The following is a 56,196-nucleotide window of genomic DNA, read 5'->3' on the forward strand; positions in this document are numbered from 1 at the left end:
GGTGGCGCTAACGCGCACATAGCCAACCACCTGCCCTTTGTGTCCAATCATCTCTAAGATCCTCCGTCGCTTCTGTCCAATAGTATCGGACACCCACTCTGATTGACGCGACTTTCGAGCGATCTAGACCCGCTCACTGGGGTGCACCCTGATGGACGCCTCGGCTGCTGACGTGTACAGCCTCGGGGCAATCGCATCCTGGCTGCTGTGTGACTTTCGGCGCTATGTGGCGGCGTTCTGTGATCGCTATTTGGCGCATCGACCTGGTTGCCGGTGGGGAGTCAGCGTCTCGTATCTCATGGGCGGTTTCAAGCGGTGGAAGCAACAGGGGCTAATTCCTTCCTCGAGGTTAGCTCGCTGAGCAGGTCGGCTGGGGTGCTTCGTTTGAGGGTTTTGCGGGGTCGCTCGTTGAGTTCAGTGGCGACTTCGAGGAGGCGTTGAGCGCTGTGGGCGTTCAGATCGGTGCCTTTCGGGAAGTACTGGCGCAGCAGGCCGTTGGTGTTCTCGTTCGAGCCGCGCTGCCGCGGTGAGCCCGGATCACAGAAGAAAATCGGAACGCCGGTGGCTTTGGTGATGTCAACGTGCCGGGCCAGCTCGGTTCCCTGATCCCACGTCAAAGAGCGCCTCAGCAGTACCGGCAGACCGTCCAATGCACTGATGAGTCCATCGTGGAGTGCGCCGGAGCTGTGGCCATTGGGCAGATGCACCAAGACGACGAACCGGCTCGTGCGTTCAACGAGAGTCGCGATTGCCGATCCCGACGCGGATCCGACGATCAGGTCGCCCTCCCAGTGACCGGCGACCTTCCGGTCGTTGGCCTCTTTGGGCCGTTCGCTCAGCATCACCTTGTCGCGGATCTTGCCCGGCGCGTTCAGCTGTGTGCCCCGTGGTTTCCGGGCGGATCGGCCCCGTCGAAGGTGACGGTGCAGGCGCACTCCGGCGCAACCGCGGCTCTGAACGTAGAGGCTTTGATAGATCGACTCGTGCGAAACCTGCAGCTCGGCCTGGCCGGCGAACACGACCGCGAGGTCGTCGCTGATCTGCACCTGCATCTCCGGATCGTCGGGGAACTCTCGACGTAGCCGACCGGCGATCTGCTCCGGCGATCGCCGCTTGGCCAGGTCCGCTTCCACCCTCGCACGCAGACGTTCATTCACCCTCAGCTTCGCCGACTTCGGGCGTGAGGCGCGATGGTGCGCCGCCACCTGAGCGCTCGAGGCCCGATAGCCGCCCTTGATGCTGTTCCGGGCGAGTTCCCGCGAGACCGTCGAAGGCGCCCTACCAATACGTCTCGTGACGGCACAGATCGACTGGCCGGCGGCGATCCCGAGCGCGATCTCCTCGCGCTCCACGAACGACAGATACCGGCACTAAAGGTCCCGGCCCCGGCGCGGCCTGACCCCGCCGGCCGCCAGGAGCATCCTCTTCGCGGTCGTGCGATCCACCCCGATCCGCTCGCCCGCCTCACTCGCGAACTGCCCCGCCTGAAAGCACTCCCATGCCAGCTGGACCAGATCCAGCCGGAACCTCAACGCCAAGCCCGCCACAACACTCTCCATTCAGTAAGCGTTGCGACCACCGCGAGAACCCAAGGATTGGCTTTCGGGCGGGCCTTGAGCGGCTCGCACGAAGGGGCTGCCGCTGAGCGGGCCGGGTGACCACGGGGTGGTAGGAGTCCGTCGGAGCGCCCATTCAATATTTCTGCCAGCCGTTGTCTCGTTCGAAACGACGGCCGCAGACGTTCGATCGACGAAGAAGTAGACACCTCAGGCTATGCATGCTAGCTTTGCGCTACCGCACTTAGCCACTGGAGGGCATTATGACGGAGACACTGAACATCGATGAAGGAACCATCGCATACGACTTGCAGGGCGAAGGCCCGCTTGTCGTGTTGGCCCACGGGATGGGTGACAGCCGACACTCATACCGGTTCATCGTCCCCGCTCTCGTAGCGGCCGGCTACCGGGTCGCTAACGCGGATATTCGCGGTAGCGGCGAATCGAGCACCGGATGGTCGCAGTACGAGCGCACCGACATCGCGGGCGACCTCGTGGCCCTCGCGCGTCATCTTGGCGGGCCCGCCGTCATCGTGGGCCAGTCGATCAGCGGCGGGGCGGCGACCATCGCTGCTGCCACGGCACCCGATCTGATCTCCGGTGTCGTCGAGTTGGCGCCTTTCACCCGTAAGCAGTCGGCTGATCTCGGCGGGTTGCTCCGCGTCAAGAACCACCGGCGCGGAACGGTCCAGCTGGCGAAAGTCATGCTGGGCGGCAGCCTCAAGGGTTGGATGAACTACCTGAACCTCGCGATCCCCACGAAGCCCGCGGACTGGAGTACTGAACGCGCCCGCATCGAGACAATGCTGAGCGACCCGGATCGCATGGGAGTCCTGAAGGCCATGACCAAGACGAGCCCGGCTGACGCCGGCGCCCAGCTGGCCAACGTTCGCTGCCCGGTCCTCATCGTCGAAGGCGGCGCGGACCCGGACTGGGCCAACCCCCGGGCTGAGGGCGAACGCATCATCGCAGACCTCCCGGCCGGTCTTGGGGAGCTTGCCGTCATCGACGGCGCAGGCCACTACCTGCATGCCGAGACGCCCGAGAAGCTTCTCGGTTTGCTTCTTCCGTTCCTATCCAAAACTCTCCCGGCCACCCCCCCGGCACACCGTGCCTAGGGCCGGCCTCGATGCCGACATCGTGACCCGGGCCGGCGCCGCCTTGGCCGACGAGATCGGTTTGGCGAACCTGAGCATGAACGTCATTGCTAAACGCCTCGGCGTGAAAGCACCCTCGCTCTACAAACACGTCGACAGCCTGTCCTCGCTCATCCACCGCATCGCGATCCTTGCTACCACGGAGCTCGGCGATGCCATTCGAGACGCTACGCAGGGCCGAGCCGGCGGCGACGCACTTGCCGCCGCAGCCCACGCCCTCCGGTCCTTCGTCGAGGGACATCCCGGCCGGTATGCCGCGACCCTCGGTGCCCGGCCGGGCGGCCCCGATGATCCGTTGCACGCGGCGCTGAGTCGGAGTCTCGATTCCTTCTCGGCAGTCCTACGCGGCTACCGACTCGATCCGACGGAAGAGATCCACGCGCTTCGGATGCTCCGCAGCAGCTTGCACGGTTTCGCGTCCCTGGAGATGTCCGATGGCTTCCAGATGGACACCGTTGTTGGCGACAGCTTCGCTTGGATGATCACCTTCATCGACCAAGGCCTGCGTGTCGGCGGCGAGTCTTCCGATACGGGAAAGGGTGATCGGGACGCGGCCCGACCAGTGACGGGTTCATCCCGTGGCTGAGCGCGAACGCTCGTCCTCGCGCACCCCGCACCCGCACCCGCCCGGTCCCGGTCCCGGTCCCGGTCACGATCCGGTCCGCGGCGGCCTCCGCTTTTTGACCGAGCTCGTCGCCTGGGTCGCGACCCCGTGGGCGTTGTGGCCGCACTCGATCCTGCTGGCGATCGGTGTCGTGGTTTTGCTCATCGGACTCCCGGCCGTGTTCAGCACGCCCGGCGACCGTCCCGGCGGCGGCGGACCCGTAGCGGCACCTGGCATCGTGACCATCCTGCTGCTGGTCGCTCAGCTGGTCGCGGCGAGCTGGGCGTCATGGGTGCTCTGGCCGTCGTGGATCGCTGTCTTCGTCACCGCGCTCTGTCTCGTCGTCGTCGTCACCGAGCAACCACGATGGCGCGCACTGACCAAACGACAGTGAAACTGCCGCGGTCTGAGAGGCATTGTTCGATGAGTGGAGCGTGCCGTGATCGGGCTCCGGAGAAATGCTCGAGGAACAAACGTGCTGGCCGCGCTCGTTCCTGATCTGTGTCGCCGTGTATCACGAACGTTACATGATGCGCCGAGCTGCCACCCTGTAGTGCCGGGCAGTTCACCAGGTCATGGCGACGATGACGGCCCAACCTGATACTTCAAAAGCGCCTCATGTCCCATGGAATACAAGACGGTGAAATCGATCTAGAGGCTTGCATAGTCCGCACAGTGCGCCATCAGCTGGTGCCGTGCAGACGAGCGTAAAGATCCGTGCAGTCGAGTACGAAAAATGACACACACCGTTTCCGCTAAATGGCGGCATCGTGTGATCGCTCCATGACGCAACCCTCGCCGCGCCCACAAACGATCGTTTGCGAGCACATCAGCGGCCTGCCGCTGTGCGACAGCTATGACTCGCGTATCCCATGGGTTACGCGACAACTGGGTTATGAGACACCGGCAAGAACGCCCGACTGCGTCGGTATTCGCGAGGGCCGGAACAAGTCGAGTTGCACTCGTGAGGGAGAGATAACTTACCTTCGTATTCGGATTCAGCCGTCCGAGCCCTTAGCCAAGACCGGCTCTAACATGACCTCGATGTGTTGGGTCGGGGATCGCGGCGTGCTGCTGACGCTGGCTCGAAGCTGGTCCTCGGCGCAAAACCAATGGATCATGTCAGCAACCCGGTATATGTCGAATCTTAGGAAAGGCCGGTCGATCTCGTGAGGGACGGTGAACGAACCGTCTGGTTTCATATCGACGTAAAAGGCCTTCTTCTTAGCGTCGTTGTCCTCCTGAGCGAGAGACGCAAGATAGGCACGCAGCGCATCGGGGGCATGTTCCCTCGCGATTTCGATGTCCACGGAATCCGAGAAGCCGGGGACGTCGACCATCGCGGTCAAGAAGTCATTCGCCTGTACATGCTTCGCGACGTGATCTAACCCCAGCTTGCGTAGCTCGTGCACCTCGTGTTGCGTCTCTTCGCTGTCGTTCCACGCGTCCCAGAACGCCTTATAGACCCAGACCGCTTTACCCACTTCTTCCTGGGCAAGAACAACCAATGCTTGGGCGCGCGGTGACGGAAAGAGTGCGTCCGCGTCGACGGTGAGCCGCGCTGCATTCTCTAGGAGCGCAAGCCAGAATACTCGGGCAGCTGCGGGCGTTAGCATCATCACCTTGCCAGGCTAGATGGGTGGTCCTCGCCGGGCGCGCGCCCTGGGTCTCATACCGGATTAAGAAGCGCCTGACCGTCGATAGCGCCAAATAGCGATCAAAGAGCGCCGCCACGAAGCGCTAACAGTCACATGGCTGCTGACCGGGCAGCAGCCATCGTACGGACATGTGGTGATGCCTCCTGATGCTCTTCTTGGCGCTATTACCTCAGGGCGACGAGGCCACTCGGACAGGATCGGTTTGCGAACCTCGACGATTTTGTGAAGGCCTTCATCGCGGCGACCCGACCGTACGTGGGGGCGTTTCTGACGTTGACGCAGCAAGGAGATTGGGCCGAGGCGAGCGCTTAAATTCTCGGGCAGCCGGAGGAAAACGTGCGCGTGATCCGTGCTCTCCCGAAGGTTTCGCAGTCCGACGTGAATGCATGGGCCGCAGCCGATAGCGGTGGCATGAGCGATGCGGTATCGGATCTCCTGGAGGAAGTGCCCAGAATGAGCTACAACGAGATGGATTCGTTTCTCTCCTGGTGTGTGCGGGTACTCCGTGCCCTGGTCGACGCGAACCAGTTCGAGTCGGCCGAGCGTGTCGCAACAGTCCTCTTCGGCACCACCGCAGGAGTCGGTCAATTCGCCCCGGCGCGCACGATCCTTGGATGGCTCGCTGGGCTGTCTGGCCGTGCGAGCGAGGCGATGGAGCGTGCCCTGCACTCGTCGGAGTCGTGGGAGTTCTTCCAGCAGAATGCGCGCAGAAACTTTAGGAGTTCCACCGACACCGAGCTGATTGCGAGACTGCGTCAAAGCTGAAGCAATCCAGACTGTGTGGCCGCCGATTAGTGGTGATAGCCGATCGAGGTGGTGCTCGACCACGCCGACCGTGGTGCTCAGCCACAACAATCGCGCCACCGCGCATTGGCGCTCAAGCGCACCACACGTGGTGCGCGCGGAAGCGACTGTTCAATGGAGTGCCTATTCGTGCGCTTTCTTGTGCTTTTCGGGCGCTCTATTTGGCCGAAAAATCAGCCTGCTTATCGCTCCGTGAGGATAAGTTGCGCTTTTTCTCGCGCTTTGTTCGTCGGTCGAATCGCATTTGGGCAAAGAAAAACCCCGTTTGACCGGGGTTTTCTGGTGTGGGCGATACCGGACTCGAACCGATGACCTCTTCCGTGTGAAGGAAGCGCGCTACCAACTGCGCCAATCGCCCCTGTGGCCTCGTACTGTAACCACGAGTTTCGATACTAACCCAGACCGGGTGGAAGGCGCACATCGTGGGGGCCTCAACACGCCGGAACGACTCGGTTTGAATATGAACGGGACTATCGGCTAGAGTCTTCCAAGCGCGCAGAAATGCGGGCAGTTGCGGATGTGGCGCAGTGGTAGCGCATCACCTTGCCAAGGTGAGGGTCGCGAGTTCGAATCTCGTCATCCGCTCGAATGGAATCGGCCGCGAGGCCGGTTTTTTTCGGTAGGAATCCCAAGTGGTGGGTTGGCCGAGAGGCGAGGCAACGGCCTGCAAAGCCGTGTACACGGGTTCGAATCCCGTATCCACCTCCAATCCCGGAAGTCGCAATGCAGGAATGATTTTCAGGAAATGGGCGATTGGCGCAGCGGTAGCGCGCTTCCCTGACACGGAAGAGGTCACTGGTTCGATCCCAGTATCGCCCACAGAGTTGGGAAACAGATAAACCCCCCGGTAAAGCGGGGGTTTTTTTTGCCCGCACGGCGCCGGAAATCCAGGTGGAATCGGGCCTTCCTCGGGCTCGCCGCGATGAATCGCCGGGGAGGGTGCGGCGGGTTCGGCCGGAATCGGCTAGAGTCTTTCAAGTCAGCGGAAACGTTGACTAGTGCGGATGTGGCGCAGTGGTAGCGCATCACCTTGCCAAGGTGAGGGTCGCGAGTTCGAATCTCGTCATCCGCTCGAATGGAATCGGCCGCAAGGTCGGTTCTTTTTGGTACGAATCCCATGTGGTGGGTTGGCCGAGAGGCGAGGCAGCGGCCTGCAAAGCCGTCTACACGGGTTCGAATCCCGTATCCACCTCCACTCCTGGAAAGTCTTTTCAGAGAATGGGCGATTGGCGCAGCGGTAGCGCGCTTCCCTGACACGGAAGAGGTCACTGGTTCGATCCCAGTATCGCCCACAGGCAAACCCCCGGTAGTTCGGGGGTTTTTCTTTGCCCAAAATGGCCGTGCCCGTCGCGGTCGAGGCGCGCCGCTAAAGTTATTGGGGTTCGAACAATACTGAGGAGTAATACACGTGGCTGACGGCTTTGAGCTATTCACCGACCGGTCCGTTGTCGCAATGCGCGTCAACGGCGAGCTCAAGGATCTCGCCACGACGGTGATTCCGACGGATGTCGTCGAACCGGTGACCATCGGCTCGCCGGACGGCCTCAGCATCCTGCGCCACTCGGCCGCTCACGTGCTCGCACAGGCCGTGCAGACCGTGAACCCGGCGGCGCGCCTGGGCATCGGCCCGCCCGTCACCGACGGTTTCTACTACGACTTCGACGTTGAAGAGGCATTCACCCCCGAGGACATCAAGTCGCTCGAGAAGGCCATGGACCGCATCATCCGCCAGGGCCAGCGGTTCGTGCGCCGCGTGGTCACCGACGACCAGGCCAGAGACGAACTCGCCGCCGAGCCGTACAAGCTCGAACTAATCGGGCTCAAGGGCGGGGCCGCCGAGACTGTCGACAACGAGTCCGTCGAGGTCGGCGGCGCCGAACTCACCATTTACGACAACGTGGACCCGAAGACGGGGGAGACGCTCTGGAAAGACCTCTGCCGCGGTCCCCACCTGCCGAACACGCGCATGATCGGCAACGGCTATTCCCTGACCCGTCTGGCCGCCGCCTACTGGCGCGGGTCCGAGAAGAACCCGCAGCTGCAGCGCATCTACGGCACCGCCTGGCCCACCAAGGACGAACTGCGCGCCTACCAAGCCCGCCAGGAGGAGGCCGCCAAACGCGACCATCGCAAGCTCGGCGCCGAACTCGACCTCTTCAGCTTCCCCGAGGAGATCGGCTCCGGCCTGCCCGTCTTCCACCCGAGGGGCGGCATCATCCGCCAGGAGATGGAGAACTACTCCCGCAAGCGCCACACCGAGGCCGGCTACGATTTCGTCTACACACCGCACATCACCAAGTCGAACCTCTTCGAGACGTCCGGTCACCTCGACTGGTACGCCGATGGCATGTTCCCGCCGATGAAACTCGACGCGGAGTACGACGCCGACGGCCACATGACCCGTCAGGGCGTCGACTACTACCTCAAGCCGATGAACTGCCCGTTCCACAACCTGATCTTCCGCTCCAGCGGCCGCAGTTACCGCGACCTGCCCATGCGCCTGTTCGAATTCGGATCGGTCTACCGCTACGAGAAGTCCGGCGTCGTGCACGGCCTCACCCGCGTGCGCGGCATGACCCAGGACGACGCGCACATCTACACGACCCGCGAAGGAATGAAGGAGGAGCTCACCAGCACCCTCAACTTCGTGCTCAAGCTGCTCGCCGACTACGGCCTCGAGGACTACTACCTCGAACTCTCCACGAAGGACCCGAAGAAATTCGTCGGCAGCGACGAGGCCTGGGCGGAAGCGACCGACACCCTGCGTGAAGTCGCCGAAGCATCCGGCCTCGAACTCGTGGCCGACCCGGGCGGCGCCGCCTTCTACGGCCCGAAGATCTCCGTGCAGGCCCGCGACGCGATCGGCCGCACCTGGCAGATGTCCACCATCCAGCTGGACTTCAACCTGCCGGAACGGTTCGACCTCGAGTACACCGCCCCCGACGGCTCCCGCCAGCGCCCGGTGATGATCCACCGGGCCCTGTTCGGTTCGATCGAGCGCTTCTTCGCCGTGCTCACCGAGCACTACGCCGGGGCGTTCCCGGTGTGGCTGTCCCCGGTGCAGGTCGTCGGCATCCCCGTGTCCGAACAGTACGGTCCCTACCTCGACGAAATCATCGGCCGGCTCGAGACGGCAGGCGTGCGCGCCCAGGTCGACCACTCCGACGACCGCATGCAGAAGAAGATCCGCAACCACACCAAGGCGAAGGTACCCTTCCAGCTGATCGTCGGCGAGGATGACCGCTCCAATCGCTCGGTGAGCTTCCGGTTCCGCGACGGCACCCAGGAGAACGGCGTACCGGCCGACGAGGCCATCCGTCGCATCATCGCCGCGATCCATACGCGCGCGCAGGTCACGACCCAGGGCCAGGTCTGAGATGGACACGCACAGCGACGAGTTCGAGGGGCTCGAGCAGTCGTCGGAGTTCGCCGCGGTTCCGGATGCCTTCCAACGGCTATGGACCCCGCACCGCCTGGTCTACATCCAGGACGGCCAGCAACCGCACCCGGATGACTGCCCCTTCTGCCTGGCCCCGAGCATGACCGACGAGAAGGCTCTGATTGTGGCCCGCGGCACGCACGCCTACGTGTTACTGAACCTGTTCCCGTATAACAGCGGACATCTGCTGGTCTGTCCCTACCGGCACGTCGCGACTTACGACGAGGCCAGTCCGGAGGAGGTCGCCGAGATCGGCAGTCTCACCCAGGTGGCCATGCGTGTGCTCAAAGCGGTGTCGCACTGCGACGGCTTCAACATCGGCATGAACCAAGGCCGTATTGCCGGCGCGGGCATTGCCGAGCACCTACACCAGCACATCGTTCCCCGCTGGGCGCTCGACTCGAACTTCTTCCCGATCATCGCCGGAACGAAGGCGATTCCCCGCCTCCTGGGCGATGTGCGGCGCGAAGTCGCCGAGGGCTGGCCCCAGGATGGCAACTAGCCGCATATACCCTCCACCGGCACCCGCCGGGCGGAATCAACACCACCCAAGGAATAGAATCAAAGCTATGACTGAAACCACTTCCGCCTTTGGTTCGAGCCGCGTCAAGCGTGGTCTCGCCGACATGATGAAGGGCGGCGTCATCATGGACGTCGTCAACGCCGAGCAGGCTCGCATCGCCGAGGACGCCGGTGCTGTCGCCGTCATGGCCCTGGAGCGGGTTCCCGCCGACATCCGTTCCCAGGGTGGCGTCGCCCGCATGAGTGACCCCGACCTGATCGACAGCATCATCGCCGAGGTATCCATCCCGGTGATGGCCAAGGCGCGCATCGGCCACTTCGTCGAGGCTCAAATCCTTCAGGCCCTGAACGTCGATTACATCGACGAGTCCGAGGTGCTGAGCCCGGCCGACTACGTCAACCACATCGACAAGTGGAACTTCACGGTCCCGTTCGTCTGTGGCGCGACCAACCTGGGTGAGGCGCTCCGCCGCATCAACGAGGGCGCGGCCATGATCAGGTCCAAGGGCGAAGCCGGCACCGGCGACGTCTCGGAGGCCATGAAGCACATCCGCACCATCAAGGGTGAGGTCGCCCGCCTGTCGGCTCTGAGCAAGGACGAACTGTACGTCGCCGCGAAGGAACTTCAGGCGCCGTACGAACTCGTCGCCGAGATCGCCGCCACCGGCAAGCTCCCCGTGGTGCTCTTCGTCGCGGGTGGCGTGGCCACCCCCGCCGACGCGGCCCTGATGATGCAGATGGGTGCGGACGGTGTATTCGTCGGCTCCGGCATCTTCAAGTCGGGCAACCCGCAGGCCCGCGCCAACGCCATCGTCAAGGCCGTCACCTTCTACGACGACCCCAGCGTCATCGCATCCGTCTCGCGCGGACTCGGCGAGGCCATGGTCGGCATCAACGTGTCCGATCTGGCTGCGCCGCACCGCCTCTCCGAGCGCGGCTGGTAACCACCCCTTCGTGAGCGTTGGAGTTCTCGCCCTGCAGGGTGACTTTCGTGAGCATGCCGAGGTACTGCGGTCCCTCGGCGCCGACGTCGAACTCATCCGCCGTCCGGAGGAACTGGCCCGCATCAGCGGGCTCGTGATCCCCGGCGGCGAATCCAGCGTCATGGACAAACTGGCCCGCGCGTTCGGCGTGGCGGAACCTCTGGCCGAGGCCGTGCGGGCCGGCCTGCCCGTCTACGGCACCTGCGCGGGCCTGATCATGCTCGCCGACACCGTCATCGACGGGATCGAAGGGCAGCAGAGCATCGGCGGCTTCGACATCGCCGTGCGTCGCAACGCCTTCGGTTCGCAGACGCTCTCCTTCGAGACCGACCTCGACGTGCCGGTGCTCGGTGAGCCGCCGGTGCACGCCATTTTCATCCGTGCCCCCGTGGTGGAGTCCGTCGGGACCCGGGCCCGCGCGATAGCCACGCTCTCGGACGGGCGCTGCGTCGCGGTCGAGCAGGACAACCTGCTCGGAACGTCATTCCACCCCGAGATCACCGGGGAGCACCGGTTCCACGACTATTTCCTGCAGAAGGTGGCCGCCGCCGACTTCCGCTACTAGGCTCCGGTCATGGCCGGCTGGGTGGCGCTCCTGCGCGGAATCAACGTCAATGGGATCACGATCACGATGACGGACCTGCGGTCCGTGTTCCGCGGGCTCGGTTACACGGATGTCCGCACGGTCCTGGCCAGCGGCAACGTGCTCTTCACGGCGAGCGAGCCGGATGCCGCGGCCCTCAAGGCCACAATCGAACGCGCTCTCTCCGACAACTTCGGTTATCAGGCGTGGATCGTCCTGCTTGGCGTTGACACCCTCGACAGGGTGGCGCGGGCGTTCCCATACGATGCGGAGCGGGACGGTTGGCATCCGTATGTCGTGTTCGGATCGGCGCAGACCGCGCTCGACGAACTACTCGAGGCGGCCGCGGAACCGGACCCGGAAACGGAGCAGGTTCGGACCGGAACCGGCGTGCTCTACTGGCAGGTGCGCCGAAGCATCGGCATCAACAGCCCGTTCAGCAAGCTGAGCGGCAAGGCCCGGTACCGGTCGACCACGACCACCCGCAACCTCCGCACCCTGAACAAACTGATCGCCGCGGCCCCGGGCGCGTGAAGCCCGGCCCATCAGGCATCGCGGGTTAGAATGAGGCGCACCCCACGGTGCAGCGACCAATGGCACAAGTAGTGCAGCGACCAGCACGGCGGCGGCACCCCCGCGCCAATCGACAGGCACGTCACGACAGCCAAAGATAACGGGAGAATCATGTCCGGACATTCCAAGTGGGCGACAACAAAGCACCAGAAGGCGGTCACCGACTCGCGTCGGGCCAAGGCCTTCGCCAAGTTGATCAAGAACATCGAAGTCGCGGCCCGCATGGGTGGCGCCGACCTGTCGGGCAACCCGACCCTGGTCGACGCGATCCAGAAGGCCAAGAAGACCTCCGTTCCCAACGACAACATTGACCGTGCCGTCAAGCGCGGCGCCGGCCTGTCCGGCGAAGTAGTCGACTACACCACCATCATGTATGAGGGCTACGCCGCGCACGGCGTCGCCGTCATGATCGAGTGTTTGACCGACAACAAGAACCGCGCGGCCGCCGAGGTGCGCACCACCATGTCCAGAAACGGCGGCAACATGGCCGACCCCGGCAGCGTCGCGTACAACTTCCACCGCAAGGGCATCGTCGTCGTGCCGAAGAGCAACGGCCTCAGCGAAGATGACGTGCTCCTCGCCGTGCTCGACGCGGGCGCCGAAGAGGTCGTCGACGACGGTGAGAAGTTCGAGGTTTTCAGCGAAGCGCACGATCTCGTCGCGACCCGGACCGCCCTGCAGACAGCCGGGATCGACTACGACTCCGCCGACATCGCGTTCGTGCCCCAGCTCAAGGTCGAGGTCGACGCCGAGACCGCCCGCAAGGTGTTCCGGCTGATCGACGCCCTTGAAGAACTCGACGACGTGCAGAACATCTACAGTAACTACGACGTGTCGCCTGAGGTCATCGCGGAGCTTCAGGCCGAAGCCGAGTAGCGCGCTATGTCGGTCCGGGTTCTGGGCATCGATCCCGGGCTGACCCGCTGCGGCGTCGGAATCGTAGACGTCGCCGCCAACCGATCCGCGTCCCTGGTTGACGTGACCGTGCTGCGCAGCTCGCCGGACTTGCCGCTCGAGCAGAGGCTCCTATTGATCAGCCGAGGCCTGGAAGATTTGCTCGACCGGCACAAGCCGGTGGTCGTCGCCATCGAGAGGGTGTTCGCTCAGGACAATGTCAGCACCGTGATGGGCACCGCTCAGATGAGCGGCGTCGCGCTGCTCCTGGCGGCTCAGCGTGGGCTGACGGTCACCCTGCACACCCCGAGCGAGGTCAAGGCAGCCATCACCGGCTACGGGTCCGCCGACAAAGCCCAGGTCGGCGCCATGGTCGCACGGGTGCTGGGCCTGGCCGAGGTGCCCAAGCCCGCGGATGCCGCGGACGCGCTGGCCATCGCGATCTGCCATGCCTGGCGCACCGGGGCGGCCGGCGGCACCCTGCCCACGAGCGCCGACGTGGTCCCCGGCACCCTGACCCCGGCCCAGAAGGCGTGGCGCGCCGCCGAGCGCAGCGCAGTGTCGCCGGTGCCCCGTAGTCTGAAGCGGTGATTGCTTCCGTTCGTGGCCTTGTCCTGTCTGCCGTGGGTTCCACGGCCGTGATCGAGGTCGGGGGAGTCGGTCTGGCCGTACAGGTCACCCCGGCCACTGCGCTTTCCCTGCGCGTCGGCACGGAGGCCCGGCTTGCGACCACCCTTATCGTGCGCGAGGACTCGCTCACCCTCTTCGGATTCCCGTCCGCCGACGAACTCGAGGTCTTCGAGCTTTTGGTCGGCGTCACCGGGGTCGGCCCGAAATCGGCCCTTGGCGTACTCGCGGTGCTCAGCCCCGTCCAGATCGCTCAGGCCGTCTCGGCGGAAGACGACGGCGCTTTCCGCAAGGTCAGCGGCATTGGTCCGAAAACGGCCAAACTGATCGTGCTCTCCCTGGCCGGCAAGGTGTTCGTGACCGTCACGGCCGCGGCATCCGCCCGCCCGGAGCCCACCAGCGCGTCGGCGAACGTGCAGGCCGCCCTGATCGGGCTCGGCTGGTCGGAGAAGGTGGCGGCCGAGGCCGTCGACGAGACCCTCGCGGAGACCGTCGAACCCGGGCAGGTCGGCGTCGCAGCGCTCCTCCGCCTCGTACTCGTCAGGCTCGGCCCGGCCCAGCAGGCATCGGAGCGTCGCCCGTGACCGGCGCACAGGGTCTGGCCGGAGACCCCGGCGTGGAGCTCACCAGGCCGGAACTCGAGGGCGACGCCGAACTGGCCTTCGAGGGTGCCCTCCGTCCGCGCAGCCTCGGCGAGTTCGTCGGCCAGCAGAAGGTTCGCGGGCAGCTGCAGCTGCTCCTGACCGCAGCCACCATGCAGAGCCGTACCCCCGACCACATCCTGCTGGCCGGCCCGCCCGGACTCGGCAAGACCACTTTGGCCATGATCATCGCCTACGAGGGCAACCGCCCGCTGCGGATGTCCAGCGGCCCGGCCATCCAGCACGCCGGTGACCTGGCGGCGGTACTCTCCTCGCTGGTGCCCGGCGAGGTGCTGTTCATCGACGAGATCCACCGCATGGCCCGCTCCGCCGAGGAGATGCTCTATCTGGCGATGGAGGACTTCCGCATCGACATCATGGTCGGCAAGGGCGCTGGCGCCACCTCGGTTCCCCTCGACCTGGCACCGTTCACCCTGGTCGGCGCCACGACCCGGTCCGGACTGCTGCCCAACCCACTGCGCGACCGGTTCGGCTTCACCGCCCACCTCGAGTTCTACGCCGACCACGAGCTCGAGCAGGTGCTCGGCCGGGCAGCCAAACTGCTCGACCTGGCGATCGACACGGCCGCCATCGCCGAGATCGCCGGTCGGTGCCGCGGCACGCCCAGAATCGCCAACCGCCTGCTCCGGCGGGTGCGAGACTACGCGCTGGTGCACGGTGGAGACGCCGATGTGGCCGCGGTGCACGCGGCTCTCGAACTCTACGACGTCGACGCCATCGGGCTCGACCGGCTCGACCGGGAGGTGATGCGCATCATCCTGACCCGTTTTGGGGGAGGGCCGGTGGGTCTAAACACGCTCGCGGTGTCCGTGGGGGAGGAGTCCGAGACCATCGAGGCCGTCGTGGAGCCGTTCCTGGTGCGGATCGGCTTCCTGATGCGCACCCCGCGCGGCCGGGTGGCGACCGCGGAAGCGTGGCGGCATTTCGGCCTGACGGCCCCTCTGGTGGGTGGGCCGCCAATCCCTCTTATGCTGGATGACCTATAATTCGAGTTGGTTCGCCTCGAACCACTCGTGCTGGTTCTCCGAGCCAGACGCACAGACTTCGGCCCTCGCGCCGCAACCGGAAGGTCCCACAGTTTTATGGATCCGTTGACTCTCGTCATGCTCGCCGTTCTCGCGGCGCTCGTGTTCTTCATGTTCCGCAACAGCCGCAAACGCCAGAAGGACCTCGCTGCCCTGCAGGCCCAGATGGTCGTCGGCGCCGAGGTCATGACCAACTTCGGCATGTACGGAACCATCCTCGCGATTGACGAGGAGGCGAACAAGGTGGCCCTAGAGATCGCCCCGGGAACCGTCGTGCAGTTGCACCGTCAGACCATCGCCCGCGTGGTGGAGCCGATCGTGGCCGAGCCCGAAGACGAGGGCGTCGCCGAGCTGAACCAGGGCAGCGCCACCGTCATGGGCGAACCCGACTTCGGTCAGCGCGTTGCCGACACCGACGAAGAGCCCAAAAAGGGCGACGCCTAACCAATCCCTCTCCATGCCCGCGCCTCGGCGCGGGCATGAGCATGAGCATAGAAAGCTGAGTTCTCTGGTGGCAAAGTCGTCTCCGGCCAAGAAGGCCTGGCGTTCCCTCACGTGGCTGGGTGTGATCATCGTCGGCCTGATTGCGCTCAACACGGCCGGCGTGCTCACCGGCGGCGGATCCTGGACGCCCAAGCTGGCCCTGGACCTTGAGGGCGGCACGCAGATCATCCTCGCGCCGAAGCTCGAGTCCGGGCAGTCCGTCTCCTCGGAGCAGCTCAACGAGGCCGTGAAGATCATTCGGCAGCGCATCGACTCTGCAGGCGTCTCCGAGGCGGAGATCAACACCCAGGGTGGCCAGAACATCGTCGTGTCCATCCCCGGTGTGCCGGACGACGCGACGATCAACCGAATCGAGTCCTCCGCCAAGCTCGAGTTCCGACCGGTGCTCGTGGCCGGTGCCCCGTCCGCGGCCAGCGTCGGTGAGGACGTTGTCGGAGAGGACGGGGTCGCGACCCCGGTACCGACCCCCACGGTCGACCCGAGCCTGGAAAGCACCCCGACCGCGGTGCCCACCGACGGGAGCGACCTGAACTGGGTCACCCCCGCGCTCCAGGCCCAGTACGAGGCCTTCGATTGCAGCAAGATCGACACCACCAATGTGGCACCGGCGGCGGAGCCGCTTGTCACCTGTGAGGCCGACGGCTCCATCAAGTACATCCTCGGCCCGGTTGAAGTCAGCGGCGAGAACGTCTCCGACGCGACCAACGGCCAGCAGACCACGCAGAGCGGCGCCACGACCGGTGAATGGGTCGTCAACATCACCTTCGACGGAACCGGAACCAAGGCCTTCGCCGACGTCAGCACCCGGCTGAACGCGCTCACCGGAGCGCAGAACCAGTTCGCGATCGTGCTCGACGGCAACGTCATCTCGGCCCCGCGCACCCTGGCGGCCATCACCGACGGCAACGCGCAGATCAGCGGTGACTTCGACCAGGACTCGTCAAAGGCCCTGGCTGACCAGCTCAAGTTCGGCGCCTTGCCGATCAGCTTCACCGTGCAGAGCCAGGACACCATCTCGGCGACCCTGGGCTCCAGCCAGCTCACCGGCGGCCTGATCGCAGGCCTGATCGGACTCGTGCTGGTCGTGCTCTACTCGCTGATCCAGTACCGCCTGCTCGGCCTCGTCACCGTGGCGTCGCTTACGGTCGCGGCGATCATCACCTACCTGCTGATCACGATCCTCTCCTGGCGCGAAGGCTACCGGCTGTCTTTGGCCGGCGTCGCGGGTCTGATCGTCGCGATCGGCATCACCGCCGACTCCTTCATCGTCTACTTCGAGCGGGTGCGTGATGAGCTCCGGGACGGACGAGGGCTCGAATCCTCCGTCGAGGCCGGCTGGAAGCGCGCCCTGCGCACCATTCTCGCCTCCGACGCGGTCAACATCTTGGCCGCCGGCGTCCTGTTCATCGTCGCCGTCGGCAACGTCAAGGGCTTCGCCCTCACCCTGGGGCTGACCACACTCGTCGACGTGCTCGTGGTCATGCTCTTCACCCACCCGATGCTCCAGCTGCTGGCGCGCACGAAGTTCTTCAGCGACGGACACAAGTTCAGCGGCCTCGACCCGCGGGCCCTGGGCGCGACCTACCGCGGGCGGGCGAAATTCCGTCCTTCAAGCGATCTCCCTTCCGCCAAACTGTCCTCGGCCAGCCGTGAGGCAGCAAAGCGCCAGACCATCGCCGAGCGCAAGGCGTCAGAACTCGTCGGTTCCAGTGCGGATCGAACGACCGACGGGAAGGATTCCTAATGGCCAGCTTTTCCCAGTTCGGCAACGACCTGCACACGGGCAAGCGCTCGTTCGACATCGTCGGGCGGCGCAAGACCTGGTACCTGGTCGCGGTCGTGGCACTCTTCGTGGCCATCGTCGTTCCCCAGCTGCGTGGCGGCTTCGTCTTCGGCATCGAGTTCACGGGAGGCTCCGAGTTCAAGATCTCCCAGGTCGCCGACCAGGACCAGGGAGCTGCCGCCGACGCCGTGACCGAGGTCGTCCCGTTGGCGACGCCCAGGGTGTCGAGCGTCAGCAGCACCGGCATCCGCGTGCAGACCGACCAGCTCACCAGCGACGAGACCCGGGAGATTCGCGCCGCGCTGGCGGATGCGTACGCCGTGCCGATCGAGCAGGTCACCGCGTCCTTCATCGGTCCGGTCTGGGGCCAGGACATTACCGGCCAGGCCGTGCGCGGACTCCTCATCTTCCTCGTTCTCGCCGCCATCGGCATGGCACTGTACTTCCGCACCTGGAAGATGTCGCTCGCGGCCATGACCGCGCTGATGCACGACCTCGTCATCACGGCCGGGATCTACGGAATCACCGGTTTCGAGATCACCCCGGCCGCCGTGATCGGATTTCTCACGATCCTCGGCTACTCGCTCTACGACACGGTCGTGGTCTTCGACAAGATCCGCGAGAACACCTCGGAGGCGGGCGCCGATACGCGCACGTTCGCAGAATCCGTAAACCTGGCCGTCAACCAGACCCTGGTGCGCTCGATCAACACCTCCGTCGTCGCGGTGCTGCCGGTCGCCTCGATCCTGTTCATCGGAACGCTCGTGCTCGGGGCAGGAACCCTTCGGGACATCTCGCTGGCACTCCTGATCGGCATCATCGCCGGCGCCTACTCGACGATCTTCATCGCGTCGCCGCTGTACGCTCAAATCCGCTCCGCGGAGCCGGCCGTGCGCCGGGCCGACCAGAAGGTTCTCGCCCAGCGGGCGAAGGCCGGCCCCGCGCTGAAGGTGGCCGCCGAAGTCAGCGCCGAATAGTCGGCCCTGATCACCGCCGGAGGAGGCCCGCACCCGAGCCGGAAGTGGTACCCGATCCGGTTCGGGAGCAGTAATAATTGATCAAGCGGATGGAGGTGGCTAGATGACCGAACTGACGACTCCTCCTGCCTCCCCAGCACCGCTCCCGCCGGCATCCTTGCGGCGCCTCGTGCCTCGGATCTTTTCCCGGGCCCAGCCGGTCGGCGCGGTCGACACGCTGCTGAAAACCGTGCGGATGCACCATCCCAAGGTGGACCTCTCGATCATCGAGCGGGCCTACGTCACCGCGGAGCAGGCGCATGAGGGCCAGTTTCGCCGCAGCGGAGAACCGTACATCACCCATCCGGTCGCGGTCGCGCAGATCCTGGCGGATCTGGGCATCGGTCCCAAGACCGTCTCGGCGGCACTGCTGCACGACACCGTGGAGGACACCGAGTACACCCTCGACCAGCTGAGGCACGATTTCGGCGACGAGATCACCATGCTGGTCGACGGCGTCACCAAGCTGGACAAGGTCAAGTACGGCGACAGCACCCAGGCCGAGACCGTGCGCAAGATGATCGTGGCGATGTCCAAGGACATCCGTGTGCTGATCATCAAGCTCGCCGACCGACTGCACAACGCGCGCACCTGGGGATTCGTGCCTGCCGAGTCCGCGGTTCGGAAGGCGACCGAGACGCTGGAGATTTACGCGCCGCTCGCGCACCGTCTGGGGATCCAGGCCATCAAGTGGGAGCTTGAAGACCTCTCGTTCGCGGTGCTGTACCCCAAGCTCTACGCCGAGATCGACAGTCTTGTCAAGCAGCGCACTCCGCAGCGAGAAGAGTTCGTACAGCACGTCATCGACTCGATCGTCGACGACCTGAAGGCCGCCCGCATTCGGGGCAAGGTCGCCGGCCGGCCCAAGCAGTACTACTCGATCTACCAGAAGATGGTCGTGCGCGGGCGCGAGTTCGACGACATCTACGATCTGGTCGGCATTCGAGTGCTCGTCAACTCGGTGCGGGACTGCTACGCGGTTCTCGGTGCAATCCACGCCCGGTGGACGCCGCTTCCCGGCCGGTTCAAGGACTACATCGCCACCCCCAAATTCAACCTGTACCAGTCGCTGCACACCACGGTTCTCGGCCCGAGCGGGCGCGCCGTGGAAATCCAGATCCGCACCCAGGAAATGCACCAGCGCGCCGAATTCGGCGTGGCCTCGCACTGGAAGTACAAGGAGCAGACCACAGGAAAGAGTTCCGGTCCGGGCCCGCAGAGCGACACCGACATGGCTTGGCTCGCCCACATCTCCGACTGGCAAGCCGAAACGGCCGACCCGGGGGAGTTCCTCGACTCGCTGCGCTACGAGATCGGTGCCAAAGAGGTCTACGTCTTCACCCCCAAGGGCCGGGTGATCGGTCTGCCGGCCGACGCCACCCCGGTCGACTTCGCCTACGCCGTGCACACCGAGGTCGGCCATCGCACCATGGGCGCCAAGGTCAACGGGCGCCTCGTCCCGCTGGAGAGCCCTCTCGTCACCGGTGACGTCGTCGAGGTCTTCACGTCGAAGAATCCCGACTCCGGCCCGAGCAAGGACTGGCTGAACTTCGTCAAGAGCCCCCGGGCCCGCAACAAGATCCGCCAGTGGTTCACCAAGGAGCGCCGCGACGAGGCGATCGAGCAAGGCCGCGACGCCATCGCGCGCGCTATGCGCAAGCAGAACCTGCCGCTGCAGAAACTGATGAACCAGGACTCCTTCGCCGAAGTTGCCGCGGTGATGAAGTATGAAGACGTCTCTGCGCTGTACGCCGCTGTCGGCGAGGGGCATGTGTCGACGCAGTCGGTGCTGGAGAAGGTGGTCGCCACCCTGCAGAGCGTCGAGGAGAGCGATGCCACGGACCTGCCGTTCGCGCTCCACGGCCGCACCCAGACGCTCCGCAACAGCGACTCGGGCATCCTCGTGCGCGGCGCCCCCGACATCCTGGTGAAGCTTGCCCGCTGCTGCACTCCCGTGCCGGGTGACAGGGTCGTGGGGTATATCACGCGCGGCGCCGGGGTATCGGTGCACCAGGCATCCTGTCGCAACGTGCAGTCCCTCCTCAAGGAACCCGAGCGCATGATCGACGTCGATTGGGCGCCCACTTCCAAGAGCCTGTTCCTGGTGCAGATCCAGATCGAGGCTCTCGACCGCTCCGGGTTGCTCTCCGACGTCACCCGAGTGCTGTCGGAGCATCACGTCAACATCCTGTCGGCGACGGTGCACACCTCCTCCGACCGACTCGCGATCAGCCGGTTCGTCTTCGAGATGGGCGACACCACTCACCTCGATCGCGTGCTCAATGCGGTGCGCCGTATCGACGCCGTTTATGACGTCTACCGCGTCAACGAGGGCTGAGCGGCCATTCAGCTCGCATTGGCCTCCCGGTAGAGACATCAGGTGGGGCGCGGATGCTCGTCGAGGTACCGTTGCACCTCCCGCAGTCGGGTCCGGGCAGGAGCCTTGAACGGCAGGTTGGGTGCCGCGCATAGGCGGCTGGCCGGGTCGGTGCTGGTGCAGCCGGCCAGGCGCAGCAGGGCGGCGATCAGGGCGACGCGGTCACCGTCGGTGGGCGCGTCGTGCCAGCGGACGAGGTCGACGGCGGTGCGCAGGGGCAGCGTAACCCGGAGGCCGGAGATCGCCTGAAGCTGGTCGGACGGGCAGTTGACCTCGCGGATCTGCATTCGGGGCGATGGGACCAGTTTCATTCGGGCGGAACTCTGCACGCAGAAGTGGTGGCGGCGAGGTTCCGGCGCCAGACCGTAGATCCAGGCCGCGGTCATCCGCTCGGCGATGGCCCGTGGGGACGCAAGCAGCAACCCGACGGCCCGGGCGCGTCGCACCCGGTCATCGACCTCGTCGACCGGGCACCAGAAGTCGCCCAGGGTGAAGAGTTCCCCGTCGAGACGGGCGCCGCACAGCTCCGCGAGCGGCAGGTCGTGGGCGGAGAGCACCACGGGAAGGCGTGAGTTCATCGACTGTGGGTTCATCGACTCAGCGTGCGGCCGGGTGCGTTCTCCCGCCCACAAAAAGCGGGGATCTGTGGACAGATCCCCGCTCGTCGTGCTGTGGACGGCCGGGCTACTGGCCGATGGCCTTCAGCCACGCCTTGCGGGCCTCGAGAGCCTCGGTGGCTTCCGTGATCGCCGCGGCATCCCCGCCGGCCTGCGCCGCGGCCAGTTCGGCCTCGAGCTTGACGATGGCATCGTGCAGCTGGCCGGCCAGACCCTCGGCGCGAGCCTTGGTCTCCGGGTTGTTGCGCTTCCAGTGGTCGTCGTCGAGCTTGCGCACGGCCGCCTCGACCTTGCGCATGCGGTCCTCGATGGACTTGACCGAGTCGCGCGGAACCTTGCCGATGGCGTCCCACCGGCGCTGGATGGAGCTCAGCGCGCTGCGCGCCTTGGCGCGGTCCGTCTCGGCCAGCAGAAGTTCGGCTTCGGTGAGCAACTCGACCTTGAGAGTCAGGTTGCCCGCGAACTCCTCGTCATCGTGCGCGTCGATTTCGGACTTGACCGAGTAGAGCACGTCGCCGGCTGCCTTGAACTTGGCCCACATGGCGTCGTCCTGCTTCTTGCCGCTGCGACCCGCGAGCTTCCACTCGTCGAGCAGAGTGCGGTACCCCGGGATGCCATCGGCGCCCTTGAGGGCGAGGGCCTCGGCCTGCTCGATCAGGTGCTGCTTGCGGTTGCGAACGTCCTTGTGGGCGCTGTCCAGCTCGGCGAAGAACGCCTTACGGTTCTGCTCGATCGTGGTGCGGGCCGCGCGGAACCGCTTCCACAGGTCATTGGCCTCGCCCTTGGGAATGCGCGGAGCATCGTGCTGGTGGGCCTGCCACTTCGCGAACAGGACCTCCAGGGCAGCGCTGGTCTGCTTCCACTGTGTCTTGGCCGGGTCTTCGGCGGCGAGAGCCTCGGCTTCGGCGACGATCGCGGCACGCTCGGCGACGGCGGCGGTCGCTGCGGCCTTCGCCTCGGCGCCCTGCTGCTCGGTGAGCTCGGTCACCGCGCCGCCGAGGGCACCCAGGCGGGTGGCCAAGGCTGCCAGGTTGCCGACCGCGTTGGCGTTCGCCACGGCCTCCGTCAGATGTTTGACGGACTTCGCGATATCTGCGGCAGGTGCCCCACCCTTGGCGCGCTGTTCGAGAAGCGTGACCTGGCCGTTGAGCTCAACGTATTTCCGTTCGAAGTAGGCAAGCGCCTCTTCCGGCGTCGCGTCGGGATACTGTCCCACGGCGCGCTCGCCTGTCGCTTCGCGCACGTAAACCGTGCCGGTATCGTCTACGCGACCCCATGGTTGCTGATCTGTCGCAGTCAAGAGCCTCACCTTATTGATGTCGTTGTGTGCTCACAAGTGAGCCAATACCCGGTCAAGCCTATTGCAAGCCCGCGCGCTGTTCGTCTGTTCTACTGAACTGATACCTGAGTGATGCTGGTCGGCACCTGAGGGGTGCCGTCCGAAGAGCCGTCGGCGACGCCGGCAGCCGTGATCTGCGCTTTGATTTCGTCCAGTCCATCGGTCACCCGGCCGAGCACCGTGTAGCCGCCGACCGCGTCGGCGGGGATGGTCGTGTCGTCGTAGACGATGAAGAACTGGCTGCCCATACTGTAGGCGTTGCCGCCCTGGCGGGCCATGGCCAGTGTGCCGGCTGGGTACACATCGTCGGCCGGGGCGTTTTCAATCGGTCCATAGCTGTAGCCGGGGCCACCCGATCCCGTTCCGGTCGGGTCCCCGCACTGCAGCACGAAGAAACCGCCGTCGGTGAGCCGGTGGCAGGTCACGTCCTGGTAGAAGCCGGTGGTGATCAGGTTGATGGTCGAGGACACCGCCTGAGGGGCGAGGGCTCCGTCGAGCTCGATCTCAAGCGGAATGCCGTTGAGGGCCAGCGTGCCGGTCCAGGTGCGGTCTTCCGCCAGGGTGCTGGGCGGCACCTCGCCGCTGTTCGCGCTGTCGGACGGTGCGGCCGACGCGGAGGGGGAAGCGGTGTCGGCGGCGGAGGGTGCCGGGCTGCCGGAGCCTCCGGTGACGAACAGGACCTGCGCGCCGACGGCCAGCGCCACGACCACGGCCACGCTGACACCGGCGATGCGGTTGTCCCGCCGACGCCGCTTCACCTGGTGCGCATTCACCGAACGCCGAGCCTGAAAGGCGCGCACTCGCACGCGCGCCTCGCGGGCTTCACGGTCCTGCTTCTTGTTCGTTACCACGTCGTAGCCTCCAGGCGGCCTCCATCGGAAGGCCCGATCGAACGGGGACGGCTCCAGCGTCTGGCGCCCGAACCATGTTGAACTCTACGCAACCCGGAGAGGGCAGACAAACATCCGCTCCGGGCAGCACCGGTTCAGGATCGGCCCGGTCACCGGCACAAACTACGCTGGACCCATGGTGGATTCACAACCGGGACTGCGCAGCGGGGCCACACCCCTCGCCGTACGGATGCGCCCGACGAGCCTCGAGGAGGTCGCCGGTCAGAAGCATCTGCTCACACCGGGCTCCCCGCTGGTCAGCCTGGCCAGTGACAAGACCGGGGAGCAGGGCGCGGTCTCCGTCATCCTGTGGGGCCCGCCCGGCACCGGCAAGACCACCCTGGCCCAGGCCATCGCGCGCAGCTCGGGCCGTCGGTTCGTCGAGCTGTCCGCGGTGTCGGCCGGAGTGCGGGACGTGCGCCAGGTAATGGACGAGGCGCGCACCAGCCGGGACCTCTACGGACTCTCTACCGTGCTCTTCCTGGACGAGATCCACCGGTTCAGCAAGGCGCAGCAGGACGCTCTCCTGCCCGGGGTGGAGAACGGTGTCATCATCCTCGTGGCCGCGACCACCGAGAACCCGTCCTTCTCCGTGATCTCGCCGCTGCTGTCCCGCTCCCTGCTGCTCACCCTCGAAACGCTCAGCGACGACGATCTCGGTGTCGTTGTCGACCGGGCCGTGGTCGACCCGCGCGGCCTGGCCGACCGGTTCGTGCTCGACCCCGAAGCCAGGGCCGCGATCATCCGGCTCGCGTCGGGTGACGCCCGACGGGCGCTGACCGCCCTGGAGGCCGGTTCGGTGGCGGCGGCGTCCTCCGTCGACGCCGAGTCCGACGCGAAGCCGGTCATCACCACCGAGGTCGTCGCCCTCGCTGTCGACCGTGCGCTTCTGCGCTACGACCGCAACGGCGATGAGCACTACGACGTCATCAGCGCCTTCATCAAATCGGTGCGCGGCTCGGATGTCGACGCGTCCCTCCACTATCTCGCGCGCATGATCGAGGCCGGCGAAGATCCCCGGTTCATCTGCCGCCGCATCATCGTGCTGGCCTCCGAAGACATCGGCATGGCCGACCCTCAGGCGCTGGTGATCGCCATCGCCGCCGCCGACGCCGTGCAATACATCGGCATGCCCGAGGGCCGCATCCCGCTCGCCCAGGCCGTCGTACACCTGGCCACCGCACCCAAGTCCAACGCGGCCTACATGGCCCTGGATGCGGCGATCGCCGACGTGCGGAACGGCAAGACCGGCCGGGTGCCCAAACCGTTGCGGGATGCGCACTACCCAGGCGCCAAACGCCTCGGCCACGGCAAGGGCTACAAGTATCCCCACGACGTTGCCCTCGGCGTGCTGGCCCAGCAGTACCCGCCGGACGAGCTCGCCGAGGTGCGCTATTACGAGCCCACCGAGCACGGCCATGAGCGCGAGATCTCGGCCCGCCTCGCCAAGTTGCGCAAGATCATCCGTGCCCGCTGAACGGAACGGCCGAAGGACCCGATGTGCTAACCTGAACGCTGCCTACAAATGGAATCGGCATGCGGCTGCGTCCGATTCCGGATTGGATGGTTTCGCCCTGTAGCCGGGCGTGCCATGGCACCACCCCTCTGAACTCCCATGACGTTGAGGCTGTGCTGTCTGACTGCGCGGCCCCCGCCCTGGTTTCCCCTTGTTTGCAGTTCCATCGAAAGGACACCGTGTCTACCAAGTCACGTACCCGCAGTAAGACCCGCCTCTCGCGGGCCCTGGGCATCGCCCTGACCCCGAAGGCCGCTCGCTACCTGGAGAAGCGTCCGTACGCACCGGGCGAGCACGGTCGCACCAAGCGCAAGACCGACTCCGACTACGCCGTTCGCCTCCGCGAAAAGCAGCGCTTACGTGCCCAGTACGGCATCCGCGAAGCCCAGCTCAAGATCGCGTTCGAGGAAGCTCGCCGCGCCCAGGGACTGACCGGTGAGAACCTCGTCGAGATCCTCGAGACCCGTCTCGACGCTCTTCTCGTTCGCTCCGCGATCGCCCGCACCACCGCCCAGGCCCGTCAGATGATCGTGCACCGTCACATCCTGATCGACGGCCAGCTGGTCGACCGTCCCTCCTTCCGCGTGAAGCCGGGACAGCTCATCCACGTCAAGCCCAAGAGCGAGGCCATGGAGCCGTTCCAGGTCGCAGCCGCCGGCGGTCACGTCGACGTCCTGCCCAAGCTCCCCGCCTACCTTGAGGTCGAGATCGACAAGCTGCAGGCCCGCCTCGTGCGCCGCCCGAAGCGCATCGAAATCCCCGTGACCTGCGAAGTCCAGCTCGTCGTCGAGTACTACGCGGCCCGCTAGGCTCCTTTTCACCCGCAGCGCCGTCAGGCGCTGCAACTGAACTACGCTGGAGAGCGGATCACCCTGGGGTGGTCCGCTCTTTGCGTACGCGCACCTGGCTCGTGAATGTCGAATCTGGAATGGATGGTTGGTCAATGTCTGGTGGAGATATTGTCGGGCTCGTATTCGCCGCTGCCTTCGTGATGCTGGTCGGGTTCCTGGCCCTGCCCCTGGTCAAGCTCGGTCGCGTCTTCGACGAGACGACCGCGGCCATCCGCGACCTGACCCACACCGTCACCCCACTGCTCGAGGAATCCACCAAGACGATTCAGGAGACCAACGCGCAGTTGGCCCGGGTGGACACCATCACCTCGAACGTGGCGGATGTCACGGGCAACGTCTCCGCTCTGGTCGCCCTCGTCTCGGCGACCGTCGGCGGCCCGCTGGTCAAACTGGCCGGCTTCTCCGCGGGGGTTCGCGCGGCTCTCGGGGCTGCCCGCCCGGGCGGCACCCGCCGCCGCCGCCACAGGTAGTCGGGTACTCTGGAACGGAGCCGGCCCGTCTGGGATTCGCCGGTCAGACGGTCGTTCCAGACGTTCAACCGCCGTGAACCGACCTTTTCACCACTTTTCAGGGTCTGCACACATATTCAGGGAGCATCGCTATGAAGAATTTCATCTGGTTTGTCGTCGGCGTCACCACCGGGCTGCTCATCGCCCGCGAAGCCGGCAAGACGCGTCAGGGGAAGCAATTCTTCGCCGATCTGGACACCAAGGCGCGCGAATTCGGTGAGGCCATCTCGGACGGCTACCGCAAGCGTGAGGCCGAGCTGCGGGACGCCATCGGCGACATCGCGTCGGAGACCGAAGTCACGATCGAAAAACTCGCCCAGTAAGTACTCGGCCAGTACGTGCTCGCCAGGTAGGAATCATCCATATCTTTTTCACTACAACGAACTACGGAACTAATGCAGACTGCTGAAATTCGCGGGCGCTGGCTCGACTTCTTTGCCGATCGCGGTCACACCGTCGTCCCCTCCGCTTCGCTTGTCAGCGACGACCCCACACTCCTGTTCACGGTGGCCGGGATGGTCCCGTTCGTACCGTATTTGACCGGTCTCGTGCCGCCCCCCTACCCGCGAGCGACGAGTGTTCAGAAATGCATCCGCACCAACGACATCGAAGAGGTCGGCAAGACCCCGCGTCACGGCACCTTCTTCCAGATGAACGGTAACTTCTCGTTCGGCGACTACTTCAAGGAACAGGCGATCGGTTACGCCTGGGAACTGCTCACCAGCTCGGATGCCGATGGCGGCTACGGCTTCGCCGAGAAGGACCTCTGGGTCACCGTCTACGAGGACGACGACGAGGCCTTCCGGTACTGGCGCGCCCTCGGCCTGCCCGAGCACCGCATCCAGCGTCTCGGCATGGACACAAACTACTGGTCGACCGGTCAGCCCGGGCCTGCCGGGCCCTGCTCCGAGATCTTCTTCGACCGCGGCCCGGCCTACGGCATCGACGGCGGCCCGGCCACCGACGACGACCGGTACGTCGAAATCTGGAACCTCGTCTTCATGCAGTACCTCCGCGGCGAGGGCACCAGCAAGAACGACTTTGTCATCCTCGGCGACCTGCCGAAGAAGAACATCGACACCGGCATGGGGCTCGAACGTGTCGCCTTCCTCAAACAGGGCGTTCAGAACATGTACGAGATCGACCAGGTGCGCCCGGTCCTCGACCGGGCCGCGGAACTGTCCGGTCGCCGCTACGGGGCCGGTCACGACGACGACGTGCGGATGCGCATCGTCGCTGACCATGTGCGGTCGTCCCTGATGCTGATGAGCGACGGAGTGATGCCGTCCAACGAGGGCCGCGGGTACATCCTGCGCCGCCTGATGCGCCGCAGCGTGCGTGCCATGCGCCTCCTCGGCGTCGACGCCGCGACCTTTCCCGAATTGTTTCCGGCCTCGCGCGACGCCATGGCCGGCGCGTACCCCGAGGTCAAGGCCGACTACGCCCGCATCAGCCAGGCCGCTTATGCCGAAGAGGAGACCTTCCTGCGCACCCTCGCCAGTGGCAGCGCCGTGCTCGACCTCGCCGTCGCGAAGACCAAAAAAGCGGACCAGGTCGTTCTGCCGGGCGACACCGCGTTCCTCCTGCATGACACCTACGGCTTCCCGATCGAGATCACCCTCGAGATGGCCGAGGAGGCCGGGCTCAGCGTCAACCGCGAGGCCTTCGACACACTGATGGCCAAGCAGCGCGCGATGGCCAAGGCCGACGCCAAGGCCAAGAAGACGCACCTCGCCGACCTGTCGGTCTACAGCGCATTCCGCGCGGCGGGGGAGACCGTCTTCACGGGCTACGACGCCCTGCAGACCGAATCCAGCGTGCTCGGGATCATCGTCAACGGTCTCTCCGTCGACCGCGCCGTCTCCGGTGACATCGCCGAGGTGATCCTCGCCGAGACGGCCCTGTACGCGGAGTCCGGCGGGCAAGAGGCCGATGCCGGTTTGATCGTGGGCACCGGCTACGAGCTCGAGGTGCTCGACGTGCAGAAGCCCGTCAAGGGCCTGATCAGCCACAAGGTGCAGGTGCGGTCCGGCGAGGTCGGCGTCGGGGACTCCGCCACCAGCGTCGTCGACCCCGACTGGCGCCGCGGTGCCCGGCAGGCGCACTCCGGCACGCACGTGCTGCATGCCGCCCTCCGCCAGGTGCTCGGCCCGAACGCCCACCAGTCCGGCTCGTACAACAAGGCCGGTTTCTTCCGCCTCGACTTCTCCTGGAACCAGGCACTTTCCCCGGCAACCCGAAGCGAGATCGAAGAGATCTCCAACAACGCCATCCGGGACAACCTGCCCGTGCTCACCCGGGAGCTGCCCCTGGCCGAGGCGAAGGCTCTCGGAGCGATGGCCCTGTTCAGCGAGAAGTACGGCGATCGAGTCCGCGTCGTCGATATCGGCGGCCCCTGGTCTCGCGAACTCTGCGCGGGAACCCACGTAGCCTCCAGCGCCGAGATCGGCATGATCAACCTGGTCAGCGAGGGTTCTGTCGGTTCCACGAACCGCCGGGTGGAGTCGTTGGTCGGCCTCGAGGCCTTCCGCGACCTGGCCGCCGAGCGCGCCCTTGTCTCCCAGCTGACCTCACACCTGAAGACGCCGCGGGAGCAGTTGCCAGAGCGCATCAACGAGCTCGTGCAGAGCCTCAAGGCCGCCGAGAAGAAGATCGCCGCGTTCGAGGCGCGGGCCCTCTCCGACAGGGTGCCTGCCCTCGTCGCCTCGGCAAAGCTGGTCGGTTCCGTCACTGTCGTGGCCGAGCAGGTCGGCACGCTGGGCTCCGCTGACGACCTGCGGATGCTGGTCACGGCCACCCGCACGCAGCTCGGCAGCACCCCGGCGGTCGTGGCCCTCGCGGCCGTGGTCGCCGACAAGCCCGTCGTCATCGTGGCCACCAACCCCGCGGCCCGGGAGGCCGGGCAGCGTGCGGGAGCCCTGGCGAAGCAGGTCGCCGGCATCCTCGGCGGCGGCGGCGGCGGCAAGGACGACCTCGCCCAGGGCGGCGGCACCGACGCAGCAGCCATCCCGAACGCCCTCGCGGCCGTTCGATCCGCCGTAGCAGGCTGAACCATGCGTCACGGTGTGCGGGTCGGAGTCGACGTCGGGAAAGCCCGGATCGGCCTGGCCCGCAGCGACGCGCACGGCCTGCTGGCGACCCCGGTCGAGACCGTCCACCGCGACCACTCCGGCAGCCTGGACGTGGCCCGGATCGTGGCCGTGGTGGCCGAGCTCGACGCCGTTGAGGTGGTGGTCGGGTTGCCGCTCGCGCTCTCCGGCAACCGCACGGCGTCGACCAACGATGCGGTTGGATTCGCCGAACTGCTGGCCCGGTCCCTGACCGTTCCGGTTCGCCTGGTCGATGAGCGTCTCTCCACCGTCGCGGCGCAGTCGGTCCTGCGCTCTGCGGGGCGGAAGGCCAAAACCCAGAAACCCGTGATCGACCAAGTCGCCGCGGTCATCATCCTCCAGCACGCCCTCGACACCGAACGCACCCTCGGCACGCCCGCCGGCACCGCCGTCGAACTCGTGCGCGACCAGCTTCCAGCCGGGCCCCCACCAGCTGCCGCACCGAATGAAGGGCAGCCTCAACGATGACACCCCCTCCCGCCGACAGCACCGGAGCCCCGGCCGAGCCGGGCGACCCGACAAGCCCCATCGACCCGGCGGACCCTCTCAGTTCGCGTCGGGCCATCCGTGAGTCACGGGGCGAAGGCACCCGGTCCAGTCGTCGCGCCCTGCTGGACTCCGCTCCGGTGCCGCAGAAGAAGGGCCGCCGGGGCGCCTGGGGCTGCCTGATCGTCTTCCTGATCCTGGCCGGACTCGCCGGTGCCGCCGCCGTCCTGCTCCAGGAGCCGATCGGTGCCGTGATCGGCATGGTGCAGGGCCCGGCGGACTACGACGGCGCCGGAGACGACGAGGTCATCGTGATGATCCACGACGGTGAAACCGGTCAGGACGTCGCGAACTCCCTCGTCGCCCAGGACGTGGTGAAGAGCTACGACGCGTTCTACGAGGTGCTCCGCGCGGAGAGCCCGGCACCCGTCTTCCAGCCCGGCGCCTACCGTTTGGCCGGCAAGATGAGCGGCCGAGCCGCCCTCGACGCCCTGCTCGACCCGGACAACAAGCTAGAACAGACCGTGGTGATACCCGAGGGGACCACGACCGCCTCGGTGCTCCAGCTGATCAGCGAGGGCACCAGCATTCCCTTGGCCGATCTCGAGGCTGCGGCCGCCGACGTCGAGCCCTACGGCCTGCCGGGCGAGGCAACCACCCTCGAGGGGTTCCTGTTCCCGGCCACCTACACGTTCCCCCCGGAGACCACGGCGCCCGAGGCCATCCGCACGCTCGTCGACCGACAGTTCGAGGCTCTCGACGCTGCCGGGGTCGCGCCCGAGAACCGCTGGAAGACCATCGTTCTCGCGGCCCTGATCCAACGCGAAGCGGGGCTGACGGAGGATTTCTACAAGGTCTCGCGCGTGTTCCTGAACCGGCTCGACCCGGCGCAGTGGCAGAGCGGGCTCCTGCAGTCCGACGCTACCGTGGCCTACGGGACCGGGGCGACCGACCGGGTGAAGACAACGGATGCCGAACGCGTCGACGCCGTCAACGCCTTCAACACTTATGTGCACCCCGGGCTTCCCGTGGGGCCGATCTCGAACCCCGGCGACATCGCGATCGACGCCGCCGTGAACCCCGCCGACGGTACCTGGCTGTACTTCGTGTCCTGGAACCTCGACACGGGGGAGACAATCTTCTCCACCACGATCGCGGAACACGACGCCGCCGTGAACAAATGGCTGGCCTGGATGGAAGAGAACCCCGAATATGGTTGAGCCCGAAGCATCCGTGCCGGCCCCCACCCTTGACCCTGTCCGCGTGCGTCGCCTTGCGGTGCTGGGCTCGCCCATCGATCATTCCCTCTCCCCGGCACTGCACCGGGCCGCGTACCAGGCGCTCGGCCTGGACTGGCGCTACGACGCCGTGCGGGTGCCGGCGGGCGGACTGCCGGACTTCCTCGCGTCCCTGGGCGCAGACTGGCGCGGCCTCTCCCTCACGATGCCCCTCAAGCACGAGGTCCAGGCGCAGCTCGACGGCATCGACCGGGTCGCCGCTCAGACCGGCTCCGTCAACACGGTGCTATTCGGTGAAGTCGACGGCCGGCGCACGTTGCAGGGTTTCAACACGGACGTCACCGGCCTGGTGCGTGCCCTCGCCGAAGCCGGAGTGCACCGCGCGGTGCACGTGTGCCTGCTCGGCGCCGGAGCCACCGCGGCATCCGCCCTGGTCGCAGCGGCTGAGCTGGGGGCGGAGCTGGTCGACGTGCTCGTGCGCACCCCGGCGAAGGCGGCCGATCTGGTCGAACTGGGGCAGAGCCTCGGGGTCGTGGTACGGGCCTACCCGCTCACCGACCTGCCCGACCCTGCCCGCGTCAGCGAGCTGGTGATCAGCACCCTGCCCGGGGGCAGCGACCCGGGCGCCGAGTTTCCCGCCGGGCTGCGCCGGCAGGCGCTCCTGTTCGACGTGAGTTATTCCCCCTGGCCCAGCGCCCTCGCCCGGTCCTGGTCGTCGGCGGGCGGCACCGCGGTGTCCGGAGAGGGGATGCTGCTGCACCAGGCCCTGATCCAGGTGCGCATCTTCGTCTCCGGCGACCCGTTCGAACCGCTGCCGAACGAGGACGTGGTGCTGCACGCCATGCGCGGCGCCCTGACCGGGAAGGCTGTGACAGGATAGTGGTCATGCTTCGTTGGCTCACCGCCGGAGAGTCCCACGGCCCCGAACTCATCGCCATTGTCGAAGGTTTGCCCGCTGGAATCCCGGTCACCCTAGATGCGATCCGCCGTGATCTTGCGCGCCGCAAACTCGGCTACGGCCGAGGCGCGCGCCAGAAGTTCGAGCAGGACGAACTGAATATTTCCGGCGGCGTGCGCCACGGCCTCACCATGGGCGGACCGGTTGCCCTGCGGATCGGCAACACCGAATGGCCCAAGTGGGCCGAGGTGATGAGCCCCGCACCGGTGGAGACCGCGTCCGCGCGCGGCCGCGGCGCCCCCCTGACCCGTCCCCGGCCCGGCCACGCCGATCTGGTCGGCATGCAGAAGTACGGCTTCGGCGAGGCCCGCCCGGTACTGGAGCGCGCCAGCGCCCGGGAGACCGCGGCACGTGTCGCGCTCGGTGCCGTCGCCCGGTCGTTCCTGGCCGAGCTCGGCATCACCCTCGTCAGCCACACCCTGTCGATCGGGGCGGTTCGCGTGCCCGTCGACGCCCCGCTGCCGCTGCCCGGCGACGTCGACGCTCTCGACGCCGACCCGCTGCGCTGCTTCGACGCCGTCACCTCCGCCCGGATGGTGGCCGAGGTCGACCTGGCCCACAAGGAGGGCGACACCCTCGGAGGGGTCGTCGAGGTGCTGGCCTACAACCTTCCTCCCGGACTCGGGTCGTTCGTGCACTGGGACCGCCGCCTCGATTCGCAGCTGGCGGCCGCGCTGATGGGCATCCAGGCCATCAAGGGGGTCGAGGTCGGGGACGGTTTCCTGTCCACCACCCGGCGCGGCTCGGAGGCGCACGACGAGCTTGTGCAGGCCGACGGTCGCATCCAGCGGGTCAGCGACCGGGCCGGCGGCACCGAAGGCGGCATGAGCACCGGAACAGTGTTGCGCGTGCGCGCCGGCATGAAGCCCATCTCCACCATCCCGCGCGCCCTCCGCACGGTTGACGTGGCCACGAGCGAGGCTGCCCCCGCGCACCACCAACGGTCGGATGTCTGTGCAGTGCCGGCCGCCGGCGTGGTCGCGGAGGCCATGGTCGCTCTGGTGCTCGCGAACTCGGTCCTGGAGAAGTTCGGTGGTGACTCCATCGTGGAAACGCGCCGCAACCTGGATTCCTACCTGGCCGACATTCCGGCGAATCTCCAGACGGGCGCGTCCAGCGACGCTTCCCTGTAGAGGCGCCGGAGAACCACAATGGCCGCGCCGTCGCATCCTATCCTGCCCCTCGTCTTCATCGGTCCCATGGCCGCCGGCAAGACCAAGATCGGCCGGAGAGTGGCGAAGTCCCTCGAGGTGCCGTTCATCGACACCGACCACCGCATCATCGCCCTGCACGGGCCGATCACGGACATTTTCGCGCAGCACGGTGAAGAGCACTTCCGGGTGCTTGAACGCCAGGCCGTGGTGCAGGCCCTCACCGAGCAGGCCGTGGTCTCGCTCGGCGGGGGAGCCGTGCTCGACGCGGAGACCCAGGCCGACCTTGCCGGGTGCTCCGTGGTGTACCTGAGCGTGTCCGCTCGAGCCGTCGGCGCCCGGATCGGCGGGGCGAAACGGCCGCTGCTCACGGGCGGCATCGCCGATTGGAAGCGCATCTACGGCCTCCGGCGCCCGATCTATGAGGCGCTGGCCGGCATCCGTTTCGACACCTCGCACCGTCCCCTGGACGCCATCGCTGATGACGTCGTGAAATGGACCAAGAAAAGATCATGACCGGAGCACCTGTGCCTGATTCCACCGAGCCCGCAACCGAGACCACCACCGAGCCCAACCGCGAGCCCGCCACCGAGCCCGCCACCACCATCATCACGGTTGCCGGCGCCGACAGCTACCCCGTTCTGATCGGTCGCGGCCTCGTCGACGACGTCGTCGAACAGCTCGGCCCGAAGGTGGCGAAGGTGCTCATCGTGCACACCTCACACCTGGGCGCCCGCGCCGTCGCCCTGCGCGAGAGCCTGCTCGGCAGGTTCGAGGTGCTGATCGCCGAGGTGCCCGACGCCGAGGCTGCCAAGCGGGTCGAGGTGGCCGCGTTCTGCTGGCAGGTCATGGGCCAGGCGGACTTCAGTCGAACGGATGCCGTGATCGGCTTCGGCGGCGGCGCCGTCACCGACCTGGCCGGCTTCGTCGCCGCGACCTGGCTCCGCGGTGTGCGCCTGGTGCAGATCCCGACCAGCGTGCTCGGCATGGTCGACGCCGCCGTCGGCGGCAAGAACGGCATCAACACCGCCGAGGGCAAGAACCTTGTCGGCACCTTCTACGCGCCCGCCGCCGTCATCTGCGACCTGGACGTGCTCGACGACCTGCCGCGCAACGAGATCCTGGCCGGCTTCGCCGAGATCGTGAAGGCCGGGTTCATCCAGCTGCCCGAGATCCTGGACATCGTCGAAGCGGATGTCACGGCCGTCACCGACCCGCACTCCCCGCAGTTCCGGCGCGTGCTCGAACTCGCGATCGGGATGAAGGCCCGGGTCGTGGGGGAAGACTTCAGGGAGTCCGGCCTGCGTGAGATTCTGAACTACGGGCACACCCTCGGCCACGCCGTCGAGCACGCCGAACGCTACGGCTGGCGGCACGGGGCGGCCGTCGCCGTCGGCATGATGTTCGCGGCGGAGGTCGCCAGGCTGAGCGGTCGGCTCTCGGACGAGGCCGTCGACCGGCACCGTCGCATCCTCGAATCGCTCACCCTGCCCACCACCTACCCGGTCGGCCGCTGGAGCACCCTGCTCGCCACCATGCAGCGCGACAAGAAGACCCGAAGCGGCATGCTGCGATTTATCGTGCTCGACGACATCGGGAAGCCGACCGTGCTCGAAGGACCGGACTCGTCGTTGCTGTTCGCCGCCTACCAGGAGATCGGCTCCTAACCATTCGCGCCGCATCGGTGGGCCTAGACTAATTCCCAGACCGGGGCAGCCGATCGCCGCTGACCGGACCTGTTCGGAGGTTACATGACGAGTCCGTGGATCGTCCGTGCGGCCGGCGAGAGCGGCGGCGGAGACTTGCGGACCTGGCGGCGGCCCATGAGGCGGCAGTCACGGAACGGTTCATCGGTCCGGGCGTGCGCAAACTGGTGCAGGAGTCCTGGCAACGGTCGCTCGCCCTCGCCCTCAGCCTTGATCCGCTGAGGCTCGTCCCCGAACACGAACTCAGCTCCGACGAGCTACGCGAGCTGCGCGACCGGCATCCGCTGGCCGCCGTGCTCCCGGTCGTACACAACCTGCTCATCCGGCACGCCTTCCACTCCGGCCTGATCGTGGCCATCGGTGACGCGTTCGGCCGTCTGCTCTGGATCGACGGTGACCGAACCGTGCGGAGCAAGGCGGAGGGGATGCTGTTCGTCGAGGGGTCGGACTGGTCCGAGCGCCGGGTCGGCACGAGCGCGCCGGGCACGGCCCTGGCCCTCGATCACGGAATCCAGATTCAGCGGGCCGAGCAGTTCAACCAGTTGGCGCATCCGTGGAGTTGCACGGCCGTGACCACGGTCGGCTCGACAACGCCGGTGGCCCGGTGGAGATCAGCCCCCGGCACGCCGAGATCCTCACCCTGCTGGCGTGGAACCGGGACGGGCTCTCCGCCGACCGGCTCTCGCTGCTGCTCACCGACCAAACCACCGCGGTCGACAACCTGCGGGCCGAGATGGTGCGGCTGCGCAGGGTGCTCGAGCAGACCAGCCCCCGTATCGGCATCGCCTCCCGGCCCTACCGGCTCGAGACGTCCGTCGAACTGGACGCCCAGCGGGTGCTGGCATCCCTGGAGCGCGGCGCGCACCGAGTGGCGTTGGGGGCTTACCGGGGGCCCGTGCTACCGAGCTCGACCGCGCCCGGAATCGTCCAGATCCGCGCCGAGATCTCTGCGCGGCTGCGGCAGGCCATGCTCAGCGACGCGTCCGCTGAACTCCTGCTGGAATACGCCCGCACCGACGAGGCCACCTACGACGCTGAGGTCTGGCGCGCGTGCCTCGAACTGCTACCGGCGCGGTCGCCGAAGCGGGCATCCGTGGTCGCCCGGTTGAACCGGATCGAGGACGAGCTGCGCCCTGACGGCTCCGCGGCCCCCGCCCGCAATATCCCGCAACGCTGAGGCAACGTTCTCCTTCCTAGGATCAAGGTCCAGGTCCGCGTCCCGCGGTTCCGCACCGACAACGTCGTCGACGAGGAGACATCATGACCGTCTATTCCAACCCCGGAACACCGGGCGCCCTAGTCACCTTCAAACCCCGCTACGAGAACTGGATCGGCGGCGAGTGGGTCAAGCCCGTCAGGGGCCAGTACTTCGAAGACATCTCGCCCGTCAACGGGAAGCCGTTCGCCGAGGTGGCCCGCGGCACCGCGGAGGATATCGAACAGGCCCTGGACGCCGCGCACAGGGCAGCGCCGGGGTGGGGCAAGACCTCGTCGACCGAGCGCGCGGCCGTGCTCAACAAGATCGCCGACATCATCGATGCGAACCTCGACCTGCTCTCGGTCGCCGAGACCTGGGAGAACGGCAAGCCGGTGCGCGAGACGTTGAACGCGGACATCCCGCTCTGTTCCGACCACTTCCGCTATTTCGCTGCCGCCATCCGCGCCCAGGATGGCGACCAAGCCGAGCTGGGCGGCGACATGGTCTCCTACCAGTTCCACGAGCCGCTCGGCGTCGTCGGGCAGATCATTCCGTGGAACTTTCCGCTCCTGATGGCCGTCTGGAAGCTGGCCCCGGCCCTCGCCGCCGGCAACGCGATCGTGCTGAAACCGGCCGAACAGACCCCGGTGTCGATCCTCGTGCTGATCGAACTGATCGGCGACGTGCTGCCGCCGGGAGTGCTCAACGTCGTCAACGGTTTCGGCATCGAGGCCGGCAAGCCGCTCGCATCGTCCAATCGTATCCGCAAGATCGCGTTCACGGGAGAGACCTCGACCGGGCGTCTGATCATGCAGTACGCGAGCTCCAACATCATCCCGTCGACCATGGAGCTCGGCGGGAAGAGCCCCAACATCTTCTTCAGCGACGTCGCCCAGGAGAAGGACGCGTTCTACGACAAGGCCCTGGAAGGGTTCGTGCTCTTCGCGTTCAACCAGGGCGAGGTGTGCACCGCGCCCAGCCGGGCGTTGCTGCAGAAGCCGATCTACGATGATTTCCTGAGCGACGCCGTCGAGCGCACCCGCAAGGTCATCCAGGGCAACCCACTCGACACCGCGACCCAGGTCGGCGCGCAATCCAGTAACGACCAGCTTGAGAAAATCCTGTCCTACATCGACATCGGCAAGCAGGAGGGTGCGAAGCTGGCGATCGGCGGCGAGCGGGTCGACCTCGGCGGTGAGCTGAGCGGAGGCTACTATGTGCAGCCCACCATCTTCGAGGGACACAACAAGATGCGCCTGTTCCAGGAGGAGATCTTCGGCCCGGTGCTCGCGGTCACGAGCTTCACCGACTACGACGACGCCATCTCGATCGCCAACGACACGCTCTACGGTCTCGGGGCCGGGGTCTGGTCCCGCAACGGCAACATCGCCTACCGGGCCGGGCGGGACATTTAGGCTGGCCGCGTCTGGGTGAACAACTACCACGCCTACCCGGCGGGGGCGTCGTTCGGTGGCTACAAGAGCTCGGGCATCGGCCGGGAGAACAACAAGCTCGCGCTGAGCGCCTACCAGCAGACGAAGAACCTGCTCGTGTCCTACAGCGAGAACGCCCTGGGCTTCTTTTAAACTCCGGCGCCGGTCCGGCCCGCGCTGGAGCACAGGCCGGACCACACGAAGCGCGTCACCGGGGTCGAGGCCCAGGGGCCGTCGAGACACGAATCCTCGGCGGCCCCCGGGCCCGGCCCTCAACCAGAAGGGAACGGCCATGCCGGAGAAAGGCGTCACCGCATCGATCACCATCCCGGGGGAGATGATTCCGCGGGTGGCGCTCACCGCCGTCGCGGTCGAGCTGCTCCGCAGCCTCTGGGACGAACACGGTCCACTGATGTTCCACCAGTCCGGGGGCTGCTGCGACGGCTCCTCGCCCATGTGCTATCCGGACGGCGAATTCATCACCTCGGACCGGGACGTACTCCTCGGCCGCCTCGACATCGCCTCACCGGGAGAGGCCGCGCAGCCGCTCGACTTCTGGATGTCGGCCGAACAGTTCGACTACTGGAGCCACACCTTCCTCACGGTCGACGTCGTAACCGGCCGCGGCGGCGGATTCTCCGTCGAAGCGCCGCGCGGTGTGCGGTTCCTGCTGCGCTCCCGGCTGATGGACTCGTCCGAGTAGTCCGTGCCCACGGAGTCCTCTCCTCCACCGCTCCCTCCCGGGCCCGGCCTCGTGGACGGGGACCGCGACGGATGTCCGCGCGTCCAGTCTGGGTGGCATGACAACCCCTCTGCGCGTCGAAGACGCTGCCCCAGTGACCACGACCGAGCAGGCGCAAGTCCGGGTGGCCGACCTCGTCGGCCACGCGATTAGCCGCCAGCTCTGGTTCATGCTGCTCGACGCCTGCGGGCGGCAGATTCCCCTGCTGATCCCGGTCGACGACATCCCGCTCCGTCCGAAACCCGGCGGTGCCGCCGACATGGCCGCGGCGGTCGTCCGGCTCCTGTCCGAGCACGGCCCGGGCGGCAGCGTCATCCTCACCCTCGAGCGACCGGGCACCGCGGCGCTGACCGCGCCCGACCGGGCCTGGGCCCGGGAACTCGTCGAATCATTCGGCAAAGTGGTGCGCATCACGGGCATGTTCGTCGCCCACGACGAGGGCGTCTGCGAACTGCCGGCCACCGTCGCGGATGCAGTGGCAGACTGACAGGATGATGATCAGCGGTGAGCGATTCGAAAGTGTCAACGCCTGTGTTGCCGGCCGGGTGGACGCGGGGCCGGTCGATGTCTGAACGCACCCTGATCCTGTTGCGGCACGCCAAGTCGGACTGGGCGGGCGGCCAGGCCGACGTCGACCGGCCGCTGGCAAAACGTGGGGTACGGCAGGCGCCGCTCACCGGAGCGTGGCTGTCCCACGGCGGCTACCGTATCGATCTCGCGGTCGTGTCACCGGCGGAGCGCGCTCGGGCCACCTGGGACCTCGTGGCGGCCGAGTTCGAGAGCGCTCCGCCGATCCGTATCGACCAAGCCGTGTACGCCACCTCGGCCGGCGAACTGCAGAGCATTATTCGGGCGCTGCCGGGCTCCGCGCACACCGTCGTCCTGGTGGGCCACAATCCCGGCCTCGAGGATCTGGCCACCGCTCTCGCCGGCACGACCGTGTCCCTGCCGACCTCGGCTTTCGCCGTGATCGGATGGGAGGGACCCTGGTCGTCCGCCGGAGAGTCCCCGGCGGCACTCCTGGCCCAGGGCCGGCCGCCCAAGGTGAACGCGCCTCCTCGCTAGCGGCGCAGGGCTGCCATGAACGCGCCGAGGACGAGGACGACCGCGGCGGCGACCGATCCCGTGGTCAGGCCGCGGGGCGGGGGCGGCGGGTCAGCCGCCGAGCCAGGACCAGTGGCTGAGCGGCCAGTTGATCACGAACGCTCGGCCGACCACATCAGAGACGGGCACGAATCCGTTGCCGGGTGTGTCCGTGTGCAGCCGGCTGTCCGCCGAGTGGTAACGGTTGTCGCCCTCGACCCAGAGACCGCCGGCCGGCACGGTCACGGAAAAGTCGTAGTCCGACGTTCGGATGGCCCCGGGCGGCAGCTTGAGGTAGGGCTCGGTGATCGGCTCGCCGTTGACGGTGGTGCTGCCCGCGCGTCGCAACAGGCCACATCGTCGCCGGGGAGGCCGATGACGCGTTTGACGAGGTGGTCATCGGAATCAGGAACCCGGAGGCCAACCTCACCGGCGAGCCACTGGATGCCGTCGACAACGGTGTTCCCTGCTTCGATCGGGGCCGGCTCGACCGGACCGAGCCATCCGCCGGGATCCCTGAAAACGACGATGTCGCCGCGATCGATGTCGACGACGTCGGGGACGAGCTCGTTCACGATGATGCGGTCGTCGATCTGCAGGGTGTCCTGCATCGATCCGGTCGGGATATAGAACGTGCGGATCAGGAAGGCTTCGGTCAGAAACGAGACGACCAGGGCGGTGACCAGGATGACGAGCAGGTCCCGGAGGACGCGACGCCTCCGTGGTGTGCGGGCGTTGGCGCTACCCGACGCAGATCCGCGCCAGGCGGCGCGGGGCCGACGACCCGCGCTCTCGTGGTCTGTCAATTTCTCCCCTGACGTGACGCGTGATGGGCCAATTCGACCGCTGCTGGGCGGCTGCAGGGCCAGGGTGAGCTGAACACGGATGCACCCCTGTCGCCACGAGGATGACGTCGCGGAGACAGGTGCTGGCCTCAGTGCGTGCGGCGGCTGCGTGGGCTGACGTTGGAGCGCAGAGAATCAACCTTTTTCCGTGCCTCGTCCTCCGTGCGATAGGTCTCCGGCGACGGGATGCTCTGCCCGTTGTCCGCTGAGAAACAGAATCGGTAGTTGCCCGACTGGTCCCGATAGATTGTGAATCTTCCGGCCATGTCACACCCTTGTCCTAGGCCTGGCGCCGACCAAACGACCGGCTTCGACACCCTACCGCCCGGGATCAGCGCCGGATAGAGGAACCTCGGCGCGTGCCAGTGTGAATCGGCCGGAACGGGTCGCGCACAGATTCGGCGGCATATGATTGACCACGACCGACGACCCGATGGGAACCCTTTCCGCATGACTGCGCGCGTACCATTCTTCGTTCGCAATCGGGTGGACGGCACCGACGGGGCTCTCGCCGGCCGGGCCGACGGCACGGGCATCCGTGACACGATCACGCGGTACTACTCCCTGACCAAACCCGGCGTTCTCTACGGCAACGCGTTGACAGCCGCGGCGGGCTTTCTGCTCGCGGCCCGAGGCCAGGTGGATCTTTTCCTGTTCGCGGCGCTCTGCCTGGGTACCACGCTCGTGATTGCGTCGGCCACCGTGCTCAACAACGTGCTCGACCGCGACATCGACACGGTGATGGAACGCACGAAGAAGCGGGCCACGGTCACCGGCCGCATCGGCGTGCGGAACGCGGTCATCTTCTCAAGCCTGCTGTTCGTTTTCGGCATGGCGACGCTCATCGCCTGGACGAACTGGCTCGTCGTCGCCGTCGGCCTGGGCGGCTTCCTCGTCTATGTCGTGCTGTACGGCATGCTGTCCAAGCGCATGTCGATCCACGGCACCCTGGTCGGCAGCGTCTCGGGCGCAGCGCCCATCCTGGCCGGCTACGTCGCCGTCACCGGCGCCATCGACATCGCAGCCGTGCTCGCCTTCCTGGCCGTGTTCCTCTGGCAGATGCCTGAGTTCTACTCCATCGCCATCTACCGCCACGACGAATATGCCCGCGCCGGCGTCCCCGTCATCTCCGTGGTGCGGGGCGTCCCGAACACCACAGTTCAGATCCTCGTCTACACGGTCGGATTCGTTGTCTCCACCCTCCTCTTGTCGGTATTCGGCTACGTGGGCTACGCCTACACGGCGGTCATGGGCGTGCTCGGCGCATATTGGATCTGGCTGGGTGTCATCGGCCTGCGCGCCGCCGATCCCGCCACCTGGGCCAGGCGGATGTTCCGCTACTCGCTGGTGATGATCCTGGTGTACTGCGTGATGATCTCGGTCGGGCCGATCCTGCCCTGATCCTGCCCTGGCCCTCGGCGTCCGCGTCCTCCCTTAGGCTGTGGGAATGAGTACAGTTCTCGTTCTGAACGGCCCGAACCTGGGGCGGCTCGGCAGTCGCGAACCCGACGTTTACGGGTCGGCCGACCTCGATCAGCTGCGCACGATGCTGACGCGGGCCGCCCCGGCGGGGATGACGGTCGACGTGCGCCAGACGGATGACGAGGCCGAGCTCATCCATTGGCTGTACGAGGCCGTCGACGAGCGCCTTCCTGTCATCCTGAACCCGGCGGCGTTCACGCACTACAGTTACGCGCTGCGGGATGCCGCCGCTCTCGTGACGAAGGCCGGCGTCACCCTGGTCGAGGTACACCTGTCCAACCCGCACGCCCGGGAAACGTTCCGCCACACGAGCGTCGTCAGCGCCGTGGCCACCGGGGTGATCGCCGGGTTCGGCTTCGATTCCTACCGTCTGGCCCTGGACTTCATCGCGAGGTCGGTGCCGGCGACCGCCTGACCGGCCGGGTCTCGCGCCTTTGGTGCGCGGGCTGCGGGCAACTACACTCGTTGATGGCCGATTCGGCCGCGCACCTTTCTAATTGAACCCAGTGAACGGAACACATTTTCATGGCATCAACCGCCGATATCCGGAATGGCGTCGTGCTCAACATCGATGGCCAGTTGTGGGCAGTCACCGATTTCCAGCACGTCAAGCCGGGCAAGGGCGGCGCCTTCGTCCGCACCAAGCTGAAGAACGTCGTGACGGGCAAGACCGTCGACCGCACCTTCAACGCCGGCGCGAAGATCGAGACCGAGAACGTCGACCGCCAGGACTTCCAGTATCTGTACGCGGACGGCGACTCCTACGTCTTCATGGACGTGTCCGATTTCGATCAGCTGCACGTACCGGCCGTCGTTGTGGGCGACGCCGTCAACTTCATGCTTGAGAACCAGAACGTGACGATCGCCCTGCACAACGACAACCCCCTCTACGTCGAGCTGCCGGCCTCCGTCGTTCTCGAAATCACCTACACCGAGCCGGGCCTTCAGGGCGACCGCTCAACCGGCGGTACCAAGCCGGCCACCGTCGAAACGGGCTTCCAGATCCAGGTTCCCCTGTTCCTCGAGCAGGGCACCCGAGTCAAGGTCGACACCCGCACCGGGGATTACCTGGGCCGCGTCAACTAGTGAGCGCTCGAACCAAGGCGCGCAAGCGTGCGATCGACATCCTGTATGCCGCAGACGTGCGGCAGAGCACCATCCCGGAGTCGCTCGCCCTCGAGGCGCAGCGCGCCGCGAGCGAGCCGGCCCGGATGGCCTCCTGGCTCTACGCCCGGGACATCATCGACGGCGTCGTGGATCACCGCGAGGAGATCGACGAACTCATCGAGACGTACTCGCAGGGCTGGACGCTGGCTCGCATGCCCGTCCTCGATCGCGCCATCCTGCGCATCGGTATCTGGGAGATCCTCTTCAACGACGCCGTTCCGCACGCTGTCGCCATCGACGAGGCGGTCGAGGCCGCCAAAATCCTGTCGACGGATGACTCGGCGGGCTTCGTGAACGGACTCCTCGGGCGCATCGCCCAAACCGCACCATCCGCGTAATCCGTTCTGCCAGGGGGATCGCATGACCAACACCGAGCCCGCACCGCCCCGCGACCCGGAGCCGTATCCGCCAGCCTACGGACAGGCGCCCTTCCCGGCGGCGCCGAAGACGAACACACTGGCGATCATCTCCCTGGTGTCGGCGTTCTTCGTCTCCCTGGCGGCCGTGATCACCGGGCACCTTGCCCTGGGGCAGATCAGGCGTACCCATGAAGGCGGCCGGGGTCTGGCGATCACCGGGCTCGTTCTCGGCTACGTGGGCATCGCCGCCACCACCCTGGCGCTCGTGATCGCCGTCGTCGTCGCCGCGACCGTGATTCCGCTCATCGCGGCGGCCGTGAACGGAGCCGTGGGCGACCAGCCGTGGAGTTCGTCCACGAGCGAGCCGCAGACGGATGAAGCGAACGCGGATGCGTCGCAGGAAGCCCTGCCCACCGGCACCGTCGGCGCGGCCCACTTCGACGACGGCTACCTGTCGGTCGGCACCGGCGCCGCGCTCGTCGACGTCTACTTCGACCCGATGTGCCCGTACTGCCGGCAGTTTGAGGAGACGAACGGCGGCGAGCTGGCTGTCCTCGCCACTGACGGGACCATCACCTTGCGGCTGCACTCGCTCACTTTCCTCGACCGGGTCTCGCAGGGAACGGCCTACTCGACGAGGGCATCCGCCGCCCTGACCTGCCAGGCCACTCTCAACCCGGAGAACCTGCTCGCCTTCCAGGCGGCCCTGTTCGCGAACCAGCCCGCCGAGAACTCCGCGGGGCTCGGCGACTCGGAGCTCGCGGCCCTCGTCGACAACCCCGTCGACATCGACGACTGCCTCGCGGCCGGCGAGTACCAGGCCTGGTCCCGGGCCAACACCGAGCAGGCCCTGAACGGCATGATTGCGGATGCCGAGGTCACCCGGATCCGGGGCACGCCGACCGTGCTCGTGAACGGCAGCGTCTACGACGGCGGACTGACCGACCCGGCGGAATTCCTGGGCTTCCTCAGTAGCAACTCGGTCGGCTGAGCTCAGCCGCCGTGGTCTCAGGTGGAGACCGTGATGCCGGCAACGGTGCCGGCGACCAAGGATGGCCAGGCCGAGCGCAGAAAGTGGTGCCCTGCAGCTGCAGGTAACATCGAGGTCCGTGAATGCCCACCGCCGGCTGCTGACGGCCGCGGCGCTCAGCTCGGACGCGGACGGGGCCGGGCCCGGGCACCTCTCGATGTTCTTTCGCTGCCCTGGGGTGACCTGGCGCCGTCCTCCCTCACCTGGGGCCGGCAACCGATCCATGACGGCAGCCACATCGGCGCCCCTGGGGGTGGTGAGGCCCAGCACAGGGGAGCCCGCGTCGGGTGCTAGGGTGAAACCCGGAAATGACATCCTTTAACAGCCGTCCGGTGAGGCGGGGAAGGAGGTCGGGTTGATGGCACGCACCGTGCTGAACCAGGCTGATATCGCTCGAGCGTTGACTCGGATCTCCCACGAGATCCTGGAGTCCAATCGAGGTGCCGAGAACCTCGTGATCCTCGGCATCCCCACTCGCGGGGTCGTTCTGGCCCGGCGCATCGCCGAGACCATCGCGCGTATCGAGCCCACAGCGACGGATGTCCGGGTCGGCTCCCTCGACGTCACCATGTACCGCGACGACCTCGGCCACACCCGCACTCGCACGCCGTCCCGCACCCTGGTTCCCGGCAGCGTCGACGGCGTCACGGTGGTGCTCGTCGACGACGTGCTCTACTCGGGCCGCACCATCCGCGCCGCCCTCGACGCCCTCGGCGACCACGGGCGGCCGACCGTCGTGCGCCTGGCCGTGCTCGTGGACCGCGGCCACCGCGAACTGCCGATCCGGGCCGACTTCGTGGGCAAGAACCTGCCCAGCTCCACCGCGGAACGCATCAACCTGCACCTGCTCGAGGTCGACGGCGACGAGTTCGTCAGCATCGACGGCGGACCGCTCGAAGGCGACGCGGGGGTGGCGTCATGAGGCACCTCCTCTCGACCAAGGGCATGAGCCAGGGCGAGGCGATCCTGCTGCTCGACATCGCCGAGGACATGGCTGATGTCGCCAACCGCGAGGTGAAGAAGCTGCCCACCCTGCGCGGCAAGACCGTGGTCAACCTGTTCTTCGAGGATTCGACGCGTACCCGGATCTCCTTCGAGGCCGCCGCGAAACGGCTGAGCGCGGACGTGATCAACTTCAGCGCCAAGGGCTCGAGCGTGTCGAAGGGCGAAAGCCTCAAGGACACCGCCCAAACCCTCGCCGCGATGGGTGCCGACGGGGTCGTCATCCGCCACCCCGCCTCCGGGGCACCCCATGTGCTGGCCGAAAGCGGCTGGATCGACGCCGGCATCATCAACGCGGGCGACGGCACCCATGAGCATCCGACCCAGGCGCTGCTGGACGCGTTCACCATCCGGCGCCGGCTGCACCGGGGCGCCGCGCGCGGTCGGGGCCTGGACGGCGTCACGGTCACCATCGTCGGTGACATCCTGCATTCCCGGGTGGCCCGCTCGAACCTGTGGCTGCTCACCACGCTCGGCGCGCATGTGAGCCTGATCGCGCCGCCCACCCTGTTGCCGATGGATATGAGCGGGTGGCCGGCGGAGTCGGGCTTCGACCTGGATGCGGCCATCGACGCCGGGCCCGACGTGGTGATGATGCTGCGCATCCAGCAGGAACGCATGGACGCCGCCTTCTTCCCGAACAGCCGCGAGTACTCGCGCCACTGGGGGCTGGACGATGAGCGCTTCGGCCGTCTGCCCCCGACTACCATTGTGATGCACCCCGGCCCCATGAATCGCGGCCTGGAAATATCTTCAGCGGCGGCCGATTCGGCCGGCTCGACCGTGCGCGAACAGGTCGCAAACGGGGTTTCAGTGCGGATGGCGGCACTGTACCTGCTGTTGTCCGGCGATCGGGAGGATTCATAGATGTCCAGCGACAGCGCGGCCAGCACGCCGTACCTGATTCGAGGCGCGACCCTCGCGGACGGCACCCGCACCGACTTTATCCTCGCCGACGGCATGATTCGCGAGATCGGTTCCGGGCTTTCTGGTGCCGGCGCAACCGTCGTCGACGCGGCCGGACTGATCGCTCTGCCCGGCCTGGTCGACCTGCACACGCACCTGCGCGAGCCGGGCTTCGAACAGAGTGAAACCATTCTGACCGGCAGTCAGGCCGCGGCCGTGGGCGGCTTCACCAGCGTGTTTGCGATGGCCAACACCTCGCCCGTGCAGGACACCGCCGGCGTCGTCGACCAGGTTCTCGCCCTCGGTGAGCGCGCCGGCTATGTCACCGTGCAGCCGATCGGCGCCGTCACCGTCGGGCTTGCGGGGGAGCGCCTGGCCGAACTGGGCGCCATGGCCACCAGTCGAGCCCAAGTGCGGGTCTTCTCCGACGACGGCTTCTGCGTCTCCGACCCGCTGTTGATGCGCCGGGCCCTCGAGTATGTGAAGGCGTTCGACGGCGTCGTCGCCCAGCATTCCCAGGAACCACGCCTGACCGAGAAGGCGCAGATGAACGAGGGGGCACTCTCCAGCGAACTCGGGATGGTCGGCTGGCCCGCGGTCGCCGAGGAGTCGATCATCGCACGCGATGTGCTGCTCGCCGAGCACGTCGGGTCGCGTCTGCACGTGTGCCACGTGTCGACGGCCGGCTCGGTCGACGTCATCCGCTGGGCCAAGGCCCGCGGCATCCAGGTGACCGCCGAGGCCACCCCGCATCACCTGCTGCTCACCGAGGACCTGGTCGTCGGCTACGACGCGCGGTTCAAGGTCAACCCGCCGCTGCGCCGCCGCGAAGACGTCGAAGCACTGCGCGCCGGCCTCGCCGACGGCACCATCGACATCGTTGCCACCGACCACGCCCCGCACCCGGTCGAGGCGAAGGACTGCGAGTGGGACGCCGCGGCGAACGGCATGGTCGGCCTCGAATCCGCCCTCTCCGTGGTGCACGCGGCCGTCGTCAACACCGGGCTGCTCGACTGGAAGGACATCGCTCGCGTGCTCTCCAGCAGCCCCGCCCGGATCGGCCGGCTCGCCGGCCAGGGCCAGGGTCTTCTGGTCGGGGCTCCCGCCGAGCTCACCCTCTACGATCCCGCCGCGAGCCGCGTCTTCGAGCGCGGCAACCTGGCCGGCAGGAGCGCCAACTCGCCCTACCTGGCGATGACCCTGCCGGGTCGGGTGCTGGCCACATTCCACCGGGGCTACGCCACGGTTCTGGACGGTGCGCTGCGGCCCGCCGAGGAGATCGCGGCACTCGAGGAGCGCACCCATGGCTAGGACCATCGCCACCGTCATCACCGTCGCCGTGCTGCTCGGCCTGCTCGGCCTCATGCTACGCAGTTGGCGGGGCCGTAGCCGCCGCGATGCCGCCCTGCCGGCCGGCTACCCGCTGCCCGTCGACGCGGCACTCGAGCTGGCCTCCGCCGCCGTGTTCTACGTTGCCACGACCCTCCGCGCCCAGCCGCTCGAGCGCCTGAACATCCCTGGCCTGGGTTTCCGGGCCCGGGCCCGCCTGACCGTGACCGACGCGGGCGTGATCCTGGCCCTGGCCGGCGAGGAGGCGGTGTTCATCCCTGCCTCGGCCATCGCCGTGCTGGAAGACGCCACCGTGGCCATCGACCGCGCCGTCGAGACCGACGGCCTGCTGCTGCTCGGCTGGCGGCTGCCCGGCACCGACAGTCAGATCGTCGACAGCTACTTCCGAATCCTTGACCCATCCGACCGCGTCAGCGTGAACGACGCCATCCGAACTATTGCGGCCGACGCCCGGCGCCCGGCCGCGCGCGATGAAAGCGAGGCCTAGCGTGAGCAACGCAACGACCCCCGACCGACCGACTCCTGCTGTGCTCGTACTCGAAGACGGCCGCCGCTACGAAGGCCGTTCTTACGGCAGCGTGGGGCAGACCCTCGGCGAGATCGTCTTCGCCACCGGCATGACCGGATACCAGGAGACCCTCACCGACCCGTCCTACGCCGGGCAGATCGTGCTGATGACGGCGCCGCACATCGGCAACACGGGCGCCAACGACGAGGACATGGAGTCCCGCCGTATTTGGGTCTCCGGCTTCGTTGTGCGCGAGCCTGCCCGCATCGCCTCCAACTTCCGGTCCACCCGCAGCCTCGATGACGACCTGACGGGCGGGGGAGTGGTCGGGATCAGTGGTGTCGACACGCGTGCGATCACCCGCCACATCCGCTCGTCCGGGGCCATGAAGAGCGGGATCTTCTCCGGCGACCGTTTCGGCCTCTCCGATGGCGAGCAGCTCGAGCTGGTGCGTGCCGGGGCCGGCATGCGCGGCCGCAACCTGTCCGATGAGGTATCCACGGTCGAACCGTTCTCGGTGCCCGCCCAGGGCGAGCGCATCGGCTCGGTCGCCGTGCTCGACCTCGGGGTCAAGACCTCCACTCTGGGCCACCTCGCCGCGCGCGGCTTCGAGGTGCTGGTGCTGCCCCAGTCGGTCACCGCCGAGCACGTGCTGTCCCTCACCCCGTCGGCCCTGTTCTTTTCCAACGGCCCCGGCGACCCGGCAGCCTCCGACCTGCACGTGAACCTCCTCCAGGAGATGCTGCGAGCCGGTGTGCCCTACTTCGGGATCTGCTTCGGCAACCAGCTGCTCGGCCGCGCCCTCGGCTTCCGAACCTACAAGCTGCCCTTCGGGCACCGGGGAATCAACCAGCCCGTGCTCGATAAGACCACCGGCCGGGTAGAGATCACCTCGCAGAACCACGGGTTCGCCGTGGACATGCCCATCGAGGGAGTGCATGAGTCCCGCACCGGTTTCGGCCGGGTGGAGGTGAGCCACTACAGCCTCAACGACCAGGTGGTCGAGGGCATCCGCTGCCTCGATATCCCCGCTTTCTCGGTGCAGTACCACCCGGAGTCGGCGGCCGGCCCACACGACGCCGAGTACCTTTTCGATCGGTTCAGGGATGTGGTGGTCGCGCATCGTGCGGCCACCGGAGCAGGAGACGCCAAGTAATGCCCAAGCGCGACGACATTAACAGCGTTCTCGTCATCGGATCGGGTCCGATCGTGATCGGCCAGGCCTGCGAGTTCGACTATTCCGGAACTCAGGCCTGCCGGGTGCTGCGGGCCGAGGGGGTCAGGGTCATCCTGGTCAACTCCAACCCGGCCACGATCATGACCGACCCCGACTTCGCCGACGCCACCTACATCGAGCCGATCACCCCGGAGATCCTCGAGACGATCATCGCCAAGGAACGCCCCGACGCGATTCTGCCGACCCTCGGCGGGCAGACCGCGCTGAACGCCGCCATCCAGCTTCACGAGCGCGGCATCCTGGCCAAGTATGATGTCGAACTCATCGGCGCCTCCTTCGACGCCATCCAGAAGGGTGAGGACCGCCAGATCTTCAAGCAGCTGGTGCTGGATGCAGGCGCCGGCGTCGCCCGGTCCTACATCGCTCACACGGTCGAGGAGGCAGTCGGCTTCGCAGGCGACCTCGGCTACCCGCTCGTCGTTCGCCCCTCCTTCACCATGGGCGGCCTCGGCTCCGGCTTCGCCTACACCGAGTCGGAACTGCGCCGCATCGTCGGTGACGGGCTGCACCAGAGCCCCACCAGCGAGGTCCTGCTGGAGGAATCCATCCTTGGCTGGAAGGAATTCGAGCTCGAGATGATGCGCGACACGGCCGACAACACGGTCGTCGTCTGCTCGATCGAGAACGTCGACCCGGTCGGCGTACACACCGGCGACTCGATCACCGTCGCCCCGGCGCTGACTTTGACCGACCGCGAGTACCAGAAGCTGCGCGACATCAGCATCGACATCATCCGCGCCGTGGGGGTGGATACCGGCGGCTGCAACATCCAGTTCGCGATCAACCCGGCCGACGGTCGCATCATCGTGATCGAGATGAACCCGCGCGTGTCCCGCTCCTCCGCCCTGGCGAGCAAGGCGACGGGCTTTCCGATCGCCAAAATCGCCGCGAAACTCGCGCTCGGCTACCGGCTCGACGAGATCCCGAACGACATCACCGGTGTCACCCCGGCCAGCTTCGAACCCACCCTGGACTACGTCGTGGTCAAGGTGCCCCGGTTCGCGTTCGAGAAGTTCCCCGCCGCCGACCAGCGTCTGACCACCACCATGAAGTCCGTGGGGGAGGCGATGGCCATCGGCCGCAGTTACGCCTCCGCGCTGCAGAAGGCGCTCCGCTCGCTCGAGAAGCGCGGTTCGTCGTTCCACTGGGGAGCCGAGACTCGCACGGTCGACGAGTTGCTCACGGTCGCCGAAGTACCCACCGACGGCCGGATCGTCACCGTTCAGCAGGCGCTCCGCAAGGGTGCCACCACCGAGCAGGTTTTCAACGCCACCAAGATCGATCCGTGGTTCATCGACCAGATCGTGTTGATCAACGAGATCGCGGACGAGATCGCCGCCGCCGAGCGCCTCGACACGGACATCCTCCGCACCGCCAAAGACCACGGCTTCTCCGACGCCCAGATCGGCGAGCTGCGCGGCTTCGGCGAAGCGGATGTGCGCACGGTGCGCCACATCCTCGGCGTGCGCCCCGTCTTCAAGACCGTCGACACCTGCGCGGGGGAGTTCCCCGCACTCACGCCGTACCACTACTCCAGCTACGACCAGGAGACCGAGGTCGTGCCCAGCGACCGCAAGAAGGTCGTCATCATCGGCTCCGGCCCGAACCGCATCGGCCAGGGCGTCGAGTTCGACTACTCCTGCGTGCACGCGTCGTTTGCCCTCTCCGAGGCCGGCTACGAGACCATCATGATCAACTGCAACCCGGAGACGGTCTCGACCGACTACGACACCTCAGACCGGCTCTACTTCGAGCCGCTCACCCTCGAGGACGTGCTCGAGGTCATTCACGCAGAAAGCCAGAGCGGCGAGCTCGTCGGCGTGGTCGTGCAGCTGGGAGGCCAGACCGCGCTCGGCCTCGCCAAGGGCCTCGAGGCCGAGGGCATCCCGATACTCGGCACCACCCCGGAGGCCATCGACCTGGCGGAGGAGCGCGGACTCTTCTCCGGCATCCTCGAGCAGGCCGGCCTGCTCGCCCCCCGCAACGGCGTCGCCACCGACTACGCCGGCGCTGTGGTCGTCGCCGAGGAGATCGGCTATCCCGTGCTCGTGCGCCCGAGCTACGTGCTCGGCGGCCGCGGCATGGAGATCGTCTACGACTCGGCAGCGTTGGCCGACTACTTCAACCGGATGGCCGGACAGGGCATCATCGGCCCGTCGCATCCGCTGCTCGTGGACCGGTTTCTCGACGACGCCATCGAGATCGACGTGGACGCCATCTACGACGGCACCGAGCTCTACATCGGCGGCGTGATGGAGCACATCGAGGAGGCCGGGATCCACTCCGGCGACTCGAGCTGCACCCTGCCGCCGGTCACCCTCGGCCGTGCGGAGATCGACCGAGTGCGCGAGGCGACGCTGGGCATCGCCCGCGGCATCGGCGTGCGCGGCCTGCTCAACGTGCAGTTCGCGATCGGCGCCGGCGTGCTCTACGTGCTCGAAGCGAACCCGCGCGCCTCGCGTACGGTGCCGTTCGTGGCCAAGGCCCTCGGCATCACCCTGGCCAAGGCCGCAGCGCTGATCATGGTCGGCAAGACCATCGCCGAACTCAAGGCCGAGGGCAAGCTGCCTCTGATCGACGGCTCGCGGGTGCCGATGGATGCCCCGGTCGCCGTGAAGGAAGCCGTGCTGCCGTTCAACCGGTTCCGCACGCCCGAGGGTCTCGTCGTGGACTCCGTGCTCGGCCCGGAGATGCGCTCGACCGGTGAGGTCATGGGCATCGACCGCGACTTCCCGCGGGCCTTCGCCAAGAGCCAGCTCGCCGCCTACGGCGGAATCCCGCTCACCGGCACCGTATTCGTGTCGGTCTCCGACCGGGACAAGCGCGCGATCATCCTGCCCATGCTGCGCTTGCAGCAGCTCGGCTACTCGATCACCGCCACGGAGGGTACCGCCGAAGTTCTGCAACGCAACGGCATCCGCGCCGCCATCGTCACCAAGTTCAGTGAGAAGACCGACGAGGCGGACGTGTCGATCGTGGAACTGATCCGCCGCGAAGAGGTGCAGATCGTCATCAACACCCCCGGCGGTCGCACCGCCCGAGCCGACGGCTACGAGATCCGCGCGGCCGCGGTCGCCGCGGACCTGCCGCTGTTCACAACCATCGCCGAGTTGAGCGCCGCAGTGGCCTCGATCGACGCGATTCGCGGCGGCTTCGAGGTGACCTCGCTGCAGGAATACGCCCTCACCCGGACGGCGGCACTGTGAGCCGCGCGCACGAACAGGACGGGTCGACCGCAGCGGTCGGCCCGGCCGCACCGGCCGCCTTCGGCGAGCGGTTGGGTAATGTCTTCTCGGTCCGGGGACAAGTCTGCGTCGGCATCGACCCGCACGCCTGGCTCCTGACCGACTGGGGTCTGCCGGACACGGCCGCCGGGGCGGAGTCTTTCGGCCGCCAGGTCGTGGCCGCCGCCGCTGGCCAGGTCGGCCTGGTGAAGCCCCAGGTGGCCTTCTACGAGCGTTTCGGCTCCGCCGGGTACCTTGCCCTGGAACGGGTGCTGGCGGATGCCCGCGCCGCCGGGCTGCTCACGATCGCGGACGTCAAGCGCGGCGACCTCGGCACCAGCGTGGAGGCGTACGGCCAGGCTTGGCTGAGCGAGGAGTCCCCCCTGGAGGTCGACGCCATCACCGTGAACGCGTATATGGGCGTCGGGTCGCTGGAACCGGTGTTCAGCCTTGCCGCCCAGACCGGCAAGGGGATCTTCGTGCTGGCCGCCACCTCGAACCCCGAGGCGGCGGCGCTCCAGCGGGCCGTGATCGCCGAGGGGAATCAGATCGGCCAAAGTGTCGCCCAATCCGTCTTCGGCGCCGTGACCGAGCGGAATGCCCGGTCCGGGGCTTCCTCCCTCGGCTCGGTCGGGGTGGTGCTCGGCGCCACACTGGACCTGGCCACGTTCGGACTGGACCTCTCCGTGGCGCCCGCCCGGGGGCTCACCCCCATCCTCGCTCCTGGCTTCGGTCACCAGGGCGCGCAGGTCGTTGATCTGAAGAACTTGTACGGGGGGTACGCGGAAGGCGTTATCGTGAGTGAATCGCGCAGCGTTCTAGCGGTCGGCCCCGACCGAATCAAACAAGCGATTGCGCGCCGAGTAGTTGAAGCAGGAGCTGCCCGTGGCTGAGAATCGCCCCACCCCACCCGACGTCGATCGGGTTGCCGCCTCGCGCGCCGCCGTGGCGGCTCGCCGTGCACGCGCCGCAGTTAAAGGCCAGATTGCGCACGGAAAACGTAGCGCGCTAGACGTGTTGTTCGCCGCGACCGAGAGCCCGGACGGCATCGAAGGGCGCCTGCGGGTGACCGAGTTCCTGATCAGCATTCCGGCGATCGGCGTCACCAAGATGCACCGCATCATGGAGAGGCTCGAGATCTCGCCGTCGAAGCGATTGGGAGGGCTGGGCAAGCACCAACGCGATCGGTTGCGAGATTTTCTCACCACCCGCACCGCCGCGAAGCGCGACGATTCCTCCGCGAAGCTTGTCGTGCTGGCCGGTCCCACCGCGGTCGGCAAGGGAACCGTCGCGGCGCACATCCGTCAGCATTACCCGGGCGTGCACCTGTCGGTGTCGGCCACGACCCGGGCACCTCGCCCAGGCGAGACCGAGGGCGTGAGCTACTTCTTCGTCGACGACGCCGAATTCGACCGGATGGTCGCGGCCGGCGACCTGCTCGAGTGGGCGACCGTGCACAACGCGCACCGCTACGGCACCCCGCGAGGTCCGGTCACGGAGGCGTTGAACGAGGGCCACAGCGTGCTCCTCGAGATCGACATCCAAGGAGCCCGGGCCGTTCGCCGGGCCATGCCGGAGTCCAGACTGGTCTTCCTGCTTCCGCCGAGCTGGGACGAACTGGTGCGCCGGCTGATCGGCCGGGACACCGAGGCGCCCGCCGAACAGGCCCGCCGGCTCGAGACGGCCAAACTCGAATTGGCCGCCCAGGGGGAGTTCGATTACCGGGTCGTGAACCACGACGTGGGCGAAGCGGCGCGCGAGGTCATAGACTTGATGAATCTGCGTACGGCACCGTTGCTGCCGTAGCGCCCGTTTTCCGTGATTCTGCGCGTCCCGCAGCACAAACCGCTCTGAAGGAGTGACACCAATGGCTACCAAGCTCACTGGCATCATTGACCCGCCCATCGACGACCTGCTCACCAAGGTCGACTCCAAGTACGCCCTCGTGGTCTTCGCCTCCAAGCGCGCGCGTCAGATCAACGACTACTATGCGGACCTGCACGAAGGCAGCCTGTTCGACAATGTCGGCCCGCTCGTCGACTCGACCGTCGACGACAAGCCGCTGTCCGTCGCCCTCCGCGAGATCAACGAAGACAAGCTCACCTCCCGCCCCATCGCCGAGTAACGCACCCACAAGCGCGCAGGATGTCGTCAGGTCGCACGATTGTCGTCGGGATAACCGGCGGCATCGCTGCCTACAAGGCCGTGAACGTCGTGCGCGCTTTCGTGTTGCGGGGGGACTGCGTGCACGTCGTGGCGACGCCGGCGGCGCTGCGATTCGTCGGCCGGCCCACCCTGGAGGCCATCTCCCGCAACCCCGTGCACACGGACCTCTATGAGGGCGTCGCCGAGGTGCGGCACGTGGCCATCGGCCAATCCGCCGATCTGATCGTCGTGGCCCCGGCCACCGCGAACACCATCGCGAAGCTCGCCGCCGGCCTCGCCGACGACCTGCTCGGCAACACCATCCTGGCCAGCACCGCCCCGCTCGTGATCGCCCCGGCGATGCACACGGAGATGTGGAACAACGCGGCCACGGTCGCCAATGTGGCCACCCTCCGCACCCGCGGCGTCATCGTCGTCGGGCCGGGGGTCGGCCAGCTCACCGGCGCCGACACCGGAGCCGGCCGGATGGAAGAGCCCGACACCATCGTCGCCGCGGCCCTCGCCGCCCTTACCGCGGCCAACCGCACCGAGGGGCCAGGCGCCGACCTGGTCGGAAAGCACGTCGTGATCACCGCTGGCGGCACTCGCGAGCCCCTCGACCCCGTGCGCTTCCTCGGCAACCGTTCCAGCGGCAAGCAGGGGGTCGCCCTGGCGCAGGCCGCCCTGGCTCGGGGTGCGTCCGTGACCCTGATCGCCGCGAACCTCGAGGTTGCAGCACCAACCGCGGTGGAACTCCGGCTCGTGGGCACCGCGCTCGAGCTCGAGGCGGCCGTCACGGATGCCGCCGCCGGGGCCGACGCCGTGATCATGGCGGCCGCGGTCGCCGACTACCGGCCGCTGCAGGTGAGCGCCGGCAAGATCAAGAAAGACGAGACCGGCGACACCCTGCTGCTCGAACTGACCCGCAACCCCGACATCCTCGCCGGGCTCGCCCGGACCAAGCGGACGGGCCAGGTCCTGATCGGGTTCGCCGCCGAGACGGAGCCGGATCCGGTTCGCCTGCGAGAACTCGGCCGCGAGAAAATGGCGCGCAAGGGCTGCGACTTCCTGGTGGTCAACCGCGTGGGCTGGGCGGAGGGTTTCGCCTCGGACCGTAACGCGATCACGGTGCTCGATCACGACGGAGATATAGTGTGTGAGGTCTCCGGCACCAAATTGTCGGTGGCCGGGCGCATCCTTGACCTGATCGCCTGAGATTTCCCGGGCCTCCGGTCACCGGGGTTGCCGATGCCGTCGCCCGGTCTCAGCGGGGTTTTTTTTCACGTTCATTTCTTCTACACGTTGTTCTGCAACAGAGACGGGCCAGATGCGCGATCTACGCCTTTT

57 protein-coding genes, 7 tRNA genes and 1 pseudogene (1 of these 65 only partly in view) are annotated in these 56,196 nt (G+C 66.9%); 55 read left to right on the top strand and 10 right to left on the bottom strand.

The annotated features are described in order from the left end of the window. Positions 1-308: 308 nt before the first annotated feature. Positions 309-1,361: an IS30 family transposase gene (locus E3O22_RS06500; protein ID WP_134396158.1), complete on the bottom strand. Its 1,053-nt coding sequence runs from the start codon at positions 1,359-1,361 to the stop codon at positions 309-311. Between the two features lie 458 nt (positions 1,362-1,819). On the opposite strand from E3O22_RS06500, the gene E3O22_RS06505 reads away from it, so the two are divergent. From E3O22_RS06505 to E3O22_RS06515, 3 genes are read left to right on the top strand one after another with little or no spacing between them, the layout of a single operon-like run. Then, on the top strand, positions 1,820-2,674 hold the full coding sequence (locus E3O22_RS06505; protein WP_134396157.1) for an alpha/beta fold hydrolase: 855 nt from the start codon (positions 1,820-1,822) through the stop codon (positions 2,672-2,674). Positions 2,675-2,696: 22 nt separating this feature from the next. Next, the gene (locus E3O22_RS06510) at positions 2,697-3,299 is read left to right on the top strand and encodes a TetR/AcrR family transcriptional regulator (protein WP_370448469.1); all 603 of its coding nucleotides are present in this window, start codon (positions 2,697-2,699) and stop codon (positions 3,297-3,299) included. Then, the gene (locus tag E3O22_RS06515; RefSeq protein ID WP_241976543.1) at positions 3,292-3,711 is read left to right on the top strand and encodes a hypothetical protein; all 420 of its coding nucleotides are present in this window, start codon (positions 3,292-3,294) and stop codon (positions 3,709-3,711) included. The genes E3O22_RS06510 and E3O22_RS06515 overlap by 8 nt, the downstream gene beginning before the upstream one ends. A gap of 604 nt (positions 3,712-4,315) precedes the next feature. Here the strand turns inward: E3O22_RS06515 and E3O22_RS06520 are convergent. Continuing rightward, a complete protein-coding gene (locus E3O22_RS06520) occupies positions 4,316-4,936 on the bottom strand; it encodes an AbiV family abortive infection protein (protein WP_241973295.1) in 621 nt (206 codons plus the stop codon). A gap of 381 nt (positions 4,937-5,317) precedes the next feature. On the opposite strand from E3O22_RS06520, the gene E3O22_RS06525 reads away from it, so the two are divergent. Beyond that, a complete protein-coding gene (locus E3O22_RS06525; RefSeq protein ID WP_134396154.1) occupies positions 5,318-5,740 on the top strand; it encodes a hypothetical protein in 423 nt (140 codons plus the stop codon). A gap of 324 nt (positions 5,741-6,064) precedes the next feature. On the opposite strand, the gene E3O22_RS06530 is transcribed toward E3O22_RS06525, so the two are convergent. Further along, positions 6,065-6,137 (bottom strand) — tRNA-Val (locus E3O22_RS06530). Positions 6,138-6,292: 155 nt separating this feature from the next. Between E3O22_RS06530 and E3O22_RS06535 the strand changes: the two genes are divergently transcribed. The 19 genes from E3O22_RS06535 to E3O22_RS06625 all read left to right on the top strand — a co-directional run bounded on the left by E3O22_RS06535 (position 6,293) and on the right by E3O22_RS06625 (position 20,728). Beyond that, positions 6,293-6,364, top strand: a tRNA-Gly gene (locus E3O22_RS06535). A 49-nt stretch (positions 6,365-6,413) separates the two neighbouring features. Then, positions 6,414-6,487, top strand: a tRNA-Cys gene (locus E3O22_RS06540). A 39-nt stretch (positions 6,488-6,526) separates the two neighbouring features. Then, positions 6,527-6,598 (top strand) — tRNA-Val (locus E3O22_RS06545). 181 nt (positions 6,599-6,779) lie between these two features. Then, positions 6,780-6,851 (top strand) — tRNA-Gly (locus E3O22_RS06550). 49 nt (positions 6,852-6,900) lie between these two features. Next, positions 6,901-6,974: transfer RNA gene (locus E3O22_RS06555), tRNA-Cys, on the top strand. Between the two features lie 25 nt (positions 6,975-6,999). Then, positions 7,000-7,071: transfer RNA gene (locus tag E3O22_RS06560), tRNA-Val, on the top strand. A gap of 161 nt (positions 7,072-7,232) precedes the next feature. Next, positions 7,233-9,155: a threonine--tRNA ligase gene (gene thrS / locus E3O22_RS06565; protein WP_241973251.1), complete on the top strand. Its 1,923-nt coding sequence runs from the start codon at positions 7,233-7,235 to the stop codon at positions 9,153-9,155. A 1-nt stretch (position 9,156) separates the two neighbouring features. Next, positions 9,157-9,720 carry an HIT domain-containing protein gene (locus E3O22_RS06570; RefSeq protein ID WP_104100482.1) on the top strand — a complete coding sequence of 188 codons (564 nt, stop codon included), beginning with the start codon at positions 9,157-9,159 and terminating at the stop codon, positions 9,718-9,720. A 67-nt stretch (positions 9,721-9,787) separates the two neighbouring features. After that, complete coding sequence (pdxS, locus tag E3O22_RS06575; protein ID WP_134396152.1) at positions 9,788-10,684, top strand: pyridoxal 5'-phosphate synthase lyase subunit PdxS; 897 nt, start codon at positions 9,788-9,790, stop codon at positions 10,682-10,684. Between the two features lie 10 nt (positions 10,685-10,694). Beyond that, positions 10,695-11,288, top strand: coding sequence for a pyridoxal 5'-phosphate synthase glutaminase subunit PdxT (pdxT, locus tag E3O22_RS06580; protein WP_134396151.1), 594 nt, complete (start codon positions 10,695-10,697; stop codon positions 11,286-11,288). A gap of 9 nt (positions 11,289-11,297) precedes the next feature. Then, positions 11,298-11,840, top strand: coding sequence for a DUF1697 domain-containing protein (locus E3O22_RS06585; RefSeq protein WP_134396150.1), 543 nt, complete (start codon positions 11,298-11,300; stop codon positions 11,838-11,840). 150 nt (positions 11,841-11,990) lie between these two features. Further along, complete coding sequence (locus E3O22_RS06590) at positions 11,991-12,755, top strand: YebC/PmpR family DNA-binding transcriptional regulator (protein ID WP_104100486.1); 765 nt, start codon at positions 11,991-11,993, stop codon at positions 12,753-12,755. A 6-nt stretch (positions 12,756-12,761) separates the two neighbouring features. Beyond that, positions 12,762-13,364, top strand: a complete 603-nt coding sequence (gene ruvC / locus E3O22_RS06595; RefSeq protein WP_134396149.1) for a crossover junction endodeoxyribonuclease RuvC — start codon at positions 12,762-12,764, stop codon at positions 13,362-13,364. Then, positions 13,361-13,984, top strand: coding sequence for a Holliday junction branch migration protein RuvA (ruvA, locus tag E3O22_RS06600; RefSeq protein WP_134396148.1), 624 nt, complete (start codon positions 13,361-13,363; stop codon positions 13,982-13,984). Before ruvC ends, ruvA begins: the two co-directional genes overlap by 4 nt. 14 nt (positions 13,985-13,998) lie before the next feature. Continuing rightward, on the top strand, positions 13,999-15,048 hold the full coding sequence (gene ruvB / locus E3O22_RS06605) for a Holliday junction branch migration DNA helicase RuvB (protein WP_370443700.1): 1,050 nt from the start codon (positions 13,999-14,001) through the stop codon (positions 15,046-15,048). 96 nt (positions 15,049-15,144) lie between these two features. Continuing rightward, the gene (gene yajC / locus E3O22_RS06610) at positions 15,145-15,531 is read left to right on the top strand and encodes a preprotein translocase subunit YajC (RefSeq protein WP_104100489.1); all 387 of its coding nucleotides are present in this window, start codon (positions 15,145-15,147) and stop codon (positions 15,529-15,531) included. A gap of 67 nt (positions 15,532-15,598) precedes the next feature. Beyond that, entirely contained in the window at positions 15,599-17,335 is a 1,737-nt protein-coding gene (gene secD, locus E3O22_RS06615; protein WP_134396147.1) for a protein translocase subunit SecD, read from the top strand. Continuing rightward, complete coding sequence (gene secF, locus E3O22_RS06620) at positions 17,335-18,351, top strand: protein translocase subunit SecF (RefSeq protein ID WP_134396146.1); 1,017 nt, start codon at positions 17,335-17,337, stop codon at positions 18,349-18,351. Before secD ends, secF begins: the two co-directional genes overlap by 1 nt. Positions 18,352-18,454: 103 nt before the next feature. Continuing rightward, positions 18,455-20,728 (top strand): bifunctional (p)ppGpp synthetase/guanosine-3',5'-bis(diphosphate) 3'-pyrophosphohydrolase, encoded by a 2,274-nt coding sequence (locus tag E3O22_RS06625; protein WP_134396145.1) that lies wholly within the window; start codon positions 18,455-18,457, stop codon positions 20,726-20,728. 38 nt (positions 20,729-20,766) lie between these two features. Here E3O22_RS06625 and E3O22_RS06630 read toward each other — a convergent pair whose 3' ends face one another. The 3 genes from E3O22_RS06630 to E3O22_RS06640 form a co-directional block, all read right to left on the bottom strand. Next, on the bottom strand, positions 20,767-21,345 hold the full coding sequence (locus tag E3O22_RS06630; protein WP_134396144.1) for a hypothetical protein: 579 nt from the start codon (positions 21,343-21,345) through the stop codon (positions 20,767-20,769). Positions 21,346-21,451: 106 nt separating this feature from the next. Then, positions 21,452-22,684, bottom strand: a complete 1,233-nt coding sequence (locus tag E3O22_RS06635) for a DUF349 domain-containing protein (protein WP_134396143.1) — start codon at positions 22,682-22,684, stop codon at positions 21,452-21,454. An 89-nt stretch (positions 22,685-22,773) separates the two neighbouring features. Continuing rightward, on the bottom strand, positions 22,774-23,574 hold the full coding sequence (locus tag E3O22_RS06640; protein WP_134396142.1) for a peptidylprolyl isomerase: 801 nt from the start codon (positions 23,572-23,574) through the stop codon (positions 22,774-22,776). Positions 23,575-23,749: 175 nt separating this feature from the next. Here E3O22_RS06640 and E3O22_RS06645 point away from each other — a divergent pair, with 175 nt between their 5' ends. From E3O22_RS06645 to aroB, 11 genes are all read left to right on the top strand, one after another. Beyond that, positions 23,750-25,090 (top strand): replication-associated recombination protein A, encoded by a 1,341-nt coding sequence (locus E3O22_RS06645; protein ID WP_134396141.1) that lies wholly within the window; start codon positions 23,750-23,752, stop codon positions 25,088-25,090. Between the two features lie 218 nt (positions 25,091-25,308). Then, positions 25,309-25,938, top strand: a complete 630-nt coding sequence (gene rpsD, locus E3O22_RS06650; RefSeq protein WP_104100497.1) for a 30S ribosomal protein S4 — start codon at positions 25,309-25,311, stop codon at positions 25,936-25,938. Between the two features lie 134 nt (positions 25,939-26,072). Next, entirely contained in the window at positions 26,073-26,450 is a 378-nt protein-coding gene (locus E3O22_RS06655; protein ID WP_134396140.1) for a DUF948 domain-containing protein, read from the top strand. A 131-nt stretch (positions 26,451-26,581) separates the two neighbouring features. Beyond that, positions 26,582-26,812 (top strand): hypothetical protein, encoded by a 231-nt coding sequence (locus E3O22_RS06660; protein WP_134396139.1) that lies wholly within the window; start codon positions 26,582-26,584, stop codon positions 26,810-26,812. A 72-nt stretch (positions 26,813-26,884) separates the two neighbouring features. Next, positions 26,885-29,539 carry an alanine--tRNA ligase gene (gene alaS, locus E3O22_RS06665; protein ID WP_134396138.1) on the top strand — a complete coding sequence of 885 codons (2,655 nt, stop codon included), beginning with the start codon at positions 26,885-26,887 and terminating at the stop codon, positions 29,537-29,539. Between the two features lie 3 nt (positions 29,540-29,542). Continuing rightward, complete coding sequence (ruvX, locus tag E3O22_RS06670; RefSeq protein WP_174720094.1) at positions 29,543-30,067, top strand: Holliday junction resolvase RuvX; 525 nt, start codon at positions 29,543-29,545, stop codon at positions 30,065-30,067. Then, positions 30,064-31,305 carry an endolytic transglycosylase MltG gene (mltG, locus tag E3O22_RS06675; RefSeq protein ID WP_134396137.1) on the top strand — a complete coding sequence of 414 codons (1,242 nt, stop codon included), beginning with the start codon at positions 30,064-30,066 and terminating at the stop codon, positions 31,303-31,305. Before ruvX ends, mltG begins: the two co-directional genes overlap by 4 nt. After that, positions 31,298-32,203 carry a shikimate dehydrogenase gene (locus tag E3O22_RS06680; protein WP_134396136.1) on the top strand — a complete coding sequence of 302 codons (906 nt, stop codon included), beginning with the start codon at positions 31,298-31,300 and terminating at the stop codon, positions 32,201-32,203. Before mltG ends, E3O22_RS06680 begins: the two co-directional genes overlap by 8 nt. A 5-nt stretch (positions 32,204-32,208) precedes the next feature. Further along, positions 32,209-33,414: a chorismate synthase gene (aroC, locus tag E3O22_RS06685; protein WP_134396135.1), complete on the top strand. Its 1,206-nt coding sequence runs from the start codon at positions 32,209-32,211 to the stop codon at positions 33,412-33,414. A gap of 18 nt (positions 33,415-33,432) precedes the next feature. Then, a complete protein-coding gene (locus E3O22_RS06690; RefSeq protein WP_174722046.1) occupies positions 33,433-33,948 on the top strand; it encodes a shikimate kinase in 516 nt (171 codons plus the stop codon). Continuing rightward, the gene (aroB, locus tag E3O22_RS06695) at positions 33,945-35,099 is read left to right on the top strand and encodes a 3-dehydroquinate synthase (protein ID WP_134396134.1); all 1,155 of its coding nucleotides are present in this window, start codon (positions 33,945-33,947) and stop codon (positions 35,097-35,099) included. The genes E3O22_RS06690 and aroB overlap by 4 nt, the downstream gene beginning before the upstream one ends. Before the next feature lie 296 nt (positions 35,100-35,395). Here the strand turns inward: aroB and E3O22_RS06700 are convergent, their stop codons facing one another. Then, on the bottom strand, positions 35,396-35,689 hold the full coding sequence (locus E3O22_RS06700) for a hypothetical protein (RefSeq protein ID WP_134396133.1): 294 nt from the start codon (positions 35,687-35,689) through the stop codon (positions 35,396-35,398). A 2-nt stretch (positions 35,690-35,691) separates the two neighbouring features. Here E3O22_RS06700 and E3O22_RS06705 point away from each other — a divergent pair, with 2 nt between their 5' ends. The 5 genes and pseudogenes from E3O22_RS06705 (at position 35,692) to E3O22_RS06725 (ending at position 39,576) form a co-directional block, all read left to right on the top strand. After that, entirely contained in the window at positions 35,692-36,315 is a 624-nt protein-coding gene (locus tag E3O22_RS06705) for a hypothetical protein (protein ID WP_134396132.1), read from the top strand. Between the two features lie 83 nt (positions 36,316-36,398). Beyond that, positions 36,399-37,922: pseudogene (locus tag E3O22_RS06710) on the top strand (aldehyde dehydrogenase family protein). A 139-nt stretch (positions 37,923-38,061) separates the two neighbouring features. Continuing rightward, the gene (locus E3O22_RS06715; RefSeq protein WP_134396131.1) at positions 38,062-38,472 is read left to right on the top strand and encodes a DUF779 domain-containing protein; all 411 of its coding nucleotides are present in this window, start codon (positions 38,062-38,064) and stop codon (positions 38,470-38,472) included. A 97-nt stretch (positions 38,473-38,569) separates the two neighbouring features. Further along, positions 38,570-38,998 carry a hypothetical protein gene (locus tag E3O22_RS06720; protein WP_134396130.1) on the top strand — a complete coding sequence of 143 codons (429 nt, stop codon included), beginning with the start codon at positions 38,570-38,572 and terminating at the stop codon, positions 38,996-38,998. Positions 38,999-39,075: 77 nt separating this feature from the next. Further along, positions 39,076-39,576: a histidine phosphatase family protein gene (locus E3O22_RS06725; protein WP_134396129.1), complete on the top strand. Its 501-nt coding sequence runs from the start codon at positions 39,076-39,078 to the stop codon at positions 39,574-39,576. A gap of 90 nt (positions 39,577-39,666) precedes the next feature. Here E3O22_RS06725 and lepB (E3O22_RS16290) read toward each other — a convergent pair whose 3' ends face one another. The 3 genes from lepB (E3O22_RS16290) to E3O22_RS16705 all read right to left on the bottom strand — a co-directional run bounded on the left by lepB (E3O22_RS16290) (position 39,667) and on the right by E3O22_RS16705 (position 40,975). Beyond that, positions 39,667-39,942: a signal peptidase I gene (lepB, locus tag E3O22_RS16290; RefSeq protein ID WP_241976544.1), complete on the bottom strand. Its 276-nt coding sequence runs from the start codon at positions 39,940-39,942 to the stop codon at positions 39,667-39,669. Further along, positions 39,837-40,400, bottom strand: a complete 564-nt coding sequence (lepB, locus tag E3O22_RS06730) for a signal peptidase I (RefSeq protein ID WP_241976545.1) — start codon at positions 40,398-40,400, stop codon at positions 39,837-39,839. Before lepB (E3O22_RS06730) ends, lepB (E3O22_RS16290) begins: the two co-directional genes overlap by 106 nt. Positions 40,401-40,528: 128 nt before the next feature. Then, positions 40,529-40,975: a DUF1508 domain-containing protein gene (locus tag E3O22_RS16705; protein ID WP_134396128.1), complete on the bottom strand. Its 447-nt coding sequence runs from the start codon at positions 40,973-40,975 to the stop codon at positions 40,529-40,531. On the opposite strand from E3O22_RS16705, the gene cyoE reads away from it, so the two are divergent. From cyoE to metK, 16 genes are all read left to right on the top strand, one after another. Further along, positions 40,890-41,840 carry a heme o synthase gene (gene cyoE, locus E3O22_RS06740; RefSeq protein WP_166784584.1) on the top strand — a complete coding sequence of 317 codons (951 nt, stop codon included), beginning with the start codon at positions 40,890-40,892 and terminating at the stop codon, positions 41,838-41,840. The genes E3O22_RS16705 and cyoE overlap by 86 nt on opposite strands. A 46-nt stretch (positions 41,841-41,886) precedes the next feature. Then, a complete protein-coding gene (locus E3O22_RS06745) occupies positions 41,887-42,336 on the top strand; it encodes a type II 3-dehydroquinate dehydratase (protein ID WP_134396126.1) in 450 nt (149 codons plus the stop codon). A gap of 110 nt (positions 42,337-42,446) precedes the next feature. Next, entirely contained in the window at positions 42,447-43,007 is a 561-nt protein-coding gene (efp, locus tag E3O22_RS06750; RefSeq protein WP_134396125.1) for an elongation factor P, read from the top strand. Next, complete coding sequence (gene nusB / locus E3O22_RS06755; RefSeq protein ID WP_104100510.1) at positions 43,007-43,426, top strand: transcription antitermination factor NusB; 420 nt, start codon at positions 43,007-43,009, stop codon at positions 43,424-43,426. The genes efp and nusB overlap by 1 nt, the downstream gene beginning before the upstream one ends. Positions 43,427-43,448: 22 nt before the next feature. Beyond that, entirely contained in the window at positions 43,449-44,438 is a 990-nt protein-coding gene (locus tag E3O22_RS06760) for a DUF4190 domain-containing protein (RefSeq protein ID WP_134396124.1), read from the top strand. A gap of 394 nt (positions 44,439-44,832) precedes the next feature. Then, positions 44,833-45,399, top strand: a complete 567-nt coding sequence (gene pyrR, locus E3O22_RS06765) for a bifunctional pyr operon transcriptional regulator/uracil phosphoribosyltransferase PyrR (RefSeq protein ID WP_134396123.1) — start codon at positions 44,833-44,835, stop codon at positions 45,397-45,399. Beyond that, a complete protein-coding gene (locus tag E3O22_RS06770) occupies positions 45,396-46,346 on the top strand; it encodes an aspartate carbamoyltransferase catalytic subunit (protein WP_134396122.1) in 951 nt (316 codons plus the stop codon). Before pyrR ends, E3O22_RS06770 begins: the two co-directional genes overlap by 4 nt. Next, positions 46,347-47,696 carry a dihydroorotase gene (locus E3O22_RS06775; RefSeq protein WP_134396121.1) on the top strand — a complete coding sequence of 450 codons (1,350 nt, stop codon included), beginning with the start codon at positions 46,347-46,349 and terminating at the stop codon, positions 47,694-47,696. It abuts the gene before it with no gap. Beyond that, positions 47,689-48,222, top strand: coding sequence for a hypothetical protein (locus E3O22_RS06780; protein WP_134396120.1), 534 nt, complete (start codon positions 47,689-47,691; stop codon positions 48,220-48,222). The genes E3O22_RS06775 and E3O22_RS06780 overlap by 8 nt, the downstream gene beginning before the upstream one ends. Next, positions 48,206-49,399, top strand: a complete 1,194-nt coding sequence (gene carA / locus E3O22_RS06785; RefSeq protein ID WP_174720092.1) for a glutamine-hydrolyzing carbamoyl-phosphate synthase small subunit — start codon at positions 48,206-48,208, stop codon at positions 49,397-49,399. Before E3O22_RS06780 ends, carA begins: the two co-directional genes overlap by 17 nt. Beyond that, a complete protein-coding gene (gene carB / locus E3O22_RS06790; protein WP_134396119.1) occupies positions 49,399-52,686 on the top strand; it encodes a carbamoyl-phosphate synthase large subunit in 3,288 nt (1,095 codons plus the stop codon). The genes carA and carB overlap by 1 nt, the downstream gene beginning before the upstream one ends. Then, the gene (gene pyrF / locus E3O22_RS06795; RefSeq protein ID WP_174722047.1) at positions 52,683-53,597 is read left to right on the top strand and encodes an orotidine-5'-phosphate decarboxylase; all 915 of its coding nucleotides are present in this window, start codon (positions 52,683-52,685) and stop codon (positions 53,595-53,597) included. Before carB ends, pyrF begins: the two co-directional genes overlap by 4 nt. Then, positions 53,590-54,510: a guanylate kinase gene (gmk, locus tag E3O22_RS06800; protein WP_134396118.1), complete on the top strand. Its 921-nt coding sequence runs from the start codon at positions 53,590-53,592 to the stop codon at positions 54,508-54,510. The genes pyrF and gmk overlap by 8 nt, the downstream gene beginning before the upstream one ends. Positions 54,511-54,571: 61 nt before the next feature. Next, complete coding sequence (gene rpoZ, locus E3O22_RS06805) at positions 54,572-54,829, top strand: DNA-directed RNA polymerase subunit omega (protein ID WP_134396117.1); 258 nt, start codon at positions 54,572-54,574, stop codon at positions 54,827-54,829. A gap of 20 nt (positions 54,830-54,849) precedes the next feature. Beyond that, complete coding sequence (gene coaBC / locus E3O22_RS06810) at positions 54,850-56,064, top strand: bifunctional phosphopantothenoylcysteine decarboxylase/phosphopantothenate--cysteine ligase CoaBC (protein WP_134396116.1); 1,215 nt, start codon at positions 54,850-54,852, stop codon at positions 56,062-56,064. Between the two features lie 112 nt (positions 56,065-56,176). Continuing rightward, a protein-coding gene (metK, locus tag E3O22_RS06815; protein WP_134396115.1) for a methionine adenosyltransferase crosses the window boundary here: on the top strand, positions 56,177-56,196 show its 5' end (the start). Its footprint extends 1,174 nt past the window's final position; 20 of the gene's 1,194 nt are visible here — the first part of the coding sequence; the start codon lies at positions 56,177-56,179; the stop codon falls past the right edge of the window.

This window comes from Cryobacterium sp. TMT2-18-2 (genome assembly GCF_004402245.1).
GTDB lineage: Bacteria > Actinomycetota > Actinomycetes > Actinomycetales > Microbacteriaceae > Cryobacterium > Cryobacterium sandaracinum.

Bases quoted from the DNA above. Each gene is read 5' to 3' on its own strand.
- E3O22_RS06505 (WP_134396157.1), top strand. From the start codon at position 1,820: ATGACGGAGACACTGAACATCGATGAAGGAACCATCGCATACGACTTG.
- E3O22_RS06520 (WP_241973295.1), bottom strand. From the start codon at position 4,936: ATGATGCTAACGCCCGCAGCTGCCCGAGTATTCTGGCTTGCGCTCCTA.
- thrS (WP_241973251.1), top strand. From the start codon at position 7,233: ATGCGCGTCAACGGCGAGCTCAAGGATCTCGCCACGACGGTGATTCCG.
- E3O22_RS06570 (WP_104100482.1), top strand. From the start codon at position 9,157: ATGGACACGCACAGCGACGAGTTCGAGGGGCTCGAGCAGTCGTCGGAG.
- pdxS (WP_134396152.1), top strand. From the start codon at position 9,788: ATGACTGAAACCACTTCCGCCTTTGGTTCGAGCCGCGTCAAGCGTGGT.
- E3O22_RS06585 (WP_134396150.1), top strand. From the start codon at position 11,298: ATGGCCGGCTGGGTGGCGCTCCTGCGCGGAATCAACGTCAATGGGATC.
- E3O22_RS06590 (WP_104100486.1), top strand. From the start codon at position 11,991: ATGTCCGGACATTCCAAGTGGGCGACAACAAAGCACCAGAAGGCGGTC.
- ruvC (WP_134396149.1), top strand. From the start codon at position 12,762: ATGTCGGTCCGGGTTCTGGGCATCGATCCCGGGCTGACCCGCTGCGGC.
- yajC (WP_104100489.1), top strand. From the start codon at position 15,145: ATGGATCCGTTGACTCTCGTCATGCTCGCCGTTCTCGCGGCGCTCGTG.
- secF (WP_134396146.1), top strand. From the start codon at position 17,335: ATGGCCAGCTTTTCCCAGTTCGGCAACGACCTGCACACGGGCAAGCGC.
- E3O22_RS06625 (WP_134396145.1), top strand. From the start codon at position 18,455: ATGACCGAACTGACGACTCCTCCTGCCTCCCCAGCACCGCTCCCGCCG.
- E3O22_RS06630 (WP_134396144.1), bottom strand. From the start codon at position 21,345: ATGAACTCACGCCTTCCCGTGGTGCTCTCCGCCCACGACCTGCCGCTC.
- E3O22_RS06645 (WP_134396141.1), top strand. From the start codon at position 23,750: ATGGTGGATTCACAACCGGGACTGCGCAGCGGGGCCACACCCCTCGCC.
- E3O22_RS06655 (WP_134396140.1), top strand. From the start codon at position 26,073: ATGTCTGGTGGAGATATTGTCGGGCTCGTATTCGCCGCTGCCTTCGTG.
- E3O22_RS06660 (WP_134396139.1), top strand. From the start codon at position 26,582: ATGAAGAATTTCATCTGGTTTGTCGTCGGCGTCACCACCGGGCTGCTC.
- alaS (WP_134396138.1), top strand. From the start codon at position 26,885: ATGCAGACTGCTGAAATTCGCGGGCGCTGGCTCGACTTCTTTGCCGAT.
- ruvX (WP_174720094.1), top strand. From the start codon at position 29,543: ATGCGTCACGGTGTGCGGGTCGGAGTCGACGTCGGGAAAGCCCGGATC.
- mltG (WP_134396137.1), top strand. From the start codon at position 30,064: ATGACACCCCCTCCCGCCGACAGCACCGGAGCCCCGGCCGAGCCGGGC.
- E3O22_RS06680 (WP_134396136.1), top strand. From the start codon at position 31,298: ATGGTTGAGCCCGAAGCATCCGTGCCGGCCCCCACCCTTGACCCTGTC.
- aroC (WP_134396135.1), top strand. From the start codon at position 32,209: ATGCTTCGTTGGCTCACCGCCGGAGAGTCCCACGGCCCCGAACTCATC.
- E3O22_RS06690 (WP_174722046.1), top strand. From the start codon at position 33,433: ATGGCCGCGCCGTCGCATCCTATCCTGCCCCTCGTCTTCATCGGTCCC.
- aroB (WP_134396134.1), top strand. From the start codon at position 33,945: ATGACCGGAGCACCTGTGCCTGATTCCACCGAGCCCGCAACCGAGACC.
- E3O22_RS06700 (WP_134396133.1), bottom strand. From the start codon at position 35,689: ATGCGCCAACTGGTTGAACTGCTCGGCCCGCTGAATCTGGATTCCGTG.
- E3O22_RS06715 (WP_134396131.1), top strand. From the start codon at position 38,062: ATGCCGGAGAAAGGCGTCACCGCATCGATCACCATCCCGGGGGAGATG.
- E3O22_RS06720 (WP_134396130.1), top strand. From the start codon at position 38,570: ATGACAACCCCTCTGCGCGTCGAAGACGCTGCCCCAGTGACCACGACC.
- E3O22_RS06725 (WP_134396129.1), top strand. From the start codon at position 39,076: ATGTCTGAACGCACCCTGATCCTGTTGCGGCACGCCAAGTCGGACTGG.
- cyoE (WP_166784584.1), top strand. From the start codon at position 40,890: ATGACTGCGCGCGTACCATTCTTCGTTCGCAATCGGGTGGACGGCACC.
- E3O22_RS16705 (WP_134396128.1), bottom strand. From the start codon at position 40,975: ATGCCCGTGCCGTCGGCCCGGCCGGCGAGAGCCCCGTCGGTGCCGTCC.
- E3O22_RS06745 (WP_134396126.1), top strand. From the start codon at position 41,887: ATGAGTACAGTTCTCGTTCTGAACGGCCCGAACCTGGGGCGGCTCGGC.
- efp (WP_134396125.1), top strand. From the start codon at position 42,447: ATGGCATCAACCGCCGATATCCGGAATGGCGTCGTGCTCAACATCGAT.
- E3O22_RS06760 (WP_134396124.1), top strand. From the start codon at position 43,449: ATGACCAACACCGAGCCCGCACCGCCCCGCGACCCGGAGCCGTATCCG.
- E3O22_RS06770 (WP_134396122.1), top strand. From the start codon at position 45,396: ATGAGGCACCTCCTCTCGACCAAGGGCATGAGCCAGGGCGAGGCGATC.
- E3O22_RS06775 (WP_134396121.1), top strand. From the start codon at position 46,347: ATGTCCAGCGACAGCGCGGCCAGCACGCCGTACCTGATTCGAGGCGCG.
- E3O22_RS06780 (WP_134396120.1), top strand. From the start codon at position 47,689: ATGGCTAGGACCATCGCCACCGTCATCACCGTCGCCGTGCTGCTCGGC.
- carA (WP_174720092.1), top strand. From the start codon at position 48,206: ATGAAAGCGAGGCCTAGCGTGAGCAACGCAACGACCCCCGACCGACCG.
- carB (WP_134396119.1), top strand. From the start codon at position 49,399: ATGCCCAAGCGCGACGACATTAACAGCGTTCTCGTCATCGGATCGGGT.
- rpoZ (WP_134396117.1), top strand. From the start codon at position 54,572: ATGGCTACCAAGCTCACTGGCATCATTGACCCGCCCATCGACGACCTG.
- coaBC (WP_134396116.1), top strand. From the start codon at position 54,850: ATGTCGTCAGGTCGCACGATTGTCGTCGGGATAACCGGCGGCATCGCT.